At 43.7% G+C, this 57671-nt stretch carries 54 protein-coding genes and 3 pseudogenes; 44 read left to right on the top strand and 13 right to left on the bottom strand.

Going from position 1 to position 57671, the window contains the following annotated elements; translation table 11 throughout:
* Nucleotides 1–141 precede the first annotated feature (141 nt).
* Both dmeF and OCV20_RS08930 read left to right on the top strand, forming a co-directional pair.
* Nucleotides 142–1137, top strand: a complete 996-nt coding sequence (gene dmeF / locus OCV20_RS08935; RefSeq protein WP_086775456.1) for a CDF family Co(II)/Ni(II) efflux transporter DmeF — start codon at nucleotides 142–144, stop codon at nucleotides 1135–1137.
* A complete protein-coding gene (locus tag OCV20_RS08930; protein WP_052878311.1) occupies nucleotides 1115–1531 on the top strand; it encodes a MarR family winged helix-turn-helix transcriptional regulator in 417 nt (138 codons plus the stop codon). Before dmeF ends, OCV20_RS08930 begins: the two co-directional genes overlap by 23 nt.
* On the opposite strand, the gene OCV20_RS08925 is transcribed toward OCV20_RS08930, so the two are convergent.
* Nucleotides 1528–1749 carry a hypothetical protein gene (locus OCV20_RS08925; RefSeq protein ID WP_086775455.1) on the bottom strand — a complete coding sequence of 74 codons (222 nt, stop codon included), beginning with the start codon at nucleotides 1747–1749 and terminating at the stop codon, nucleotides 1528–1530. The genes OCV20_RS08930 and OCV20_RS08925 overlap by 4 nt on opposite strands.
* Before the next feature lie 403 nt (nucleotides 1750–2152).
* On the opposite strand from OCV20_RS08925, the gene OCV20_RS08920 reads away from it, so the two are divergent.
* Nucleotides 2153–3877 carry a methyl-accepting chemotaxis protein gene (locus OCV20_RS08920; RefSeq protein WP_086775467.1) on the top strand — a complete coding sequence of 575 codons (1725 nt, stop codon included), beginning with the start codon at nucleotides 2153–2155 and terminating at the stop codon, nucleotides 3875–3877.
* A 143-nt stretch (nucleotides 3878–4020) separates the two neighbouring features.
* On the opposite strand, the gene OCV20_RS08915 is transcribed toward OCV20_RS08920, so the two are convergent.
* Nucleotides 4021–4260, bottom strand: coding sequence for a PAS factor family protein (locus OCV20_RS08915; RefSeq protein ID WP_004733935.1), 240 nt, complete (start codon nucleotides 4258–4260; stop codon nucleotides 4021–4023).
* A gap of 239 nt (nucleotides 4261–4499) precedes the next feature.
* On the opposite strand from OCV20_RS08915, the gene OCV20_RS08910 reads away from it, so the two are divergent.
* From OCV20_RS08910 to OCV20_RS08885, 6 genes and pseudogenes are all read left to right on the top strand, one after another.
* Nucleotides 4500–5498 (top strand): acetyltransferase, encoded by a 999-nt coding sequence (locus OCV20_RS08910; protein ID WP_086775453.1) that lies wholly within the window; start codon nucleotides 4500–4502, stop codon nucleotides 5496–5498.
* 488 nt (nucleotides 5499–5986) lie between these two features.
* Nucleotides 5987–8175 (top strand): annotated as a pseudogene (locus OCV20_RS08905) (immunoglobulin-like domain-containing protein).
* Nucleotides 8176–8740: 565 nt separating this feature from the next.
* A complete protein-coding gene (locus tag OCV20_RS08900) occupies nucleotides 8741–11791 on the top strand; it encodes a beta-galactosidase (RefSeq protein WP_086775452.1) in 3051 nt (1016 codons plus the stop codon).
* 81 nt (nucleotides 11792–11872) lie between these two features.
* Nucleotides 11873–12331, top strand: a pseudogene (locus OCV20_RS08895) (MFS transporter); the annotation flags it as partial.
* Between the two features lie 72 nt (nucleotides 12332–12403).
* On the top strand, nucleotides 12404–13324 hold the full coding sequence (locus tag OCV20_RS08890; RefSeq protein ID WP_086773621.1) for an IS5 family transposase: 921 nt from the start codon (nucleotides 12404–12406) through the stop codon (nucleotides 13322–13324).
* A 17-nt stretch (nucleotides 13325–13341) separates the two neighbouring features.
* Nucleotides 13342–14892 (top strand): glycoside hydrolase, encoded by a 1551-nt coding sequence (locus tag OCV20_RS08885; protein ID WP_261881399.1) that lies wholly within the window; start codon nucleotides 13342–13344, stop codon nucleotides 14890–14892.
* Between the two features lie 133 nt (nucleotides 14893–15025).
* Here OCV20_RS08885 and OCV20_RS08880 read toward each other — a convergent pair whose 3' ends face one another.
* Nucleotides 15026–16030 carry a substrate-binding domain-containing protein gene (locus OCV20_RS08880; protein ID WP_048611268.1) on the bottom strand — a complete coding sequence of 335 codons (1005 nt, stop codon included), beginning with the start codon at nucleotides 16028–16030 and terminating at the stop codon, nucleotides 15026–15028.
* Nucleotides 16031–16488: 458 nt separating this feature from the next.
* Between OCV20_RS08880 and OCV20_RS08875 the strand changes: the two genes are divergently transcribed.
* The 4 genes and pseudogenes from OCV20_RS08875 (at nucleotide 16489) to OCV20_RS08860 (ending at nucleotide 20684) form a co-directional block, all read left to right on the top strand.
* Nucleotides 16489–17409 (top strand): LysR family transcriptional regulator, encoded by a 921-nt coding sequence (locus OCV20_RS08875; protein ID WP_050621429.1) that lies wholly within the window; start codon nucleotides 16489–16491, stop codon nucleotides 17407–17409.
* A gap of 181 nt (nucleotides 17410–17590) precedes the next feature.
* Nucleotides 17591–19495 (top strand): annotated as a pseudogene (locus OCV20_RS08870) (TonB-dependent receptor domain-containing protein); the annotation flags it as partial.
* Between the two features lie 80 nt (nucleotides 19496–19575).
* Nucleotides 19576–20496 (top strand): IS5 family transposase, encoded by a 921-nt coding sequence (locus OCV20_RS08865; protein WP_086773621.1) that lies wholly within the window; start codon nucleotides 19576–19578, stop codon nucleotides 20494–20496.
* A 17-nt stretch (nucleotides 20497–20513) separates the two neighbouring features.
* Nucleotides 20514–20684, top strand: coding sequence for a TonB-dependent receptor (locus tag OCV20_RS08860; protein ID WP_261881398.1), 171 nt, complete (start codon nucleotides 20514–20516; stop codon nucleotides 20682–20684).
* A 129-nt stretch (nucleotides 20685–20813) separates the two neighbouring features.
* Here OCV20_RS08860 and OCV20_RS08855 read toward each other — a convergent pair whose 3' ends face one another.
* Together OCV20_RS08855 and OCV20_RS08850 are read right to left on the bottom strand one after the other, a co-directional pair.
* On the bottom strand, nucleotides 20814–21557 hold the full coding sequence (locus OCV20_RS08855) for a class I SAM-dependent DNA methyltransferase (RefSeq protein WP_029235856.1): 744 nt from the start codon (nucleotides 21555–21557) through the stop codon (nucleotides 20814–20816).
* Nucleotides 21558–21769: 212 nt separating this feature from the next.
* Nucleotides 21770–23065 carry a sensor domain-containing diguanylate cyclase gene (locus tag OCV20_RS08850; RefSeq protein WP_086775526.1) on the bottom strand — a complete coding sequence of 432 codons (1296 nt, stop codon included), beginning with the start codon at nucleotides 23063–23065 and terminating at the stop codon, nucleotides 21770–21772.
* A gap of 275 nt (nucleotides 23066–23340) precedes the next feature.
* On the opposite strand from OCV20_RS08850, the gene OCV20_RS08845 reads away from it, so the two are divergent.
* From OCV20_RS08845 to OCV20_RS08810, 8 genes are all read left to right on the top strand, one after another.
* Nucleotides 23341–23865: a GNAT family N-acetyltransferase gene (locus tag OCV20_RS08845; RefSeq protein WP_086775525.1), complete on the top strand. Its 525-nt coding sequence runs from the start codon at nucleotides 23341–23343 to the stop codon at nucleotides 23863–23865.
* Nucleotides 23866–23879: 14 nt separating this feature from the next.
* Nucleotides 23880–24476: a LysE/ArgO family amino acid transporter gene (locus OCV20_RS08840; protein WP_050650006.1), complete on the top strand. Its 597-nt coding sequence runs from the start codon at nucleotides 23880–23882 to the stop codon at nucleotides 24474–24476.
* A 187-nt stretch (nucleotides 24477–24663) separates the two neighbouring features.
* Complete coding sequence (locus OCV20_RS08835; RefSeq protein ID WP_086775524.1) at nucleotides 24664–25320, top strand: glutathione S-transferase family protein; 657 nt, start codon at nucleotides 24664–24666, stop codon at nucleotides 25318–25320.
* A 508-nt stretch (nucleotides 25321–25828) separates the two neighbouring features.
* On the top strand, nucleotides 25829–26398 hold the full coding sequence (locus OCV20_RS08830; protein WP_086775523.1) for a porin family protein: 570 nt from the start codon (nucleotides 25829–25831) through the stop codon (nucleotides 26396–26398).
* Nucleotides 26399–26611: 213 nt separating this feature from the next.
* Nucleotides 26612–27865 carry an exonuclease subunit SbcD gene (gene sbcD / locus OCV20_RS08825; RefSeq protein WP_086775522.1) on the top strand — a complete coding sequence of 418 codons (1254 nt, stop codon included), beginning with the start codon at nucleotides 26612–26614 and terminating at the stop codon, nucleotides 27863–27865.
* Nucleotides 27866–27870: 5 nt separating this feature from the next.
* Entirely contained in the window at nucleotides 27871–31587 is a 3717-nt protein-coding gene (locus OCV20_RS08820; protein ID WP_086775521.1) for an AAA family ATPase, read from the top strand.
* Between the two features lie 203 nt (nucleotides 31588–31790).
* Nucleotides 31791–31940 (top strand): DUF2256 domain-containing protein, encoded by a 150-nt coding sequence (locus OCV20_RS08815; RefSeq protein WP_086775520.1) that lies wholly within the window; start codon nucleotides 31791–31793, stop codon nucleotides 31938–31940.
* Nucleotides 31941–32087: 147 nt separating this feature from the next.
* Entirely contained in the window at nucleotides 32088–32972 is an 885-nt protein-coding gene (locus OCV20_RS08810; RefSeq protein ID WP_081231109.1) for a PA4780 family RIO1-like protein kinase, read from the top strand.
* Nucleotides 32973–33118: 146 nt separating this feature from the next.
* On the opposite strand, the gene OCV20_RS08805 is transcribed toward OCV20_RS08810, so the two are convergent.
* From OCV20_RS08805 to OCV20_RS08790, 4 genes are all read right to left on the bottom strand, one after another.
* Complete coding sequence (locus OCV20_RS08805; protein ID WP_086775519.1) at nucleotides 33119–33859, bottom strand: SDR family oxidoreductase; 741 nt, start codon at nucleotides 33857–33859, stop codon at nucleotides 33119–33121.
* On the bottom strand, nucleotides 33859–35430 hold the full coding sequence (locus OCV20_RS08800; RefSeq protein WP_086775518.1) for a cryptochrome/photolyase family protein: 1572 nt from the start codon (nucleotides 35428–35430) through the stop codon (nucleotides 33859–33861). Before OCV20_RS08800 ends, OCV20_RS08805 begins: the two co-directional genes overlap by 1 nt.
* Nucleotides 35427–36803: a DASH family cryptochrome gene (locus OCV20_RS08795; RefSeq protein ID WP_086775517.1), complete on the bottom strand. Its 1377-nt coding sequence runs from the start codon at nucleotides 36801–36803 to the stop codon at nucleotides 35427–35429. The genes OCV20_RS08800 and OCV20_RS08795 overlap by 4 nt, the downstream gene beginning before the upstream one ends.
* 193 nt (nucleotides 36804–36996) lie before the next feature.
* Nucleotides 36997–37419, bottom strand: coding sequence for a universal stress protein (locus OCV20_RS08790; RefSeq protein ID WP_048617171.1), 423 nt, complete (start codon nucleotides 37417–37419; stop codon nucleotides 36997–36999).
* A gap of 235 nt (nucleotides 37420–37654) precedes the next feature.
* On the opposite strand from OCV20_RS08790, the gene OCV20_RS08785 reads away from it, so the two are divergent.
* The 4 genes from OCV20_RS08785 to OCV20_RS08770 all read left to right on the top strand — a co-directional run bounded on the left by OCV20_RS08785 (nucleotide 37655) and on the right by OCV20_RS08770 (nucleotide 39941).
* Nucleotides 37655–38785, top strand: a complete 1131-nt coding sequence (locus OCV20_RS08785) for a PcfJ domain-containing protein (RefSeq protein WP_086775515.1) — start codon at nucleotides 37655–37657, stop codon at nucleotides 38783–38785.
* Between the two features lie 23 nt (nucleotides 38786–38808).
* Nucleotides 38809–38943: a hypothetical protein gene (locus tag OCV20_RS08780; RefSeq protein ID WP_017059202.1), complete on the top strand. Its 135-nt coding sequence runs from the start codon at nucleotides 38809–38811 to the stop codon at nucleotides 38941–38943.
* A 67-nt stretch (nucleotides 38944–39010) separates the two neighbouring features.
* The gene (locus OCV20_RS08775; protein WP_086775514.1) at nucleotides 39011–39445 is read left to right on the top strand and encodes a GNAT family N-acetyltransferase; all 435 of its coding nucleotides are present in this window, start codon (nucleotides 39011–39013) and stop codon (nucleotides 39443–39445) included.
* 241 nt (nucleotides 39446–39686) lie between these two features.
* Complete coding sequence (locus OCV20_RS08770) at nucleotides 39687–39941, top strand: DUF3297 family protein (protein WP_017059204.1); 255 nt, start codon at nucleotides 39687–39689, stop codon at nucleotides 39939–39941.
* 145 nt (nucleotides 39942–40086) lie between these two features.
* Here the strand turns inward: OCV20_RS08770 and OCV20_RS08765 are convergent, their stop codons facing one another.
* The gene (locus tag OCV20_RS08765; RefSeq protein ID WP_048611975.1) at nucleotides 40087–40587 is read right to left on the bottom strand and encodes a hypothetical protein; all 501 of its coding nucleotides are present in this window, start codon (nucleotides 40585–40587) and stop codon (nucleotides 40087–40089) included.
* A 176-nt stretch (nucleotides 40588–40763) separates the two neighbouring features.
* Complete coding sequence (locus OCV20_RS08760; RefSeq protein ID WP_086775513.1) at nucleotides 40764–41474, bottom strand: membrane lipoprotein lipid attachment site-containing protein; 711 nt, start codon at nucleotides 41472–41474, stop codon at nucleotides 40764–40766.
* Nucleotides 41475–42029: 555 nt separating this feature from the next.
* On the opposite strand from OCV20_RS08760, the gene glpT reads away from it, so the two are divergent.
* The 10 genes from glpT to OCV20_RS08710 all read left to right on the top strand — a co-directional run bounded on the left by glpT (nucleotide 42030) and on the right by OCV20_RS08710 (nucleotide 49785).
* Nucleotides 42030–43403 carry a glycerol-3-phosphate transporter gene (glpT, locus tag OCV20_RS08755; RefSeq protein ID WP_086775512.1) on the top strand — a complete coding sequence of 458 codons (1374 nt, stop codon included), beginning with the start codon at nucleotides 42030–42032 and terminating at the stop codon, nucleotides 43401–43403.
* A gap of 78 nt (nucleotides 43404–43481) precedes the next feature.
* On the top strand, nucleotides 43482–44537 hold the full coding sequence (gene glpQ, locus OCV20_RS08750) for a glycerophosphodiester phosphodiesterase (RefSeq protein WP_086775511.1): 1056 nt from the start codon (nucleotides 43482–43484) through the stop codon (nucleotides 44535–44537).
* A 244-nt stretch (nucleotides 44538–44781) separates the two neighbouring features.
* Complete coding sequence (locus tag OCV20_RS08745) at nucleotides 44782–45246, top strand: ASCH domain-containing protein (RefSeq protein ID WP_086775510.1); 465 nt, start codon at nucleotides 44782–44784, stop codon at nucleotides 45244–45246.
* A 96-nt stretch (nucleotides 45247–45342) separates the two neighbouring features.
* The gene (locus OCV20_RS08740; RefSeq protein WP_086775509.1) at nucleotides 45343–46287 is read left to right on the top strand and encodes a D-2-hydroxyacid dehydrogenase family protein; all 945 of its coding nucleotides are present in this window, start codon (nucleotides 45343–45345) and stop codon (nucleotides 46285–46287) included.
* Nucleotides 46288–46326: 39 nt separating this feature from the next.
* The gene (locus OCV20_RS08735; RefSeq protein ID WP_086775508.1) at nucleotides 46327–46827 is read left to right on the top strand and encodes a GNAT family N-acetyltransferase; all 501 of its coding nucleotides are present in this window, start codon (nucleotides 46327–46329) and stop codon (nucleotides 46825–46827) included.
* A 43-nt stretch (nucleotides 46828–46870) separates the two neighbouring features.
* Nucleotides 46871–47377: an HAD family hydrolase gene (locus OCV20_RS08730; RefSeq protein WP_086775507.1), complete on the top strand. Its 507-nt coding sequence runs from the start codon at nucleotides 46871–46873 to the stop codon at nucleotides 47375–47377.
* Nucleotides 47370–47966, top strand: a complete 597-nt coding sequence (locus tag OCV20_RS08725) for a class I SAM-dependent methyltransferase (protein WP_086775506.1) — start codon at nucleotides 47370–47372, stop codon at nucleotides 47964–47966. Before OCV20_RS08730 ends, OCV20_RS08725 begins: the two co-directional genes overlap by 8 nt.
* Nucleotides 47967–48079: 113 nt before the next feature.
* Nucleotides 48080–48460, top strand: a complete 381-nt coding sequence (locus OCV20_RS08720; protein ID WP_086775505.1) for a SpoIIAA family protein — start codon at nucleotides 48080–48082, stop codon at nucleotides 48458–48460.
* 164 nt (nucleotides 48461–48624) lie between these two features.
* Nucleotides 48625–49218, top strand: coding sequence for a DUF1471 domain-containing protein (locus OCV20_RS08715; RefSeq protein ID WP_086775504.1), 594 nt, complete (start codon nucleotides 48625–48627; stop codon nucleotides 49216–49218).
* Nucleotides 49219–49383: 165 nt separating this feature from the next.
* Nucleotides 49384–49785, top strand: a complete 402-nt coding sequence (locus OCV20_RS08710; protein WP_086775503.1) for an NUDIX hydrolase — start codon at nucleotides 49384–49386, stop codon at nucleotides 49783–49785.
* A gap of 53 nt (nucleotides 49786–49838) precedes the next feature.
* On the opposite strand, the gene OCV20_RS08705 is transcribed toward OCV20_RS08710, so the two are convergent.
* Nucleotides 49839–50240 carry a YkgJ family cysteine cluster protein gene (locus OCV20_RS08705; protein WP_086775502.1) on the bottom strand — a complete coding sequence of 134 codons (402 nt, stop codon included), beginning with the start codon at nucleotides 50238–50240 and terminating at the stop codon, nucleotides 49839–49841.
* A 209-nt stretch (nucleotides 50241–50449) separates the two neighbouring features.
* Here OCV20_RS08705 and OCV20_RS08700 point away from each other — a divergent pair, with 209 nt between their 5' ends.
* The 5 genes from OCV20_RS08700 (at nucleotide 50450) to OCV20_RS08680 (ending at nucleotide 53164) form a co-directional block, all read left to right on the top strand.
* Nucleotides 50450–50611: a hypothetical protein gene (locus OCV20_RS08700; RefSeq protein ID WP_017059212.1), complete on the top strand. Its 162-nt coding sequence runs from the start codon at nucleotides 50450–50452 to the stop codon at nucleotides 50609–50611.
* Nucleotides 50611–51309 carry a pseudouridine synthase gene (locus OCV20_RS08695; RefSeq protein WP_086775501.1) on the top strand — a complete coding sequence of 233 codons (699 nt, stop codon included), beginning with the start codon at nucleotides 50611–50613 and terminating at the stop codon, nucleotides 51307–51309. Before OCV20_RS08700 ends, OCV20_RS08695 begins: the two co-directional genes overlap by 1 nt.
* 65 nt (nucleotides 51310–51374) lie before the next feature.
* Nucleotides 51375–51749: a VOC family protein gene (locus OCV20_RS08690; RefSeq protein WP_086775500.1), complete on the top strand. Its 375-nt coding sequence runs from the start codon at nucleotides 51375–51377 to the stop codon at nucleotides 51747–51749.
* Nucleotides 51750–51845: 96 nt separating this feature from the next.
* Entirely contained in the window at nucleotides 51846–52454 is a 609-nt protein-coding gene (locus OCV20_RS08685) for a sugar O-acetyltransferase (RefSeq protein WP_048664954.1), read from the top strand.
* A 137-nt stretch (nucleotides 52455–52591) separates the two neighbouring features.
* Nucleotides 52592–53164 (top strand): hypothetical protein, encoded by a 573-nt coding sequence (locus tag OCV20_RS08680; RefSeq protein WP_086775499.1) that lies wholly within the window; start codon nucleotides 52592–52594, stop codon nucleotides 53162–53164.
* A gap of 22 nt (nucleotides 53165–53186) precedes the next feature.
* On the opposite strand, the gene OCV20_RS08675 is transcribed toward OCV20_RS08680, so the two are convergent.
* Nucleotides 53187–54143, bottom strand: coding sequence for an IS110 family RNA-guided transposase (locus tag OCV20_RS08675; protein WP_086775997.1), 957 nt, complete (start codon nucleotides 54141–54143; stop codon nucleotides 53187–53189).
* A 347-nt stretch (nucleotides 54144–54490) separates the two neighbouring features.
* Between OCV20_RS08675 and OCV20_RS08670 the strand changes: the two genes are divergently transcribed.
* From OCV20_RS08670 to OCV20_RS08650, 4 genes are all read left to right on the top strand, one after another.
* Entirely contained in the window at nucleotides 54491–55099 is a 609-nt protein-coding gene (locus OCV20_RS08670; protein WP_086775998.1) for an MSMEG_1061 family FMN-dependent PPOX-type flavoprotein, read from the top strand.
* 138 nt (nucleotides 55100–55237) lie between these two features.
* Entirely contained in the window at nucleotides 55238–55816 is a 579-nt protein-coding gene (locus OCV20_RS08660; RefSeq protein WP_086775999.1) for an O-methyltransferase, read from the top strand.
* A gap of 71 nt (nucleotides 55817–55887) precedes the next feature.
* Nucleotides 55888–57068, top strand: a protein-coding gene (locus tag OCV20_RS08655; RefSeq protein ID WP_102479999.1) for an IS3-like element ISVisp1 family transposase whose coding sequence is annotated in 2 segments (ribosomal slippage) — nucleotides 55888–56173 and nucleotides 56173–57068 — 1182 coding nt in all. Because the reading frame shifts where the segments join, the coding sequence is not laid out codon by codon here.
* A 138-nt stretch (nucleotides 57069–57206) separates the two neighbouring features.
* Entirely contained in the window at nucleotides 57207–57617 is a 411-nt protein-coding gene (locus tag OCV20_RS08650; protein WP_048611988.1) for a cytidine deaminase, read from the top strand.
* Nucleotides 57618–57671: the final 54 nt, after the last annotated feature.

Genomic DNA, 57671 nt, shown 5'->3' with positions numbered 1-57671 from the left:
AGTTTCAAAATTCATCGTTGACAAAGTTTGGCAATCAAACTAAATTTCAATTAATTACTTTGATTGTCAAATTACTTGTCAATCAAAGGGTTTTTATTAACAACGATAATCTAACCACAAACATCAGCTAAGGACGCCATTTTGAGTTTTCCAACACGTCATCAACACAACTTTTCTTCACATAACAGTCAAGGTGAGAAACGCACGTTCTATGTCCTGTTATTGACCGTCGTTACCATGGTTGTCGAAATCGTTGCGGGCACTATTTACGGATCGATGGCATTGCTTGCCGATGGTTGGCACATGGGGACGCATGCTGCGGCGTTTGGCATCACCTTATTTGCATACCGATATGCGAAGAAACATGCCGAGAACGAACGTTTCTCTTTCGGTACTGGTAAAGTCAGTGTGCTAGGGGGCTACACCAGCGCGATTGCATTGGGGATTGTGGCATTGTTGATGCTGGTGGAATCGGTACATCGCTTGTTTAACCCACAAGCGATTCAGTTCAATGAAGCGATCATCGTTGCTTGTATTGGTTTAACTGTGAACGTGGTGAGTATGTTTTTACTTGGCGACCACCATCATGATCACGGACACGAGCATGGCCACAATCATAGTAAGAATCACGGTCATTCACATAGCCATGATCACGACAGCGACCACAGTCATAAACATGGTGAGCATCACGGACACCATCATGATCACAACCTACGCGCAGCCTACATGCATGTGTTGGCGGATACTCTAACTTCGCTGCTTGCGATTGTTGCCCTGCTATTTGGTAAGTTTTACGGTTGGAACTGGTTAGATGCAGCAATGGGAATGGTTGGCGCATTCGTGATTGCCAAGTGGACGATGAACCTGATGAAACAAACCAGCCCAATCCTACTTGATGAGAATATCGACCAAGATTATCGTGACTCAGTGACCGAAACCTTAACGCCTTATGCGTCGGTCACTGATTTCCATATGTGGAAGGTGAGTGGGCATCACTATTCAGCAGCGATTACTCTTGAATCAAACAGTGATAAAACCATCTCTGAATATAAACAAATGCTCGCCAAGTTTGATAAGATTAATCATCTTACTCTTGAAGTGCATTCAAACGACCATGCGAAATATAGAACAGCTTAACCAAATACTGACTGAGTTCTACGATAAAATGTCTTCGTGGGAGCAGTCTGTTGTCAAAGAGACGGGTTACTCCCTGGCTCAAGTACACACCATTGAAGTACTTGGTATGCATGGCGCGTTAAGAATGAAAGAGCTCGCTGAAAAGTTGGGCATCACCACGGGTACGCTTACTGTTCAAATCGAAAAGCTGGTTAAAGCTGAATTGATTGAACGCCATGAACACCCAACGGATCGTCGTGCAATTGTGGTGGCATTAACTGATGAAGGTCAGAAGATCCACGTTCACCATAACCAGCTTCACTTGAATTTGGTTAATGAGCTGACGCAAGACATCGATGAAGACGAGAAAGTGGTGTTATTGAAGTGCCTAACCAAGATGGTGAAAGCGTTTTAGTCAGCTTTAAGTTCGCACTCTAACTTATTAACTGCAAAGCGATTGATTAAGAAATCCAAAAATGGACCTGACTCTAATTGAGTAGGTCCATTTTTTTTTTCGCCATTTACGATCGACTGTACCAAAAACCAATCGATGGGTTCACCGTTTAAAAACAAGTCAAAATCTCCAATATTGCGCTTCGTTCTTGCTCCTCTGATGAGCCAAAAAAGTGTCATTTCTAACCATCAGGTCAATAATAGTCCAAAGTGTTTTAATTCAAAGCCTTACATAGTAAGGTGTTCAAGCCCTCACACTCCGTCAAATAGCTGTCTCTCACTTTTATCATTCAACTAATGTACATGTAATAAATTTGTGTTATTGATAAAATTAACTTTAGTTGGCTGCTTCATTTGCTGTTTAAATGCAATTGAGAACGTCATAGCTAGTGGACTTAGAAGCCACAGTTTAAGACGCTCATTATCGATAAAAAAACCATAACAATAATCAGGTCGCGCAAGTTGGATATCCATCCTTTAATGCGATTTATTTAGATACTTATAGTTAATTTAGTAAAGACGAGCCACGTATATGAATATAAAGAAAAAGCTCTATTCGCTGGGGATGTTCTCCATCTTCGGCATGATTTCACTGCTGTTTACCACATCACAATTTGCAGACACCACCGCTCAAATGAGCGAAGCCAAACAAATTACCAAAGAACTTGAAGTGCGCTTGCTCAACCTTCGCCGTAACGAGAAAGATTTCTTGCTGCGTAGCGATATGAAATACCTCGACAAGTTCGACGTAAATTACAACAAATTCTTAGCGTCGGAATCTGAGCTAGATACAGTGCTCAGTGATTTAGGTTTAGCCAACAGTACACACCTACGTGAAGACATCGAAACCTACCACACCAGCTTTGTTAACCTAGTAAAAGCGAGCGAAGTCTATGGGCTAGCACGTGACAAAGGTTTGCTAGGCGAGTTTCATGTTTTGCTCGATAACATCAGCGCGACAGCCAGTGCTGAACAAAAAATCGAACTTTACCTGTTCAATGACTTAATTGAGAAGGGGGAGTTTGACCCGAGTGTTCTTTCTATAACTTCGAATATGAGTAGCTCAGCTGCTTTGATTGAGGCTGCTCGCCAAGTGGTTGAGCAGAAGCGCGTGATCGGTTTGAAGCATAACGAAGGCCTGCTAGGCGAAACGCGTTCTGGCTCGCACGTTATCGAGACTCAGTTTAAAGAATTCTCGGCGGTGCTAGACCAACAAACGCAGCAAGAGATGGACAAACTATCGCTGATCAACAACATCCTTTGCGTCACATTGCTTGTGTCGATCATTCTGTTCAGTTGGTTAATTGTCCGTTCCATCATTGGCAAAATTGAGTCACTGCTTTCGGTTATCCGTAATATCGTTAATTCAAACGACGTGTCTATTCGTTCTCACCTAGATGGTAAAGACGAGCTCAGTACGCTAGGCCAGTACTTCAACCAACTGTTGGATCAACTGGAAGGGCTTATCGCTGCCTCTCAATCTAAATCACTGCAACTGACACAAAGCACGTCGAACATGCATGACGAGCTAGAGTCAGTAATCAAACAGTTTGAAGTTCAAGCAAATCACACCTCAACCATGACAACGTCAGTGCAAGAGATGGTACTCACCATTGGCGAGATCTCTGAAAGTACATCGGTTGCGGCTGAAGGTGTACATCAAGCGAAAGTGAATGCGGATAAAGGCCGTGAAGTGGTGGTTGAAACCATCAGCAACATCACCCAGTTGTCTGAACGTCTTTCAAGTAGCCAAGATTCGATCAGCTCACTGAACCATCATGTTGATCAAATCGGCGATGCAGTAAACATCATCCAAGGCATTGCAGAACAAACTAACCTATTGGCATTGAACGCAGCAATTGAAGCAGCACGTGCGGGTGAACAAGGTCGTGGCTTTGCTGTGGTTGCCGATGAAGTACGCGCACTAGCAAGCAGAACGCATCAATCGACCACAGAAATAACCTCAGTGGTGAGTGCGATTCAAAGCCAGATGCAGGCATCGATGACAGAGATTGGCGAGTGTAATCAACAAGGCCAACTAACGCTGAAAGATTCGGAAGAACTGGATGCAAGCTTGCAACTTATCTTGAGCGATATGGAAAGCATCCAAGGTAATTCAGAACGTATTGCCTCAGCGATTGAAGAGCAGGGTGCAGTAATGGCGCAAGTGAGCGACTCAATCACTGAGCTCAACACAATCTCGAATGATAATAACGCTTCGGCGCAGCATTGCTTAGTCGAAGTGGACAAGGTAGCAGAGCAAGCGAACGATATGGACCAAGCGGTCGCGCAGTTCAAGACTTCGTAAACATTCAGAAGAAACTAAACCAAAGGCGCGGATCATCTGCGCCTTTTTTGTGTCAGAAATTCAGTTAGATAAAAGACAAGAATAAAAAAACGGCCCGATCTGGGGGAAGATCTGGGCCGTTATATTACGTATTTAAAGGGGAATTACTTATTTCGGCCTTCCAGCACATCCAGTGCCAGTTCAACCGCTTTATCAATATTGTCGCATCCCGCTAACTTACCTGAGCTGATAGGACCAAGCACATTAGCGTATAACGAGAGCTGCTTGTTAAATGGCAGGCTCAACTGCTCATATAAACGCTGGCGAATCTCGGCATGTTGCTCAGGAGCGTGAGCAGCAAGGCTTTTCAAAGTGTCATAAACAAGAGTGGTGGTAGTGTTCATTCGTCTCTTTATCATTAAGTGGGAGGCGCTTATTTTATAATCTTTTCAGGTTAGTTTACTGTGATATAAGTCATACAATATTATTAATGTGTTTATCTTTTCAATCTAATGAGAATAAGGCATTCCAAAATAGACTTAAGTATCTGTGAAATATAACTAAAATAATGACAGACTATCGAACACACAAACGAATTGGCGCGTTTCTGGCAAACGGTTAAATCTATAGGAAGAGGAACAACATGCACTACGACGTATTCAACGGAGACGCAGATGGCATAATCGCGTTGTTACAGCTGCGATTAAGTGAGCCAAGAGAGAGCGTGCTCATTACAGGTGTAAAGCGTGATATTAAGTTGGTCTCTCAAGTTGTTACTCAAATGATGGAGCCGGGCAAGCAAGGCGATGTGTCTTCCGTGACCGTTTTAGATGTATCGATGGAGAAAAACCTGCCTGCATTGCACTCACTGCTAGACGCCAACATCAATGTATTTTATTGCGATCACCACCGAACAGGGAATGTCCCAACTTCTGAGTATTTAGATACTCTGATTGATACCGCGCCAGAGAGCTGCACGAGCTTGCTGATTAACCAGAAGCTGAATGGTGCGCATGTGGCTTGGGCAGTCGCGGCTGCCTTTGGCGACAATCTAAAAACTGTGGCCGCGCGGCTAGCGGATGAAAATGGATTCGGTGAATCTCAAACCGAGTTTTTAGAAGAGCTAGGTACCTTGGTTAACTACAATGGTTACGGTTCGTCACTCAGTGATTTGCATTTCACGCCAGCTGAGCTCTACAAAACCCTTTATCAATACCCGAATCCGTTTGATCTTTTGGATGATAAAGACTCTGTGTTTTATCGACTACGAGCAGCTTATCAAAATGATCGCCAACAGTTATCAAACCTTGCTCCTGTTTATGAAAGTGAAGCCGCACGTGTGTTTGAACTGCCAGGTGAGGCTTGGGCAAGGCGCATCAGTGGCGTATTTGGTAATGAAATCGTTAATCAAGATCCAAACCGAGCGCAAGCAGTATTAACGAAAAACCAAGATGGCGAGTCTTACACGGTGAGCTTACGGGCACCATTATCAAACAGAACGGGTGCAGACGAAATTTGCTCAAGTTTTGCGACTGGCGGGGGACGAAAAGCAGCGGCTGGAATTAATCAACTTAATGAACTTGATAAAGTGAATTTTATTTCACTATTGGATGCATATTATTCATCTGGTACTGAAGGTTAACTGAAAAACTCCCGAGGTATACATTTAAAATTCCACAAATTCTTACTCCTATATTCCGTTATACGTGTGTATTGCTAGCACATGTATGATGGCTATATCCAGGCTATTTTAGTGATATCACTCGCAATGGTATCTGGTCTGAGGTCAGTAATTACGGCGTGTTTTGGGTGATTTTTGCCGATTTAAAGTTCATTTTTTCCTATCGGTGATTTTTTATATTTTTGGTTAATTATCTTAGTGAATTAAGGTTGATTAAATATTTGTATGGTCAATGCATTCGACCGGAAATAACAGTTTTTTAGCATTTCAATTTGAATGAAAAGTCAAAATCATATTGATTCTGATATTCAATCTGTTACTTAAAATCACAAGTTAAATCAAAGGTCATCTTTTCCTATAAATTCCATTACTTCTCTATAAATATTCATGATTACAATGAATTGGTTCGGTTGTGATTGGCACAGCTGTTAAGTAAGGAAGTGGGACTAATGTTGAAACGTAAAGCTCTACAATTAGCAGTATCGGTCGGCATGGCGGCTATGTCTGGCGCTGTTTATGCGAATGGTTCAGATATGACGAATCCAGACTCTGGCGTCGTGGTTGGCTATTGGCATAACTGGTGTGACGGTGGCGGCTACCAAGGTGGTAATGCGCCATGTGTGACGCTGGATGAAGTGAACCCAATGTACAACATCGTGAATGTGTCATTCATGAAGGTTTACGATGTGGCTGATGGTCGAATCCCAACTTTTAAACTGGACCCAACCATTGGGCTTTCAGAAGAACAATTTATTGACCAAATCTCTGAACTCAACAAGCAAGGTCGCTCTGTACTGTTGGCTTTGGGTGGTGCTGATGCACACGTAGAGCTAGAAACCGGTGATGAAAGAGCCTTTGCTGATGAGATTATCCGTCTTACCGAGCGTTACGGTTTCGATGGTCTAGATATCGACCTTGAACAAGCAGCCGTAACCGCAGCAAACAACCAAACCGTGATTCCTGATGCACTTAAGTTGGTAAAAGATCACTACCGCGCAGAAGGTAAAAACTTCCTTATTACTATGGCGCCTGAGTTTCCGTATCTAACGACAGGTGGTAAGTACGTTCCTTATATCGACAATCTAGAAGGCTACTACGACTGGATTAACCCACAGTTCTACAACCAAGGTGGCGATGGTATCTGGGTGGAAGGTGTGGGTTGGATTGCTCAAAATAACGATGCGTTAAAAGAAGAGTTTATCTACTACATTTCTGATTCTCTTATCAACGGAACGCGTGGCTTCCACAAGATCCCACATGACAAGCTCGTGTTTGGTATTCCTTCAAGCATAGATGCTGCAGCAACCGGTTTTGTACAAGAGCCACAAGATTTATACGACGCATTTGATAGCCTAACGGCGCAAGGTCAACCGCTACGTGGTGTGATGACTTGGTCTATCAACTGGGACATGGGCACTAACAAAAATGGTCAACAATACAACGAGCAGTTTATTAAAGACTACGGCCCGTTTGTACACGGTCAAGTAACGCCACCACCAGTCGAGGGTGAGCCAGTTCTAAAAGGTGTCGAAAATACGCGTGTTCTCCACGGAACAACGTTTGATCCTATGGATGGCGTAACGGCAACAGACAAAGAAGACGGCGATCTAACGTCATCAATCGATGTTGAAGGTTACGTTGAAACCAGTGTTATTGGTACTTACGTTCTAATTTACCGAGTGAAAGACAGCGATAACAACGAAACTACTAAAGCGAGAACGGTAGAGGTTTACAGCCAGAAGCCGGTATTTAATGGTGTATCTGACACAACCGTTGTGTTGGGAACTGCGTTTGATGCTATGGCTGGCGTGACGGCGAATGATGCTGAAGATGGCGACCTAACAAGCACTATCACACACACTGGCAGTGTCGATGTAAATGAAATCGGCAACTACACACTTGTGTATAGCGTAACAGACAGCGCAAATCAGACTGTAACCGCTGACCGTAAAGTGTCTGTGACTGATGGTTCTAACTGCGCTGCTACATGGGATGCCGACACCGTTTATGTGGAAGGTGATCAAGTATCTCATGACGGTTCAACGTGGGGAGCAGGTTGGTACACTCGCGGCGAAGAACCAGGAACAACTGGTGAGTGGGGTGTTTGGAGAAAAGTTTCAGATTCTTCTTGTGGTGGTAACCCAGATCGGGCGGTGACTTAGAGCTTGCTGTTTCAGGCCTTCAATCAGAATATGCGCCAGATAACGGTAATGTTCGTTTAGATCTAACACTGACATCAAATGAAGCCTTAGATGTTACCGCTATGGTGATCAACAGTGCAGGTACTGTGGTTGAGCAAACTAAGGTCAACGTTACGGACAGCCGCGCTATTACCATCGACTTGTACGATGTAGCGGAAGGGCAATATGCACTTGAAATAGTCGGTAAAGCGTCTGACGGTGAAATGGTGATGGTAAACTATTCGTTCGCTGTTAAAGACGGTGGTGGTACAACACCTCCTCCAGGTGATTACCCTCCATATGAAGCGGGCAAAAACTACGCAGCGGGTGACATTGTGGTCGGCAGCGATAATGGCTTGTACGAATGTAAACCTTGGCCATACACAGCATGGTGTGCAAGTGCGTCTTACGCTCCAGCAGATAGCCAATACTGGCAAGATGCTTGGACTAAGTTGTAGTCTGATAGCTCAACGCTAGTTATATAAATTAGACGATCAAGGAGAGGCCATTGTGCCTCTCTTTTTTATTTGGGGAATTTGAAATCTATAAAGCAACCTAAAAAGGTGTGAGCTTCGCTATAAATTTAACCAACTTTACCGAAGTTGAACGTGACTCTCACGGTAAATGACCTTTGAACGATTAAAGTTACGTGCGGTGCAAATACTATAAATAGTTACTGTAACAATTTATGTAACACTATGTATGGTAATGGGGTTTGTATATGCAATGACAAATACCTCTTAATTTACCCGTATGATTTTTAGTTGGTTTATAGTTTTGGTGAATGAGATTATTTCGATGTTAACTCTCATTTATGGATTGCGGTGGTGTTATATCCTTTGTGTGTGTATTTTTTTGTTAATGTTTGGAGTTTAATTCTGTTTGGTGTGTGGGGTTTAGATTAGATGGGTCTTTTGGGTTTTTGTTTGTAACCGGTTACAATTACTGTGGCTTTAATCACGGTGTGGTTTAAATGTCTTCGTTAACATGATTCCAAGATCATTTAAAACGTTAGGTCCTGAAATGTACGCTACGAATACACGTATCTGGGAAAGTCCAGAAATTACTTCTTTCAACCGACTACGAGCACACACGCCACTATCTAGTTGGCGTAGTGAATCTTGTGCTCACGCTGGAGTTATAAGCTCATCGGTTATGAGCCTAGATGGGGAATGGGATTTTGCACTATTTCCGTCTCCTGATTCTGTTCCTGAAAACTGGATGGCTGATGAACAACTTCCGAGTCAGAAAATTACAGTTCCAGGTAATTGGCAGTTACAGGGGCATGATTTCCCAATTTATACCAATGTGAAATACCCATTTCCGTGCAACCCTCCATTTGTTCCAAAAGAGAACCCAACAGGTTGTTACCAGACGACTTTTGAATTGCCTGAAAGTTGGGAGCAAGAGTCACAAACGCGAGTCGTTTTTGATGGTGTAAATAGTGCATTTTACGTTTGGTGTAATGGTGAGTTTGTTGGTTACTCTCAAGATAGTCGTCTTGCTGCAGAGTTTGACCTTAGTCCATATCTAGCCGAAGGCAATAACACATTATCCGTCAAAGTCCTTCGGTGGTGTGATGGTAGTTACATGGAAGGTCAGGACATGTGGTGGATGAGTGGTATTTTCCGCTCAGTTCGTCTACTTAATAAACCAGTTCGCCACATTAAAGATGTAAAAGTGACGCCAGACCTTGATGCTGCTTATCGAGATGGTGAGCTGACAATCAATGTCGACACCATGAATGGTGAGGGCTTGTCGGTGAAAACCGCATTGTTTGATGGTGAGAAAGAAATTGCGTCAAATGTTACGGAAGTCGGTACAGCGCCTGTCGATGAAAAAGGCGGATACAGTGAACGTTGTTTCGCAACGTTAAAGGCAAACAACCCAAAGAAGTGGAGTGCTGAGGCGCCAAACCTTTACCGTCTGGTTGTTAGCTTAGTCACAAACGAAGGTGATGTGATTGAGTGTGAAGCCTACGATGTCGGTTTTCGAAAGATCGAAGTCATAGGCGGTCAGTTGTGCATCAACGGTCAAGCACTGATGATTCGTGGTGTAAACAAGCACGAGCACGATCCTACAACAGGTCATGCAGAAAGCCTTGAACGCGTAGAGCAAGATTTAAAGCTGATGAAACAGCATAATTTTAATGCTGTCCGCTGCTCTCATTACCCTAACCAACCTGGTTTTTACAGCCTGTGTGACCGCTTAGGATTATATGTTGTCGATGAAGCCAACATTGAAACTCACGGAATGACACCAATGGGACGAATCGCAGATGATCCTCAATGGGCGAGCGCTTTCTTAGAGCGAATGACCCGCATGGTGGAGCGAGACTTTAATCACTCAAGCATCATTATTTGGTCGCTTGGTAATGAGTCCGGCTATGGTTCAAACCATAACGCAATGTATGAGTGGACCAAACGAGTCGATCCTTCTCGTGTTATTCAGTATGAGGGAGGCGGTTCGGACACAAGCGCAACCGATATTATCTGCCCTATGTATGCAAGAACCGACGCTGACCAAGAGCAAGGGCATACCGACGAACCTAAACTTTCATTAAAGAAATGGGTTGGTATTGGTGATGAAAACCGTCCAATCATTTTGTGTGAATACGCACATGCGATGGGCAATAGCCTTGGTGGATTTGCAGAGTATTGGGATGCATTTAGATCTCATCCTCGCCTGCAAGGTGGTTTTATTTGGGATTGGGTTGACCAAGGGCTTGATAAAACGAGCGAGGATGGCGTTCATTACTGGGCATATGGCGGTGATTTCGGTGACGAAATTAACGACCGTCAGTTCTGTATAAATGGCTTAGTTTTTCCTGACCGAACGCCGCACCCTACATTATTCGAAGCAAAACGGGCTCAGCAACCATTTAGTTTTGAACTTGTATCTTCAAAACCGCTTGCAATTAAAGTGACCAGTGAACATTTGTTTGTTGATACTGCTCACCACAGCTTAGATTGGACAGTTATTGATGATGAAGGATCTGTCATTAGAAGTGGTGAATTGAGTCTGAATCTACCAGCTCAACAGACGCACCTGATTGAATTAGATTCTGAGTTTGGACTACTTAACACAGAGGCTTATCTTAATGTTGCGATTCGACAGCAGCAAGATACTAACTGGGCTAATGCTGGGCATATTGTTGCAGAACATCAGGCAACATTAGGTAAGAAACTTCAGCTTGAAGATGTCGAAAGCCAAACATTTGTACCAGCTAAATTTGAACAGGTTGATGGCGGGCTGCGTGTCACGGCAGCGCATAATCAATGGTATATCAATGCGACCACTGGTGAAGTGGAAAGTTGGAAAAAAGCGGACCGTGAACAACTGCTTTCTCCAATTCGCGATAATTTTTTCCGCGCACCACTTGATAACGATATTGGTGTGAGTGAAGTCGACCGCCAAGACCCAAATGCTTGGATGGTTCGTTGGCAGAATGCTGGATTGTTTGACTTAGAACATCGCTGTAAAGGTGTTGAGGTTAATGTCGCGATTGGAGAAGTACGCGTGCGACATACGTATTTTGCAAACGATAAGTTGGTTTTAACGTCCGTTTGGGATTACCGCTTTACGCAGCAGGGTGAGGCGCAAGTATCGGTATCTGTCGATGTTGATGATTCAATGCCACCGATGCCAAGAATCGGTGCTGAAATGCATTTGATTGAGTGTCCACAAAGTGTGGCCTGGCTAGGGCGAGGTCCGCATGAAAACTATCCAGATCGTAAGTTAAGTGCTGACCTTGGTCGTTGGACGCAACCTATTTCGAATATGCATACACCATACATATTCCCGTCTGATAACGGATTACGTAGCGATACCCAACAACTTGAAATTGGTGATATTCAGCTATTAGGTCACTTCTATTTCAGCGTTAGTCAGTATGGTCAGCAACAACTCGCTAAAGCTAAACATACTTACGAGCTGCAAAAGCAACCTGGATTATTTGTTTACTTTGACGGCTTCCATATGGGGGTAGGAGGAGATGATTCTTGGACACCAAGTGTTCGACCTGAATACCGTTTGCTACGCAACAATTACCGATGGAAATTCGTTTTAAAATAACAAATTGAGCTCACCTCCAATGAGGGGTGAGCCACTCTCTGAACCCTGAATCATTTAACTACAAAGGCTAAGGAGCCTTATATGTCTGAAGGTAGTATATCGATAAAAACAAAATTTTCTTATGGTCTAGGTGCTCTAGGAAAAGATTTCGCCTGTTCCATTATTTATATCTTTTTAATGTTCTACTACACCGATGTCGTTGGAATATCTGCTGCATTTGTTGGTACGTTATTTCTCGTCGCTCGTTTTGTTGATGCGGTTACTGACCCTGTAATGGGTATGATTGTTGATAACACTCGAACTCGTTTTGGGAAATTTCGCCCTTGGATTGTGATTGGTACGCTAGTTAACTCTGTTTTCCTATTGTTGGTGTTCAATACCCATAATATCGAAGGAAATATGGTGTATGTATACGCAACGGTCACTTATATCTTATGGGGTGTCACTTACACGATCATGGATATTCCTTACTGGTCGATGATTCCTTCTATGTCTTCAAAGCGTGTTGAACGTGAAAAATTAGTGGTATGGCCGGCTTTGTTGCGTAATTCAATGGAACTAAATCAAGAACCTACGATCTGATCAGCTACCTCCACTCTATCTCGTAGTCCTATGCCTAAGCCTCGTTATAAAACAACCAACTGGAAGCAATACAACCGATCACTCATTAACCGTGGTTCTCTGACTTTTTGGATTGATGAAGAAGCAATAAGCGGATGGGCGCAAAGCAAACAGAATAAGCGCGGTAGGCCGCGTCGGTTCAGTGATTTAGCTATCACGACAGCACTCATGGTCAAACGAGTTTTTTCTATGCCATTGAGAGCGCTGCAAGGATTTATCGACTCGATATTTAGGTTAGCCCATGTACCGTTAAGTTGTCCGCATTACACCTGCATCAGTCGTAGAGCCAAGCAAGTTGAGGTTTCATTTAAGACTAAAACGAGAGGAGCGATACAGCACCTAGCCATTGATGCTACTGGCCTTAAGGTTTATGGCGAAGGTGAATGGAAAGTCAAAAAACATGGGACGGATGGCAAGCGTAGAGTCTGGCGAAAGCTGCATATTGCAGTCGATACCAACACTCATGAGATCATTGCCGCCGAGCTAAGTTTATCGACGGTTACAGATGGAGAAGTACTCCCGAACTTACTGAAACAAACACGCCGAAGTATCCTTGAGGTGTCTGGTGATGGCGCTTACGACACGAGAGCGTGTCACGCTGCTATTAAGATTAAGGGAGCTATTGCGCTTATTCCCCCAAGAGAAGGGGCTGCCTTCTGGGAGCGTGGTCACCCTCGAAATTTCGCCGTGGGTTGCCAGAAATTATACGACTCAAATAAGTATTGGAAAGAGCGGTATGGATACCACAAACGTTCACTCTCAGAAACAGCGATGTATCGAGTTAAACAGTTGCTAGGAGGGAAACTGAGCTTAAGAAATTACAATGCCCAGGTGGGTGAAACTTACGCGATGATAAAAGCGTTGAACAAGCTTACTGGGTTAGGTATGCCTGAAACTTGTCGTATTGACTAAGAAACAAGCGAAACGGGTTGGCTCTATCTCTAAATTTAATTACGCAACAAAGCCCACTAGATGTGGAAATTGAAAATACCAAACAAACAATACACAGCTTTGGTGCTTCGGATGCTTGGTCTATTAACCCAACAATTAATAAGTGGCAGAAAAAAGGGGACGATGCAGCTATCGACCACCTCGCTGACTTATTATTTTCTACTGACAAAGGCATTGGTTTAACAGCGTGGCGATTTAATATAGGTGCAGGCAGTGCAGAGCAAGGTGATGGCAGCTTTATCCGAGACACACTACGTCGTGCTGAATTATTGGTGCCAGAGCAAGGTGGTGAGATAGACAAAACCAAGCAAAAAGGACAAATCCGCTTCATGCAAGAGGCGCATCAACGAGGCGTGGACAATTTTATAGCATTTTCTAATAGCCCACCGCATTATCTAACTAAAAATGGATTAACACACCCAACGGCTGCGGATGATCTTGGTTCGACTAACCTTAAGCCAGAAAATGTAGATGCATTTTCCGACTTTTTGGTTGAAGTGTTGACCTACTTACGTAGTGAAGAAGTAGGGATCCCGGTTAATTACATCAGCCCAATTAACGAGCCAACGTGGGAATGGGAAGGACAGACTCAAGAAGGCAATCGCTACAATATGCAAGAAGTCAAAGCGGTATACCGTAGTTTAGATAAAAAGCTGAACGAAGCGGGTATTCGTAGCGACATTCATATTGATGGCGGTGAAGTGGTCGAATTCACAGCAGCACTTCGTGATGCTTATAAGCGTAACTTTGACGGTTCATCTCAAACTAATGGCATGAATTCTCGTGGTGTTGGCCTGTACCGAAACTACATTGATGAACTGTTAGGGGATCCTGAAATTAGAGACATTATTGGTAACCAAATCTCAGTACATGGCTACTTTTCTGACGCTTGGCCAGACCGTTTAGGCAAGCTGCGTGATATGACATATGGAAACCTACAGGATGTGTCTCCGGGTGCAGAAATTTGGATGAGTGAAATGAGCGTCTTGGGCGGCGGCGGTTATTCTCGTGACTTTGATGGTCATGGCTTTGAGGCTGATGATATGGATTATGCGTTACATGTGGGACGCATCATGCATCGAGACCTGACTCGTTTGAACGCTTCAGCATGGCATTGGTGGTTAGGTTTGACGCCATATGATTACAAAGATGGTATGGTGAAAATTGACCCATCTTTAGAAGCCAATACGGTAGAAGATTCGAAAATGATGTGGACTGTCGGTAACTTCAGTCGCTTTGTGCGCCCGGGTTATCAGCGTGTAGAACTGAGTGGGGTAGACAACCTTGATGGCTTGATGGCATCGGCTTATGTCAGTCCAACACAAGATAAAGTGGTGATTGTTGCCGTTAATACGAGTGACAAGGTAGAGAATGTTTCTATTAACTTAGAAGGCGTTGTTAATTCTGCCACTTATACAACACACATTACCAATGCGCAGCATGATTTGGCGTTGGTCGAATTAGAAAAAGAACAAGACGATTACCTTGTACCTCCGCGCTCAACGGTGACATTTGTTGGCTCACTATAACGTAAAATTTAGCTAGTAATAATAAAGAAACCCCAGTCTGAATAAGGCTGGGGTTTCTTTTATAAACAGAATGCGAGAATAAGAACCTAAAGCCAAGCTTGTATTCAGTGTTGATTCTCTAACAAATCATAGGTTAATTGTTAGGTGAAGCAATGGAATTGCGACTCACCAGTGTAGGAAGGTAAAGGTTTCCTTTATGCTCGTGAGGAGACTTTTCTACCAACTGGATAGACAGCTTTGCCGCTTGGCTCGCCATGATTTGTACTGGGTAACGAACGGTGGTCAGAGTTGGCTGTAAATAGCTGGCTATCATGGCATCATCAAACCCGATGACAGAGACATCTTCTGGTACACGTAGGTTGTTTTCTTTAAGCACTGAAATGGCACCTGCAGCCATTAAATCGTTGTATGTCGCGATAGCGGTAAACGGCTCATTCTTCGCTAATAAATTTCGCATCGCATCTGCGCCTCCAATCTCATTCGGTTCACCGGACACAACCAAAGCTTCCGAGTAGGGCAGTTGGTTCTTCTCCAGTTCAGAACGATAGCCCAGTTTCCTATCTATTGAGTCATCGATATTATGAGAGGAAGCTAAGTAACCAATTCTCTTATGGCCAAAGCGAATTAGGTGGCTTAATGCTAGGCTGCTGCCTCGAATGTTATCTAAAGCGATACAGCGTTCCGCTATCTCTGGAATATAACGGTTAATAATGATAAGCCCAGGGATCTGCTTCGAAAAATCAATTAGTTCTTGGTCCGATAGGCCTTTGCTATGAATAACGAGATGTTCGCACTGATTATTTATCAACAGTTCGATGGCTTCTCTTTCATAGGTTTCATTGTGGTAACCGTGCGTAATCAAGATATGCTTTTTGTGTTCACGTGCGATTTCGTCAATGGCTTGAACCATAGCACCATAAAATGGATTTGATACGTCTGCCACTAACACACCAATGGAAGACGAAGTTTTATTCGCAAGAGCTCTTGCATTCGCATTTGGGCGATAATTCAATCTTTCCATCGCTTCGTGCACAGCTTTCGTTGCTGTTTCGCTCGTATGTGGGAGTTTATTTATTACTCTCGATACGGTAGCAACGGATACTTTAGCTTCTTTCGCGACGTCTCTTATGTTGGCCATAATGTTCTTTATGTTGAGTGTGTTGTAACAGTTTTCATCGTAGTGCTTCGGGTCCTTTAGAGGGGAACGCCATGTACGGTTTAAACTTTTCCGATGGTACGTATAGTAGCAATATTCGAGGCTGAGTCCATATGTTTACTTTGCTGATTGATGTTTAGCTTTTGTGTTTCAAACCTTGCATTTATTTTGCTTTTTCTACCACCTTTCTTCTGACCTCTAGGGTATTTTCGTTCCATTATTACGACCGTTTGAGAATACTATTGTTATAGAATCAGAGCTCAATATTAGTCAAAACTGTTTTGCGTTAGTTCATTTTACTAATGGATAAAAGGACTATTTATCTTGTGTCTTAGGTTGTATTGCTCTAGATCAAAATAAGAGTAATTATCAATTGTATTACTTGTTAAGAAATAGCACTATGCGCACATTGAATTTTCTATATTGTTAATATTTGCATAATGAATCTTGCTCAAGTCGACCTCAATCTACTCGTTATTCTTAAACACCTTCTTGAAGAGAAGCACGTTTCCAACACGGCATTGGCACTGGATATGAGCCAACCTACGGTGAGCCGATCTCTGCAAAAACTACGTACCGTTTTCAATGATGACCTATTGGTGCGAGCGGCTTATGGCTATGAGTTAACGCCAAAAGCAGAAGCCATTAAGCAAGATCTCAATTCGGTACTGACACGTTTAGAAAAGCTGGTACATGGCGATGTATTCGAACCACAAAGCAGTGACAGTACGGTTCGTTTCTTTGGTTTAGTGCCTAATGTCGCGCACTTGTTGCCGAAGGTAGTTGCGGAGATACGCCAACAAGCGCCGAACATGATTGTTGATATCGACTCGATTCCTAAACGACACTTTGAGCCTCTGTTATCCGGTGATGCGCACTTTGTGTTGTCGACCCATGAGCCGTTAAGTTCAGAGCAAAATTTGTATCGAATGTTCGTGATTAGCCGCGATTACCGCTTGTTGATGAGTAAAAACCATCCTCTGGCGGACAAAGAGATCACCGTCGATGACTTGTTGAATAGCCAACTTGGTCAAATCTCACTGCAAGGGGATAAGAAGCTCTCGATCGAAAGTCGATTTAAAGATCTTGGCTTGATTGATAAGCAGCGCCAGCTGTCTATTCCAATTCAGCTTTCCAATTTTAACGTCGCGCCGGATATGGCAGAAGCAACCGACATCATCTTTCATTTACCGACGCCTTTTGCTCAACAAGCTGCTAAGCAAAGAGATCTGGTTTGTAAACGTGTGCCTAAAGCGTTGCGCCACCCATCAGAAGACGTCTACTTATACTGGCATAAGCGCTTTCATAACGACCCGATGTGTCGCTGGGTTCGCAATATATTCAAAGAGCTTTATACATAATTCATCTGCAAGGTGAATGAAAATTATGAATACCTATCGAGTTGAATATAGAACTCTTTCGTTATTTGAATGGTGAATAACGAGAATCGATTTTTGGTATGAAACTTTCGTTGATAAGAATGGTAGTCGGTTGTTTAATGCAAACCATTATCATTACTAATCACATATAAGAATAAATATCATGTCTGAGAGATCTCTTTTGATTCGCAAACCGCTTTCGATCGCAGTCGCTGTTATTTGTACCTCACTTTCAGCTAACGTGTTAGCGCAAGAAGAAGCGCAACCAACAGATGAACAAATGGTTGTTACGGCAACTCGTACCGAGATGGCACTAAAACAAGCGCCAGCTTCTATGTCGGTTATCACCGCGCAAGACATTGAAGACAGCCCTGGTATTACCTTGGCTGACATCGTTGCTGAATCAACGAGTGTTGAGTCTGATTTTGATAGCACACGTGCTGGCCGTCAGATGATCTCTATTCGTGGTATGGATTCAGACTACACACTTATCATGGTGAATGGCCGTCGTTTAAGCTCGGCGAGTGCCATCATCCGTGGTAACGACTTCGACCTATCAACTATTCCTGCTGATTCAATTGAACGTGTTGAAATCATCCGTGGCCCAATGTCTGCACTTTACGGTTCAGATGGTATGGGCGGCACAATCAACATCATCACTAAGGCTCCAGAAAACGATTGGAGCTCTACTCTAAGCATGGACTCGTCATCTCCAATGGATGGCAACGGTGGCCAAGAGCAGTCTGTTGGTTTTACTACTTCTGGTGCGTTGATTGAAGATGAGCTGCTCGCGCGAGTTTCTGTTAACCAAACAAGCCGTAACGCTTGGCAACCATATTCTGGTACACACAGCTCTGGTTACGATCGTTCAGATGTAACAGCTCTAGAAGAACGCGACACGCTAAGCATGCTTGCAAGCCTGACATGGCATGCGACTGATAACCAAACCATTGATTTTGACTTTGGTTACAGCGACGACGAGCGTAATTCTGCGGCTGAAAGCTCAAGCTCTGTTATTGAGTCTGATACGCGTGTTGTGCGTAATAGCCAAGCGATTACACACAGCGGTTTTTGGATCTGGGGTGACACGCAAGTACGTTACTCACGCGAAAATGTGACTGACAATGATGCGGCTGATCTGGGTAATAACTTCAGCAGCGACATCGAAGAGTTAACTCAGATTGTTGAAGCGTCTGCGACTACTTATCTTGGTGAAAGCCATACGCTAACGTTTGGTATGGATTACCAACTGAGCGAGCTGACCAACAAAGAGAACCTAGTGAGTGGTTCGTCTGAAGCTTACCAAGGTGCACTGTTTGTACAAGACCAATGGTTAATGACGGATCAACTAACGGCAACCATTGGTGGTCGTTTAGATAAACATGAACTGTACGGTGAAGAGTTCAGCCCACGTGTGTACTTGGTTCATCAAACAACGAATGACCTGATCATCAAGGGTGGTGTGGGTAAAGCATTTAAAGCACCAACATTGACTCAAAACCAATCTGACTATCAGGTACCAAGCTGTAAAGGTGGCTGTGCGTTAGTCGGTAATGAAGATCTAAGCCCAGAAACTAGCTTAAACTACGAGTTGGCGGCAGTTTACACTCAACCTCGTTGGAACATCGAAGCGGCATTGTTCCGAAATGAGATCAATGACCTGATTGAAAGAACGGAAGGTTACTGTCCAGAAGGCGGTGATTGGAACGAAAGTGCTCGTCAATGTGAAAACCCTGACGGCACACCAACGGGTAATTTAGGCGCGAAAACTTACCAAAACGTCTCTGAAGCAATCATTCAAGGTGTTGAGCTAGGTGGTATGTATCAAATCTCTGATAAGTGGGCGTTTTCTGGTAACTACACTTACCTAGATACTGAAGACAAGTCGACAGGCGAACAACTACTTGAGCGTTACAAGCACTCGGGTTTAGTTAAACTGAACTGGAGCCCGACTTTCGACCTGAACACCTTTATCAGTGCTCGTTACCGTGGTGAGCGTCAGATCGAAAGCGACCTAACTCAAGACGCATACACAACATTGAACATCGGCACAGTGTACAACGTGAATGGGCTTTGTTGCGTAATTCAATGGAACTAAATCAAGAACCTACGATCTGATCAGCTACCTCCACTCTATCTCGTAGTCCTATGCCTAAGCCTCGTTATAAAACAACCAACTGGAAGCAATACAACCGATCACTCATTAACCGTGGTTCTCTGACTTTTTGGATTGATGAAGAAGCAATAAGCGGATGGGCGCAAAGCAAACAGAATAAGCGCGGTAGGCCGCGTCGGTTCAGTGATTTAGCTATCACGACAGCACTCATGGTCAAACGAGTTTTTTCTATGCCATTGAGAGCGCTGCAAGGATTTATCGACTCGATATTTAGGTTAGCCCATGTACCGTTAAGTTGTCCGCATTACACCTGCATCAGTCGTAGAGCCAAGCAAGTTGAGGTTTCATTTAAGACTAAAACGAGAGGAGCGATACAGCACCTAGCCATTGATGCTACTGGCCTTAAGGTTTATGGCGAAGGTGAATGGAAAGTCAAAAAACATGGGACGGATGGCAAGCGTAGAGTCTGGCGAAAGCTGCATATTGCAGTCGATACCAACACTCATGAGATCATTGCCGCCGAGCTAAGTTTATCGACGGTTACAGATGGAGAAGTACTCCCGAACTTACTGAAACAAACACGCCGAAGTATCCTTGAGGTGTCTGGTGATGGCGCTTACGACACGAGAGCGTGTCACGCTGCTATTAAGATTAAGGGAGCTATTGCGCTTATTCCCCCAAGAGAAGGGGCTGCCTTCTGGGAGCGTGGTCACCCTCGAAATTTCGCCGTGGGTTGCCAGAAATTATACGACTCAAATAAGTATTGGAAAGAGCGGTATGGATACCACAAACGTTCACTCTCAGAAACAGCGATGTATCGAGTTAAACAGTTGCTAGGAGGGAAACTGAGCTTAAGAAATTACAATGCCCAGGTGGGTGAAACTTACGCGATGATAAAAGCGTTGAACAAGCTTACTGGGTTAGGTATGCCTGAAACTTGTCGTATTGACTAAGAAACAAGCGAAACGGGTTGGCTCTATCTCTAAATTTAATTACGCAACAAAGCCACGTGAATGATTCAGTACGACTGCGTGCAGGTATTTCGAACCTAACGGACGAGTCAGTATCTGAAGAACTAGAATATCTAGGTTATGTTGAAGAGCCACGTACTTACTACGTAGGTATGACAGCTGACTTCTAATCTAGAGTTCAGTAACTGATAGCTTGATACAAAAGAACCCACACTGGCTGATGCTCTATAAGGAGAACGGCGAGTGTGGGTTCTTTTTTGATCTATAGATTTGGTTTAATTTGCCGTTTATCTATTAATCTAGATTTTGACACATGTGATCAGTGCATTACCGGACTGAGTATCCCAAGGAATCAGCTTGTCGTAATCGTGCTCGAAGATATTAACCTCGAAGTAGGGCTTCAATATCTCGATTAACTCTTTAAACGAGAATGCCACCATTGGGTGTTCATCATTCCACACTTGAGTTTCACCAGCAGTCGTCTTTTCGATACTAAGCTTTAGCGCTTGCTTATCACCCTGACCAGAGTAATACCAACCAGAACGGAACGTGAAATCGTCTTTGTCTTGGTTTGTTGTGTGTCTAACAAACAGGTCGTTACTGATCTTGTCTTTATCAACCACGTTAAAACAGAAAATACCTTCTGGCTTCAACGCGCGATGCACACTTTCAATACACTCTTTAAGCTTCTCAAGGCCATCGTTGTAATGGATGGAATACAGGAAGCAAGTGATAAGATCGAGTGGTTCCGTGACCTCAAAGTTACTCATGTTTTGTACTGAGAACTTGGCTTCCGGGCAGCGAACTTCAGCGATGTCTAACATCGGCTTGTTAAGATCTAGGCCACCGCTTTGGTAACCAAAATCAATAAAATGACGAACGTGTGGGCCAGTGCCACAAGCTAAATCGAGGTGTGTTTTTCCTTCATTTCCAAAGATTTGATGGAGTCTACGTACGCAGTTACTTTGCGCTTGGTAGTCAATATCTACACACATTAAATCATAGTAACCGGATAGGTCGGTATAGAGTGCGTTGGCGGACATATTTGCCTGCAGCATAAGCTGAAAAATTAGGGTGGCGCATCATATACCGAAATTGGAAAATCGCAATCAAATATCGTTCAATATAGGCGCTTTAATTCTTGGTCGCTGTACTTTCATTATCTGTTGGCTGGCTTCAATTCGTCAGGTTAACCGGCTTATTTGACGCATGTTTGAAATACCTCTGGATCACGAAAGAGAGTAAAGATCTGGGATTAAGAAAGAGCTTCCTGGCAAACCACATCATCATTGATAGAGACCTGGTTTTTCCCACTTGTCTTTGAACGATAAAGTGCATCATCAGTCACCCGAATTAGCGTGTTAATGTTGTTGGGTGAGTGACATATACATCGGTTGGTGATGCCAATACTGACGCTCGATGTAAATTGACGGCGATTGAATCCAACAAAAGTATGCCTATTAAAAGCACGGCAGATACGTTCGCCTATGACTTGGGTATGCTCAGGTTTCGCGTTGGGAATGAACACAATAAACTCTTCTCCGCCCCAACGTCCAACTACGCCATTGAGTAATTCAACGTGAGTTTTAATGGAGTCGGCTAGGTGTTTAATGACAGCATCACCAACACTGTGACCAAACTGATCGTTTATTAATTTAAAGTCATCAATATCAATCAGCATACAAGACATTTCTATTTGCTGATTCACTGGCTTCTTTATCCAATCATAAATGGCGCGACGATTGAGTACCTGCGTTAAGTCATCATGCATAGCGCGGTGCAGCAACTCTTTTTCTAACAAGACCTTGTCTGTGACTTCTTCGAGAATCACTTGAATGGCGTCTTCACCTTCCCAGTTAATCACGTTGTCATAAATATTGAAGTATTTATAGCTGCCATCAAAGCAATGGTTGGATACTACAGAGCTGAAGTTGGGTGTATTGCCATTGAGAATGCTCTCGCACCGCCGGATGGCATTTGAATGCTGTTCTTCAGGAATGATTGAAATGATTGAGTCCATCGCAAGTACTTGCTCGATAGATTCGGCACCTTGTTGCTCAACCCAAGCTTGATTAACCATCAAAGATTTGAAGTTTCGGTGGATCAAAATACCTTGTTTCGATGTACTGAGTAATTTTCGATACATGAGATCTGTTTCGTGGCGTTTACGCTGCGCCTCTAACATTGATGTGATGTCAATGACGTGTACTTCAAGTGCAGGTTTGTTATTCAGTTCAATGACATGTGATAAACAAAATATGGAGATATTGCGACCATTAGCTGGAATGTCCGTGTACAATTTTCCTTTGTTAAACTTGCCTTTTATTGCCTCTAGGTAGCGTTTTTTGGCTAGATTTTGGTAATTGTCAGGAACTAAGGCATACACAAATTCAACATTGTGTAATAACTCCTCGCGGTTTCGATAACCAAAGATTTGAGCGATTTCGTTGTCGACATCAATAATTCGATGGTTTTGAAGTGTCATTCGCCCTTGTGCCGAGTCGAAGTTTTGGCAGGGCATAGTGGTGGTTAGATCTAGTTGAATACTCATATCGGCCTGACTACTTATTCGTTAACTGAAACAGGTGTTGCTCCCTCGCTGCTGCGACCTACGGGCTTTGTGGCACGCTTTTATGACGAGACTAGATAGGAAAAATATGGTATCTAGGTAAACCCAGTGTGACATTTATAATTTTATGATTAATCGGTAATTTTACTGATTCAAACCGAGTTCTTGAAAAGGAAACAATTCACGAAAGTAGGGCTGTTGATTAAAGCCAAATCATTCAAGCTAAATAAGCGAACTAAACAAGGAGAGTTGAGACAATGACATCAGCAATAAATGCACAGGATCCAATGGAAAATGGAACAGCGTTGGAAAGCAGTACTTCAATAGAAATTAAGCTGGATGACTTATCGGGTGGGGAAGTCATTGAATTGCTCGAAGAGCATCTTGCCGATATGTACGCAACTTCGCCAGCTGAAAGCGTCCATGCACTGGATCTAGATGGGCTCAAGTCACCAGAAATTACCTTTTTCAGTGCTTGGAAAGACAGCCAACTGCTTGGGTGTGTCGCCATTAAAGAGCTGAATACCCAACACGCTGAACTCAAATCAATGAGAACCTCGCAGTTTGCTCGAAAGTCAGGTGTTGCGAGCCAGCTTTTACAACACGTATTGGATACCGCAGCCATTCGCCAGTATCAAACAATCAGCTTAGAGACAGGTTCAGAAGACTACTTTAAGGCCGCACGTAACCTGTATGAAAAGTTTGGCTTCGGATACTGTGAACCCTTTGCTGATTATGTGTTGGACCCGCACAGCCAGTTTATGAGTATTGAGTTGCGTTAAGAGGCTAGCTTTAGATGTCGACTTACTTCGCAGGTTTCTCCCTTGGCCTTTCGTTGATTCTTGCGATTGGTTCTCAAAATGCGTTTGTTTTAAAGCAAGGGCTTAAGAACCAACACGTATTGGCAGTTTGCGCTGTATGTGCCATTTCTGATGCCTTACTGATTAGCTTTGGCGTGACGGGCTTTGGCGCAATTGTTAAGCAGTTCCCACAAATTGAACAGTTCGCCCGTTATGGCGGTGCTATCTTTTTGGGTGTCTATTCATTCTTAAGCTTCCGTTCAGCATTTACTGAAAACCACGCCTTAGAAGCCACTGCAGAAACCAAAGACTCGCTAACTAAAGCGATTGCGATGTGTTTGGCGTTTACTTGGCTTAATCCGCATGTGTATTTGGATACTGTGGTATTGCTGGGTTCTATCTCAACTCAATATCAACCTAACCAAATGTTGTTTGGCGCTGGTGCCGTATCGGCGTCGTTTGTGTTCTTCTTCTCACTTGGATATGGCGCTCGCTTCTTGGCTCCAATGTTTAAGAACCCGAGATCGTGGAAGGTGTTGGAATTTGTCGTTGGCGTGATCATGGCATCTATTGCAATATCTTTGATCGTCTAGCTGCGCGTAATTAGGCATTCAAGCGCACTGTCGAAAGTGACTGCTTAAAGTTCCTATCTAAAGTGATTGCCTTTAATTATCTCCGCATTTAATTATTTCCAAAAAAGCAGAATTATTTTTCGTCTTTCGGTTTTGGCGTTCGTCTTAGGGGTACAAATATAAATCAATGACCTAATTCGGAGTCACCATGATTAAACTTGTTAGCTTTAAAAACTGCCCATTCGTTCAACGTGTAATGGGTGCTTTGGTAATGAAAAATGTCCCATTTGAAATTGAATACATTGAACTAAATAATAAACCTCAATGGTTCCTAGATATTTCGCCAAACGGACAAGTGCCAGTCTTGATTACAGAAAATGAAACGGTTCTTTTTGAGTCAGATGCAATTGTTGAATACCTAGATGATAAATATGCGCCGATAGAAGAGGTGTCTGCCGAGCAAAAAGCACTAGATCGCGCTTGGTCTTATCAGGCAAGCAAACATTACATGCCGCAATGTGGAACGATGGGCAGTCAAGATAAAGAAACCTTTGAGGCGCGTTTAGCGAACCTTAAAAAATCCTTCCAAAAGGCCGAAAATAAATTGGGTGACAGCGACTTCTTTAAAGGCGATTACATATCTAACGTCGACATCGCTTGGCTACCACTGTTGCACCGAGCGTCAGTAATCAAAGAGGGCTCAGGCTTTGATATGCTTGAAGGCTTCCCGAAAGTACAGAAGTGGCAAGCGGCGCTGATTGAATCTGGCTTGACCGATAAAACCGTCCCTGCGGACTTTATTGAGAAGTTCAGCGGTTTCTATTTAACGAATAACTACTTGGCTAGTCTTGCTGACGCTCGTTAATAACATGAATTAAATTGAAATATATTTTAATGGCAGACCGTTCTAAATAAGCACTCTCCAAAAATAAAACTCATTCTTCTCTTTATATCTGTTATTGGATAAAGAGAGAAACCGGGTGAGTTTTTATATTTAGGCATGAAGATTCAGGTTGTTTTTGAGATCGGATGAAAATTCAATTGGCTCGATAACAATCTGATTATAATAAGTTTAATGTTGATGATGCTCCTGTTTACTATCAGGTTTATTAGTATTTTAGTATTCGTTACGCCTCAGGAAATACAACCGTCTCATAAATAAGACTTGACTAAATATCTATGATTGTTCGTTTGATGACCTAAAAATCTTGTGATACTTTCTCATTCACTCCACAAATGAACAGTGTTTTATTATTCATTTGGAGTTGCTTATTTAATTTATTTTAAACAGTAACGCAACAGGTGAAATAGTGTCGGATACTATTGGCTGTTGGTCAACGTTGCTGTAGGACAGACAAAAAAAGGGTATTTTCATGCTTAAATCATCATTTCTATTGGGCCTAGTTGGCTTAGTTTCACTTCCTACATTTGCTGCTGGTATTGAGGGTGGTCCATACATTGGCGCAGGCCTTGGTGTTTATCAAGACTCAGACACTGACGGCGCAGGTAGTCTAGATGCTGAAAGCATGGGGTACAGCCTTTATGGTGGCTATCAGTTTAACCGCATTGTAGGTATCGAACTTGGTTATACGGATTATGCTGACTATGAATCATTTGGTACTAAGGTGTTTTCACCAACATCGCTTTCTGTTGCAGCAAACCTCGGCTACACCTTCGATAACTCGATTCGTCCCTTTGTAACCGCAGGCCTTAGCTACGTTGATCTAAACTCTAAGGGCTCTAGTTACATTGATGATGATTCTGGTGCAGGCTTCCATTTTGGTATCGGTGTTGAATACACGCCAGTAGAAAACCTAACCTTACGTTTGATCTCACAAGCAGATGCAGTAAATATCGAATTCTTCGGCCCGAATGGTAATAGATTGGCAAGCCGTGATGTAGCGTTTAGCACAGTAACTCTGGGCGCTTCGTACAATTTTTAATGACCTCTGTGAAATAGCTTAAAGCTAAAGTTATGGACACCTAAAACCGCTCTAACGTTGAGCGGTTTTTTTATGTCAAAAATAACGATTGCTCACGCTATGGGCGGAGTTGGTCCAAAGCCTGAAATTAGTTGGTTTTCACAAGCTTATAAAAGGGAATTATCTCGACTATTTTGGTAGATTAAAGGTATTACAGACTTCCAGTGAGCAGCAATGAAGATTCTTCACACGTCCGATTGGCACCTTGGCCAAAACTTCTACAATAAAAGCCGTAAGAATGAACATGAACGGTTTTTACAATGGTTACTTGAGCAAGTTACAGAGCACGACATCGACGCGATCATTGTTGCTGGCGACATTTTCGATACCAGTACACCGCCGAGTTACGCTCGTGAGATGTATAACAAGTTTGTGGTCGATTCGAATAAGATCGGCTGTCAATTGGTGTTATTAGGTGGAAATCACGATTCAGTCTCTGTGCTTAAAGAGACACAACAGTTGCTCAAATACATGGGTGCAGACGTGATTCCGAACACCAATGAAGATCATGCGACTCAGGTTGTTGAACTAAAAGGCAAGAGCGGCGATGTAGAAGCGCTGGTTTGTGCCATTCCTTTTATTCGTCCTCGCGATGTGTTGACCAGTCAGGCGGGTGTCACCGGCGTTGAGCGCCAAAAACAACTCGGCGATGCAATCAAACAGCATTATCAAAGTGTTTATGATGCGGCGGTTGCTAAGCGCGCGACGTTTGCAAACAGCGAGCACATGCCGATCATTGCCACTGGTCACTTAACGGCGATGGGTGTTCAACAATCCGATTCGGTACGCGACATTTATGTCGGCAACCTTGATGGTTTTGCCGCTGATGGCTTCCCAGACGCAGATTATATTGCACTTGGTCATATCCACCGCCCACAAGTGGTGGCAAAGCGTGAATACATTCGTTATTCAGGCTCTCCAATCCCACTAAGCTTTGATGAACTTAAGTCTCAGAAACAAGTGTGTGTTGTTGAGTTTGTTGAAGGTGAGCGCACCATTTCTCAATTGCCTGTTCCTACATTCCAACCTCTAGCTGAAATCAAAGGCGACTTGAGCGAGATCGAATCTCAGCTGAACCAATACATAGGTTTAGATAGCGACCAAAGCGTGTGGTTATCGATAGAAGTGCAAGCGCAAGATTACTTATCGGATCTTCAAGAACGCATGCGCGCACTGACCGAAGGTTTGAATGTGGAAGTACTTCAACTGCGCCGTGCAAGAGAGCGTCGCAATCAAGCATTAGAGCAAGAGTCGGCAGAAACCTTATCTGAACTGAGCCCGATGGACGTGTTTAGCAAGCGTATTGCCTTAGAAGAGTTTGAAACCGATTCTGAAAAAGCGCGTTTAGAGCGAATGACGGTGAAGTTTAAACAAGTGATGGTTGAAGTGTCCGAGAGCGCTCAAACACCAAACAAAGTAGAAGAGTAACCAGTATGAAGATTTTAAGCCTAGAATTTGAAAACCTGAACTCTTTGAAAGGACGTTGGAAGCTCGATTTTACCCAATCACCGTTTGCGGAAAATGGTCTGTTCGCGATTACTGGCCCAACAGGGGCGGGTAAAACCACCATTCTTGATGCGATTTGTTTGGCATTGTTCCACCGCACGCCGCGCTTAAAGAGCATTGCTAAAGGCAACAACGAATTAATGACGCGTGGCACGGGTGAGTGTTTTGCTGAACTGGAATTTGAAGTGCAGGGCAAAACGTACCGTTCTAACTTCCATCAAAAGCGAGCGCGTGGAAAACACGATGGCGCATTACAAACACCAACGTGCGAATTTTCGGATGCGGACACCGACAAAGTCTTAGAGACCATGCTGACCAAGAAAACCAAGTTGGTGGAGCAGGTAACAGGTCTCGATTTTTCACGCTTCACTAAATCCATCATGTTGTCTCAGGGTGAGTTTGCGGCGTTCTTAAATGCCAATGCTAACGATCGAGCAGAGCTACTTGAAGAGCTGACGGGAACCGAAGTTTATAGCCTGATTTCAGAGCGCATCTACGATCATTTTAAGTCGAGTGAAGAGTCGCTTAATCACCTTAAAGCGAAAGCTGAAGGGGTGAGCTTACTGTCTGAAGAGCAAATCCAAGACCTGACCGCAGAGCGTGAAACGCTAGAAGCCGAGCAGAAGCGTTTAGCCGAGCAATTAAAAGAGTGGCAAGCGCATCTAAGCTGGTGGAAAGACGTGACCAAAGCTGAGCAAACTATAGCGAGCAGTGAGCTCGATCTTAAAACAGCTCAAGATGAACTAGACCGTAATCAACCTTCATTAGAGCGCTTGGCAAACAGTGAGCCGGCTGAAAAGCTGCGCCCAATGCACAAAGATTTAAAGCGTTGCGAACAAGAGGTGAACACTACTCAAGCTCACCTAGATAACAGCACCAAGTTACTTGCCGTTCGTGATGCAGAGAAGCAAGACGCGCAAACTAAACTGACTCAAAGCAGTGCGATTGTCGAACAGGTAAAAAGTGAGCAACAAGATCAAGAGAAGATCATCGATCTTGTCCGTCCGCTCGATAACCAAATTGCCGTACTCAAAGATAAGCAAACTGCGGCCGTTAATGCAGCGAATACGCTAAACGAGCAACATACGCAGCAGCGCAATCAACAGATTGTTTTAGTCCAAAAAACAGATGCACTGAAGCAACAAGATCAACTCAGCACTGAGTACCTAAATACGCATCAAACTGACCAACATCTGGAAAAATACCTAGGTCAATGGCAAGCAAAGGTCGAGCAAGTTCGTACTCTAGAGCGTCAGCATTCAGAACAGTTGAACTCAGCGAAGCAAGCTTTGTCTGCGGTTGATGCTCAGCAAACGATCATCAAATCTGCGCAAGAAGCTAAAGCAACGCAAGATAAAACTTTAGCTGAGTTGGTTTTGGTAGAGAGTAGTGCAAAGCAACAGTGGGAAGCATTGCAAGGCAACACCAGCGAGCAAGTATTGAATGCGCAAAAAGATCTGTTGGAGTTTTGGAATCGCAATACGCACTCATTACTCGAGATCAATCGTGGTTTCCTAAATGCCCAGCAACAGCTGCACGCAAAAACTCAAACGCATCAAACCAACACTCAGTTGGTCGAGAAGCTTTCGAAAGAGCGTGAAGTGCTGGTTGAGAGATATAAAGAGAAAGAGACTTCACTTGAGCGATTAACGCGTTTGATTGATCAAGAAGGCGAATTGGCGAAATACCGTGTAGCTATAGAATCTGGATCTGAATGCCCACTGTGTGGTTCAACAGACCATGCGATTGAACAGTCGCAAGATATTGCAAATTTGGTTGCTCAAAAAGATAGGGAAAACCTAGAGCTAACGGCTATCAAAAAAGAAGGCCAAGAGCATCGTCAGCAATTAGATTCTCTTGCCCCTATGATTGCAGCGCTTAACGATGACATTCAACGTGCGCAAGCGGATATTCAACAAGCTCAACTGAATTGGCAAGGTGTTGTCGGCAAGCTTCAACAGAACTTATCCGATTTCGTTGGCACTGCTCCTGAATTGGCGCTGCTAACGATTAACGATTTAGGCAATGAAGCCACAGTCGCGACCTTTGCTCAGCAGTGTGAACTTCAACTAAGTCAGAGCGCGCAGCAACTCAAAGCGTTGGCTGATGCTAAAGCGCATTACGCTGAAGCTGAGAAACAACGCCTGTCTATAAGTGTTATGGCTGACAAGGCGCAATCTAATCTCGAGTTGGCCGAGCAACGTTTAGCGGATCTTAATAAGCAAAACCAAGTCGCAAACGAACAAGTGGCTCAGATAGCCCAATCGAAAGAGCAGCAATGGACCTCTTTGAAAGAGAGCATTGTTCAAACTTCTATCGAAGCGCCTGAACTTGAACATATCGATGATTGGTTTACGGCGAAATCGCAAGCATCAAGCACATGGCAGCAAACCAAACAGCAACAGGCCGATATTGAGAAGCAACTGATTACTCAAAATGCCGAATTGAAAACCTTAGACGACAAGCTAAGCAGCGTTGAGAAAGAGATCGCGACACTGACGCAACAGAGTGAGTCTTTAGTGTCAGAACTCACTCGTGTAACGGCTGAAAGAACAGAGTTGTTTGGTGACAAAGATATTCAAGCCACCAGCAATGCGATGAAGCAAAAGGTCACTGACGCGGTAAATGCATTTGATGCCGCGCAGTTGGTGCTTAACCGTTGTGAACTTGAACATCGAACTGAGCAAACCAAACACACTGGTTTCTCGGACGAGTTAGTCAGTAAGCAATCCAGCTACACACAAGCGTCGAATGCTTGGTTAGAAGCACTGAAAGCTAGCCCATTCGAAGATGAGGCTAATTTTGAAGCGGCGTTGTTGGATGAAGAGGTTAGAACTCAACTTCAAAGCCTGAAGAAGTCTTTAGACGAAGCGATTGTCAGTGCGAAAGCAAGGTTGAACACCGCCAAAACGACACAGGTGGAGCTACAAAACCACGAAAATGCGAAAGCATGGCAAGAGCAAAACCAGCAGCAAGTTGAAGAAGCGACGACTGAGTGTCAAAACGCACAACAAAGCCATGCAACCAAGATCGGCGCGATTTCTGCCAATCTTGAAACGGATAGCCAGAACCGCAGTAATCAGCAAGATCTGTTCAAACAGATCGACGAGCAACAAGTCGAGTTTGATGATATCTCACGTCTGAACTCACTTATCGGTTCTAAGAACGGCGATAAATTCCGTAAGTTTGCCCAAGGTTTAACGTTGGAAAACTTGGTGTACCTTGCGAACAAGCAGCTACAGCGTTTGCATGGTCGTTACGAGCTAAAACGTAAAGCCGATGATGGTTTAGAACTGCAAGTGCTCGACACATGGCAGGGCGATGTGATGCGTGATACTAAGACTTTGTCCGGCGGCGAAAGCTTCTTAGTGAGCTTGGCGTTGGCATTAGCGCTTTCTGATCTTGTGAGCTACAAAACCAGTATTGATTCTCTGTTCTTAGATGAAGGTTTCGGTACGCTGGATAGTGACAGATTGGACATTGCTCTAAACGCGCTGGATAACTTGAATGCATCAGGCAAGATGATTGGTGTGATTAGCCACGTTGAAGCACTGAAAGAGCGAGTACCCGTTCAGCTTAAAGTGACAAAACACTCTGGTTTAGGTGTGAGTGAGATGGAGAAGCAGTACAAGGTTGTCGCTTAGGTTCTAGCTATATTCCACCAGTGCAGAAATAGAAACAGAGCTAGATGAAGCAGATCCCCGACTCAGTCGTTCCTCCTTCTCGAGGATGACGGGGTCGGGAGTTGTCATCAGTCACTACGCCGTCACTCCTTAAAGTCAGGAACGAGCGTAATAGGGAATCTCTAGTAAACGAACGAAGTGGACTCATCAAGAAGGAAACGGCCATGCACAAAAAGATTCATTTACCGACCAAGACATGTCCTGTTTGCCAAAAGCCTTTCGCATGGCGTAAAAAGTGGCAGCGCTGTTGGGCTGACGTGATCTACTGTTCTGAACGTTGTCGTCGTAATAAATCTGAGTCTTCATACTCTTGAACAGATCAGCACATTCCTCATGATCTAAAGCCCTTAACTCCAATATTTCCTTCCTTTGCCATCATTTTGATGATCCTTTAATCGTTTCGTCATTCATTTCTCAAGTTAATATTTCTATCTGTAAGATAAGTGATGTATAAAGGCGGCATGAAGATACCTAAAAGAATACAGCCTTTAGTTGACGATGGTTTAGTCGACGAGGTGACAAGCCAACTCATGAGTGGCAAAGAAGCATCGGTGTACATTGTGCGCTGCGGCGATACCATCCGTTGTGCCAAGGTATATAAGGAAATAAGCCAACGCAGCTTCAAGAAAGCGACCGCGTATCGTGAAGGCCGAAAAGTCCGAAATAGCCGCCGTGCTCGAGCGATGGAAAAAGGCTCTGGCTTTGGTCGAGAGCAACAAGAAAAGGTTTGGCAGAGTGCTGAAGTGGATGCCTTATATAAACTGGCAGAAGCGGGTGTTCGTGTGCCTGTCCCTTACGGTTGCTTTGATGGCGTGCTGCTTATGGAATTGGTCACTGACGATGATGGTTACGTTGCACCACGTTTGAACGATGTGGTGATGTCAGCAGAGCAAGCGATCGAAGACCACGCTGTGATGATGACCTACGTAGTTAAAATGCTGTGTGTTGGTTTGATCCATGGTGACTTGTCTGAGTTCAATGTATTGGTGGATGAGTACGGCCCAGTAATTATCGATCTACCTCAAGCGGTTGATGCTTCGGCGAACAACAACGCTGAGTGGATGCTGGCTCGTGATATCAATAACATCCGTGATTATTACGCTCAGTTTGCTCCTGAATTGGCAAAAACCGAGTATGCCAAGGAAATGTGGGCGCTGTACGAGAAAGGCGACTTGAAGCCAGACAGCAAGCTAACGGGTGAGTTTACGGAAACGGACGACTTGGCTGATATCGAAGCCATCATGCAAGAGATAGACGCTGCGCGAATTGAAGAACAACACCGACGCGAGCGAGCTAAAGAAGAGAAAGAAGGTGTCGACGATAGTAAGTTCAATTGGGCTGAGTAATCGTGATGATCAGTTTTGATCTTTAGCTAGATATCAACCAAACGCCTTATAAAACAGAGGCGCTCTTTCAAAAAATAACCCAATAGAGCCTTAACTCTGTTGGGTTTTCTTTTTTAGCACTAATGAAAGATGGCCACTGGTATTAACTACCAATTTAACTGCTCGCCATCGTAAGCGTAGAAGTGCCCACTTTTGTCTGGTGTCGCAGTCCGAATGATATCGACTAATTGATGGGCGACATAGCTAGATTCGAACAACTTGCCTTGAGGGACATTGGTCTGAAAAGGTTTCGATAGAGCCGTGTCTGTTGTGCCCGGATGCAGTGCTAACACAGTGCCTTTCTTAATGGTGCGTTGCCATTCGATCGACATGGTTTTGATGAACATGTTGAGGGCTGCTTTCGATGAGCGATAGCTATACCAACCGCCTAATCTGTTGTCTGAAATGCTACCTACCTTTGCGGATACCACAGCAAATTTTGGATTGTCACTCGTTCTAAGAATCGGCGTGAAGTGCTTTGCCAATAACAAGCTGGGTAGGGTATTCACAGAGATGTTTTTCAGAAAAAACTCAGGGTCGATAGACGACAAGTTCTTTTCCGGCCCAAGGTCTGGAGTGTGGAGCATACCCACGCAGTTGATCAACCAATCAAGTTGGTCAAACTCAGAGCTCAAACGTTTGATATCAGCTTCGTTGGTCGCGTCGACTTTGTGCCAAGTCAAGCGATTGTTTTCTAGTTCCGGCTGTTGAGAGTGGTAAGTCGCGTCTACATGCACATCAAGAAAATCAAACCGAGAGAGCTCAGATAATAGGTGTTTAACCACAGCGAAACCAATACCGCCGCTCCCACCGACCACCAATATGTGTAATCTGAGTTGCTCCACCATTATAAGTTCTCCAAGTTTGTGATTCGTTGTTCAGCGGTATCGAGAATCGCTTGTTGTGATTGCTCGTCCATATTGTCCCAAGAGCGATATAACATGCCCATGCGTGGGTTACGGTTTAATGCATCGCGGTGCAGGTTCATAAAGCGCCAATACAAGCTATTGAAAGGGCAAGATTGCTCGCCGCTGCGTTCTTTTATCTTGTAGTGACAGCCTTTGCAGTAGTCACTCATGCGGTTGATATAAGAACCGCTGGCAGAGTATGGTTTGGTTCCGACGATCCCGCCATCCGCAAACAGTGCCATACCTCGCGTATTTGGCATTTCAACCCACTCAATCGCGTCGACGTAAATACCGAGGTACCAACTGTCGACTTGGTCAGGGTCTATGCCTGTGATTAAACAGAAGTTGCCAGTGATCATTAACCTTTGGATATGGTGCGCGTAAGCAAACTCAAGAGACTGGTCAATCGCATGCTTCATGCAGTTCATCTTGGTCTGTCCGTCCCAAAAGTAATGGGGCAGGTTGTTGTTTGCTGAGTAATGATTTTTGTTGGCGTAAGCAGGCATATTCGCCCAATAGACAGCGCGTATGTACTCACGCCACCCCAGTATTTGGCGTACAAACCCTTCGACCTGTGCAATGTCGATGCTTGGTTTATTTGAAGAACTGTCTCGATGACTGGATGCTTGGTAGGCCGACAGTGCTGCATCAATCACTTCTTTAGGACTCAGCAGTTTACTGTTCAAAGAAAACGAAATACGGCTATGATACAAGCTCCATTTAGAGTCGTGCTCTGTAGTCATCGCATCTTGAAACTGTCCAAATAACGGTAAGCAGACTTGGCAGAAATGAGCGAGCAGAGACAAGCTTTGTGCGCGGTTTACAGGCCATAATAATTGGCTACCTACTTGACCAATGGTTTGGACTTGGTGGCGCTCGATACGCTGTAAAATGCCTGTTATGTCATTGGTAAACATCAGCGGCTGAGGCAGGTTTTCGATGTCTTGTTTCTTGAGTTTCTTTCGATTGTTCGCGTCGTAATTCCATTTTCCGCCAACGGGCTTTCCGTCTTCTAGCAAAATGTCGAAACGCTTTCTCATTCGGCGATAGAAGTGTTCCATCATGATGTGTTTGTCTTTCGGAAACTGTTGTTCGATCTCTTTGAATGGAAAGAGGAAGTGTTCCGTATCACAACAACCTTTGGTCGCATTGGTCAGCTTGAGCTTGTTCATCTGCTCTAAAAGGCGATATTCATCTGGCCTTTGATATTCGAATTTCACTGCGCCGAATTCATGTACATAGTGCTTTAGAAGTGTATCTAGGTTTTCAAATTGCGTTGTGTCGTCAAGAGTTAGGTGGAGTACTTGATGGCCTTGTTCTTTGAGTTCGTCAGCGAAGTAACCCATCGCACAGAAAAACGCGGCCACTTTTTGAACGTGAGAGGCAACATAATCCGTTTCTTGTTTGAGCTCAGCAATGATGTAAATAACGTCATCGTTAACTTGTTGAAACCATGAATGCTCAATGTTTAATTGGTCTCCTAATACAAGTCGTACCGTTTGAAAATTCATAATGCGTCCTGGTTGATGAGGTTTGTTGAGACTGCGTTACCGCCAGCCCATTGATTGATGAAGGCATGGTCTGGGTCGTACATTTCAGTCTGCTTGGCCAAATCAAAATGGCGTGATTTAGGTTGTGATTGGTTTTTAGTTTGCTCGTTGTGGGCGGGTTTATTGAGAGCCCCAGCGATATACGCCCAATTTCCCCAGTTAGATGCCACGTCATAGTCGACAAGCTGGCTTTCAAAATAGGCTGCGCCGTGTCGCCAGTCGACGCCCAACTCGTAAATCAAACAGCTTGCGGCTAACTGCCTTCCGCGATTGGACATGTAGCCAGTCGCATTAAGTTGGCGCATGCATGCATCGACAATCTGGTAGTTGGTGTTACCGCTCTTCCATTTGGCAAAATTAAGGCTTGCCGATTGTTTGCTATTTTCTGCTGTAACGGGATTTGTAGATGAGCCCGTAAATAGAAATGCCTTCAACGACATGCTCTTCCAATAAAAATACTCTCGCCACAACAGCTCGAAATAAATCCAGTAAGTTGAATCATTGGAACCATGATGCGACTCAAATCGCGTGAGGTGTCTGCAGATTGTTTTTGGTGAGACACAACCTAATGCGAGCCACGGTGAAAATTTGGTCGAGTTCTCGATGCCATCCAAAGCATTTCTTGTCTGTTTATAGCGGCTCGCGTAATCGTGTAAGAAGTAGTGGTCAAGATGTACTAATCCCGATGTTTCACCGCCTTTGAAGCTTTGCTCGCTCGCCAAATCACTCGTCCCAAAAAGGGATGCTTTTGAGTGACAGTGTGACGTTTCTGTTAGGTCTGGTGCTGGTGGTAACGTCGTTATGTTCAAACTTTGTGTATCGACAGACAAGTGTTCGATGAGTTTTCTGAACTTGGTAAACGAGCGGGGTAACTTGTCTAACGTAAAAGGGAAGTCATTGAGCTCAAACAGAGTCGAGTTATGAGTTTGAATCGCAGTTAAGTTTGCGCAGTCAGTCAACGTTGATTGCACTAGCTGTTGCTCGTCATAGCCACAATGAGCATTTGCAAACAAGTGAGTGACGTTTAGAGCAGAGATAATCTCGTTGAGCGAGTCTTTAACGTTATCTCTTTTGTCTTGGTCTTGTGTAAGGACGATGAGTGATTGTTTTAGGTTGCTCAGGTTAGCCTTAAGATCGCTAATCGACTGTGAAATGAAAGCTATGCGGTGAGCGCCATATTGTTGTTCTTGGGCGAACAGTGCTGAGTAGTGAGACAGAATCGGTTCAACGACGACACAAACGAGCTCATCGACGATTTGGCTTGCTTGGTAAAGTAGCGCATTGTCGTTGATTCTTAAGTCGTTTGTAAAAAGATACAGGCCAATCTTTTTCATTACTTCCACTCGGCGATTTGTTAATTATTAGACGCTTACGAGTTGATAAGCTGACAAGATCACAAATGACTACTCTAAGTGGGTAATAGCAGATTTCGGTCAGGATGAGGGTGTTGAAGAGGGTATCAAGCCAACCAATAATACCGGTAGAGGTTGGCAATGCAGGCTAGTTTTGAGTGTCGAACTGCAGCTTCTATTCCATAGGAACAACGAGAATATCGATAGGGGAAGTATCGATGATCTGTTTAGAATGGGAGATGAGCTTATGCCAAAAATCATGGTGATGGCCACACAGCAATAGGTCAACGCCATTTGCTTCGATGGCATTTTTGAGCTTGTCGTTCAAGTCACCGGTTCCCACGAAAATGTGCTTGATTGGGTGCTTGGCGTACGCCTCAAACTCTCTTAAATGCTTAACGGCATCTTCATTGATGGGTAAATCACCGTCATTTCCTTGAATATCAACGAGTTCTGGGTAAATTTCTCCATGCGTACCATCGATATAAACAAATGAAATGTCAGCCTCCAGTTTATCAGCGAAGAAGGTCGCTCTATCAATGAGAATCTTGGTGTCGTCAGACAGTTCAAGTGCGACCAGAATATGTCGGTAGTCCATAATTAAAGCCTCTTGTTGTGAGTTATGTAACAAGCATAGTTTCTGTTTGCGCAAATGATATCGAAGAGGTCTCATATTGCGTAAAATCATCATTCAATGTTCTTCTAAGCACTATCGTATTTATATCGCTTTGATTGATAAGAAATTTACAAAAGGTTGATATAGTGGTTGAAGCGCTAGCTTATGCTGTTAGATAGGCTTGATAGATCAATGCGCCAATAACGAAGAGGCATCAATGACAGCACTACTAACCATTCCCACTCGAACATTAGGTTTCGACTACGATATTGAGATCCGAGACTGGTCTCAAAAGCTTGTCGGCTTTCATGTGTTTGAAGATGGTAGACGACCGCTTGATGGGGGCATTGGGCTGAGCCTCAACCTTGTTGAACAGTTTGACGTGAATGGTCGTTGGTTAGACTCATTGCCTGCGCGTTATCGGGAAATCACCGACGACTTTCCAGAGTACCAATACCAGATGCTGTGGCTTGCTGCGAATACCTATGAAGCCGCACAATTGCTTGAATTAAGGCCTGTTATTTTGGCTCTCATCTGCATGAAATACAGTGTCGATAATCAGAAAGCATTGGCACTGAGTCGCTTAGGGCAGAAGAAGATCCTTGCTAAGTTGGGTTTAGACAGCAGCAAGGCGACACTCAAATTCATCGACAAGCTAGAGCTTCATTACAATGTTGGTGATGAACTCGACCACATTGTTCGTATTCTCGAACCGCTGCAAAGACGAGTTCTTAAATTCAAGCATTACTCAAAAGTTGGATACACAGCCCTGCGTTTGGACCAAGTTCATCCATTTCTAACTGGTAGCCGATTAGGGATTGCAATGGTGGAAGAGGGCAGACTTAATGCACCGTCGAAAATGGCGATGTTCCAAGATACGATATTGCTAGGCCAAGATTTGGAGATGGATGATCCACTGCGCGCGATTACCAGTCAGAACTCTTTTGCGATGTTTGAACAACTTCATGACCGCTGGACGGAGCAACGCCAATTACGACGCTTGGAGGGTAATCGCCCAATGGATAAAGACATCCCTTATCCCGTTCCTTTGCTCGGCAATGACAACATTCATCCGCTCACTGATTATTACGATCTTGAACACGAAGGCATAGAGCAGAAGCACTGTATTGGTGTGTATCACAACCGAATCATGAGCGATCGTTATGTGGTGTTCCGCATGCACAAACCTCAGCGTTTAACCATAGGTTTACGTCGCGTTCCGAGCAAAGCCTTTCCGTTTGAAATCGACCAAATCTGCGGAAAACGAAATGCACCGCCGTCGGAATCCGCTCGCCAAGTGATTCACGACTGGTTAGAAGCGAGTAAGCAAAAGTATCCTAAGCAATAGCCATGAAGTAGAAGGAATACAGGATGTTTCAACAAGGCGATCTATGCCCGCATTGTGGTTTGATTATTGTTATGCCTACAGATCTACAAGGTGAATGTCTAGGATGCGGCGAAGAAATTAATCAAGACCCAGCAGACGATTACGACGAAGAAGAGTAGCTTTACCTACACTTAGATTAAACAAGGCTAGGATAGCCGAATTACACCCTTTCAAAGGACGGAAAAAATGCAGAAAGTAATCTTTAGAAATTGCGATGAAAGCTCGCCTTATTGGCATGAGTTAGAGGGCTTATTTCAAAGCGAATGGTCTGATTTCAAGTTTAAAGATACCTATAAAGAATACGTACAACTCCCTCCAGTAATAACCGTACTTCGCGATAATGTGGTCATTGGTGGCTTGGCGTATTCCTATTTTCAAGAACCTCACCAAGTGCGTGATGTGGTGTGGATCAACGCCGTGTTTGTCGCCCCTCAATGGCGCGGTCAAGGCATTGCCAGTGAATTGATTAATCGTGGTGTCAGACAGGTTTCTTCTGCAGTGCAAACTCAACTCTACGCATACACCAATATCATGGGACTCTACCAAGGTCTAGGTTGGTCAGTTGTCGATATCGAATCAGAACCGAACCATAAAGTGATGAGTATTGAGCTTAATCGATAAGCTCGGAATAAAAGCCTGATATTAGGTTATCTGCCGTTCGAGTAATGAAGCTCTCCCTTTATCTACAACGCATAACTCTGTTAAATTATCGTTGGAACTCATGTCGATATCGCCTTTAAATCAAACAACTAGCTGTTGATTAAAACGATCAAGACGATTTATTGCAGCAGTTGTTGAGCACAAAGCCTATATTGTCTAGAATGACGCACTTTTTTTATTTACGTACATACAGGTAATGAACATGAGCGATACTAATTCAAGACCAGCTTTACCAGATCATCTTGCAGGTAACCCACGCAGCCCACACCACGTTGCTGAGTGTTTCGAATACCCAATCGGCATTCGTCTAAATGGTAAAGAGCGTACTGATGTTGAAGAATACTGCATCAGCGAAGGTTGGGTTAAGATCCCTTCTCCAAAAGCGCTAGATCGTTTTGGTCAGCCAATGCTTATTACTCTAAAAGGCACTGTAGAAGCTTTTTACATCGACGCATAATCACGTTGTGTGGCTAGCTAATACTTCGAGTAATTAGCTAAGGTTTGCCTAATTAGCCAACATAAAGCCACCAAGCGTTATTACCTAAAAGGGTCTAGAGAAATCTAGACCCTTTTTGTTTTTCAAATCTACTGGGCTATTACCTTTACCAAGCGATACCTGCTCCAATTGAGAACTCCAAGTCTTCACCTTCTGCTTTATCGAAACCTGCGGTCACAACAAAGCCACTGTCCATGATGTAGGTTGCATCTAAGCCACCAACTTGTTTGGTTGAGCTGTCAGAGAACTCACGGCTATCTAAAGTGACGTCCGTGTGGGTACGCTTAATCCCGTAACCTGGGGTGATGTACAAGTTTTCGGTGATACCAATAGGGGCGTGAAACTGATATTCGTTGTCGCGTTGTTTGTATTCGTACGAGTCTTCATCTTCGTTATAAGCTGACCGGGTAAACTCAATACCATAACCTATGCTTCCCGGGCCGCGATATTTGATGTAAGAAGCAGACCAATCTCTCCACCCACGTTCAGCCGATAGACCAAATGTAATCGCAGTTTCTTCTTGGTTTTGTTCATAGGCTTGTGCGTTAGACATAGTGAACAGCAAGACAGCGGCTAATGTCAGAAGGGGAAGCTTTTTGATGGTCATTGGATCTCTCGCTTATGTATACAAAATATCGGCCAATTAAAAGTATTGAATGCCAGTAAATTAGTAACCTAGTCCGGATCTTCCTTGAGCTTTTTAGTTATGTATTCTTGGTGGTGCTTGAGCGGCATCCTCTTGGATTTGAGGATGCCTTTTTGATATGGGATTGGTGATAAGTATTACTTCAACGTACGTAGCTTATTAACCTGCATTTTTGCTCGCACTTTGGTGGCTTGTGCTTGCGACGGCAAATTGTCTTTAACTTTGTTTTTAATGTCAGCGACAGGGATGAAGTTCCACTGACCGTCGTGATACTTAACAACGAATGTTTGACGCTCAATCTCTTCACGGAACACCCAAACACCATCGTCGAGGCGCTTAAAGTCACCAACTACATTGTCGTTAGTGTCTCTAACTGTCCAAAAGGTATGTTCAGTATCAAGATAAGACTTCTGCTCACCTGAGATCATCTTGTCACCAGAGCTAATCTCCACATAGTCTTCACGAACAATAATTTCACCGACAGTCTTGTCATCTACGTAGATGCTGTATAGCGTTTCGTGATCATCAGAACGTTGTTTTACGGCGCTTATATGAGCTTCACCTGTGTCTTTATTAAAAAATGGTACATCACCGAGATCTGGAATATAAACAAAGCCTAAATCTGCTTGAGCGACTTTGTCTTTAAGAGTCGGAGCATCATTGCCATAGTTCGGATCTGGATTCTCATAACCGCCATCGTTATCTGAATCGTCTAGTCCAAAACCTGGGTCAATATTTTCGAAACCGTAATCACCATCAAATTGAGGTTGTGCCGGTTCAGAACCACCGCCAGATGAACAACCTGCTAAAACAGCAGTAAGAACGAGTGCGATAAGTGATTTGTTCATGATATTTCCTAACGTTTGTTGAATTCGTAAGATGCTCACTGACTAACCTCACTACTAGGTGACGGGTATACGCCTCGTGTATAGACATTGCTGCATCGCTTGAGATGTACAATAAACAACCTTGGTAATTCGATAAATAAACGGAAAGAAATACAAAACATCACCATTGGCTATGTATTGCTAGTTATACGCATTGCTTGTGGCGATGTGCGACTTATCTATTCACATTAATTGGGCGCAAAGAGGTTGGTTCTGTTTACAATTGTTTAACTTAATTGCATATCCTTGTTTTAAAAGTTCGATATTTGCTCACTCGAAAGGTGGTTTTCTATACAAGCGCACTCTGCATTGAAGAAAAACACAAACAAAAACATGAAGCGTAGTCTAATTAAATGAAACTAATATGCTGTATTTAAAGTTATTTTTTGTTAATGACTACCTCTATCACAGAAATTAATCCTGAAGCACATACAATTCCCTTAATTTCGAATGAGCGCTAAATTTTTTCGTTCGAGCATTTTAATTCTTCCTTCGCCCAATAATTATGAGGTTCCTATGTTTGGAATATTCAAACCTATGGCGCATATCGATCGCTTGTCATCAGATAAGATCGATAGCACCTACACACGACTACGATGGCAGCTGTTTCTCGGCATCTTCGTTGGCTATGCGGGTTACTACCTAGTCCGTAAAAACTTTAGTTTGGCGATGCCTTATCTCATTGAACAAGGTTTTAGCCGCGGAGAACTGGGGGTTGCATTAGCGGCGGTATCTATCGCTTACGGCTTATCTAAGTTCTTAATGGGCAGTGTTTCTGACCGTTCTAATCCTCGATACTTCCTCAGCGGTGGCTTGTTAATGTCGTCACTGGTGATGTTCTGCTTTGGCTTTATGCCTTGGGCAACTGGCAGCATTACTGCGATGTTTATTCTGCTGTTCTTGAATGGTTGGTTCCAAGGTATGGGTTGGCCAGCTTGTGGACGAACCATGGTTCACTGGTGGTCACGCAAAGAACGCGGCGAGATCGTATCGGTATGGAACGTTGCTCACAACGTGGGTGGCGGTTTGATTGGCCCAATGTTCTTGTTGGGGCTGTGGGCTTTTAACGACGATTGGCGAACCGCTTTTTATGTTCCTGCATTTTTTGCCACTCTCGTTGCTGTCTTTGTTTGGTTTACTGTAAGAGATACACCTCAATCTTGCGGCTTACCACCGATTGAAGAACACAAAGATGATTACCCAGACGACTACGATACGTCTCATGAGAAAGAAATGACGGCGAAAGAGATCTTCTTTAAGTACGTTTTCTCTAACAAGCTGTTGTGGTCAATCGCGATTGCCAATGCGTTTGTTTACCTTATCCGTTATGGCGTACTCGATTGGGCTCCGGTTTACTTAAAAGAAGCAAAAGACTTCTCTGTAGATAAATCATCATGGGCTTACTTCCTGTATGAGTGGGCTGGTATTCCTGGCACCTTATTGTGTGGTTGGATTTCAGATAAGTTATTCAAAGGCCGACGCGCACCTGCAGGTATCTTGTTCATGGTTCTAGTGACAGTCGCTGTGTTGGTATATTGGCTGAACCCAGCAGGTAACCCAACGGTTGATATGTTGGCACTGGTTGCGATTGGTTTCCTTATCTATGGCCCTGTAATGCTGATCGGTTTGTATGCTCTGGAACTTGCACCTAAGAAAGCAGCGGGTACAGCTGCCGGTCTAACGGGTTTGTTTGGTTACTTAGGTGGCGCGGTTGCTGCGAACGCAATTCTCGGCTTTATGGTTGACCATTACGGTTGGGATGGCGGCTTCATTATTTTGGTCGGCGCTTGTGTAGCTTCAATCATCTGTCTGCTTTACGCCTTCTTAGGTGAACGTGCGCACCACAAACAAAAAGATCTCGAACGAGAGAGAGAAGCGCTAGCTCAGTAGTGTATTTACTGAATCACATCTATAAATAACAACAGAGGCAGGTATATCCTGCTTCTGTTTTATCAAGGGGAAACAATAATGAAAACAACGTCACTGTCTCTGACCTTATTAGCACTAAGTTTATCTGCAAATGCGTTCGCCGATCCTTTGGTGATTGCGCATCGCGGCGCTTCTGGTTATTTACCTGAACACACATTACCCGCTAAAGCGCTCGCTTATGCGATGAAACCCGACTACATCGAACAAGATGTCGTGATGACCAAAGACGACCAATTGGTGGTTTTGCATGATCATTATCTAGACCGAGTCACCGATGTCGCGGATCGCTTTCCAACACGCGCTCGCGCAGATGGCCGCTACTTCGCGATTGATTTTACGCTCGCTGAGATCAAATCATTAAAGGTGACCGAAGGCTTTAGGTTTGATGAACAAGGCAACAGAGTGGCAGGGTATCCAACGCGCTTCCCAATGTGGCAGTCTGATTTCCGTGTCGCTACCTTTGCAGAAGAGATCGAGCTGATCCAAGGCCTAAATAAGACCTTAGGTTATGACGTGGGCATCTATCCTGAAATTAAAGCGCCTTGGTTCCATCGTCACGAAGGCAAAGATATCTCAAAAGCTGTGCTTGCGACCTTGCATCAATATGGTTACCTATCGAAAGACGACAAAGTGTATTTGCAGTGTTTTGACGCCAATGAACTTCAACGCATTAACGATGAGCTCATGCCAGCGATGGAAATGGATCTTAAGCTCGTTCAGTTGATGGCCTATACAGATTGGAATGAAACCATGACTTACAAGGGCGACAAAGCAACGCCGTACAGTTACGACTGGATGTTTGAAGCTGGTGGCATGGAAAAAGTCGCGACTTACGCGGAAGGAATAGGCCCTTGGAAGCCAATGTTGGTGGACGATGCATCGACCAAAGAAAACATCATTATTAAGCCGTTAATGAAATCAGCAAAAGACGCAGGCTTAGATGTTCACCCGTACACGTTCCGTGCTGACCCGGGAAGAATCCCAGCTTATGCTGATAACTTTGATGGCATGTTGGATGTCTTCTACAACCAAGTCAAAGTCGATGGTGTGTTTACTGACTTCCCAGACAAAGCGGTCGACTTCTTAAACCGTTAATATCCTGTTGGTTACGAGCTATATAGTAACGAGATACTAAGAGCCAAAAGCACACACTAAAGGTGCTTTTGGCTCTCCTTGTACTGGCCTCGAAATCTTACCTATATTCTTCTTTCTCAGCCCACATTTTGATATTCACTCGGTTTACAGCAATAACCTGACTTGATAGGTTACTCCCAATGCAGCCAGATGCTTAATCTATAAGTATTTATCGGCTCAATCTAATATTGAATTTGGAAAGATCATGGAAGAAAGAAGCAAAGCTTATCTTGATAGCTACCTCAACACATTGCCAGCAGACGCTGCCTCGCAATACACCTCCTTTAGTGCTGATTATTACTGCGCCGACGAGTACAACGCCAACCTCTGCGCTCAGTTAATTATCAAGGGTGAAAAACAAGCATCTTGCGGCCTTGAACATTGGTATACCCATGAAGGAGAGACGAGACCAGTAGTTGGTCACTTGCAAGTCGTTACCGACTGGGATGGCAAGCCAGTTTGCATTGTAGAGATTACCTCGGTGTCGTCGTGCAAATACAACGAAGTGACGGCGGAGTTTGCTGCTGCAGAAGGCGAGGGTGACAAAACACTAGAATGGTGGCGAGAAGCTCATTGGAACTTCTTCTCTCGTGAATGTGAAGAGCTCAAGATCTCGCCAAGTGAAGACATGTTACTTATGTTGGAGCGTTTCAAAGTGGTTTATCAATAGTCAAGTCCCTGCGAGTGCAATGTTGATTCTCGAGGTATGGCACTTTAGTCTTCATTTGAACAATACAAGATAACTAACAATCACAAGGAGAGTGATGTGAAAATAGCGATATTGGATGACTACCAGAACGTCGTTAAAGACCTCGATTGCTTCAACAAACTCGAACAACACGATGTCACGGTATTTACCGAGACTTACTCAGAGCAAGAGCTCGTCGCTAAGTTGGTCTCGTTTGAAGCCATTGTGCTCATTCGTGAAAGAACCGAGATCACCGAATCTTTGTTATCACAGCTCCCAAACCTCAAGCTTATTAGCCAGACGGGCAAAGTGAGTAACCATATCGACCCGCAAATGTGCGAACGATTTGGTGTTACTGTGTTAGAAGGCCGAGGCTCGCCAGTTGCACCTTCTGAATTATGCTGGGCGTTGATTATGGCTGCATCGCGCCACATTCCGACTTACGCTTCAAACCTTAAACAAAACCAATGGCAAGATTCTGGCTCGCTAGGGTTAGGTCGAACTTTGAAGGGCTTGAAGCTTGGTATTTGGGGCTACGGCAAAATCGGCAAATGCATTGCACAATATGCGCAAGTATTTGGGATGTCTGTCGTAGTGTGGGGTAGTCAAGCTTCACGCGATCAAGCGCAAGCAGATGGATTTGAAGCAGCAACAACCAAACAAGATTTCTTTCGAGAAGTAGATGTGCTTTCTTTGCATTTGCGTTTGAATGATGTGACCAGAGGATGTGTTACGGCACACGACCTCAGCTTGATGAAGCCGGACTCACTGTTTGTCAACATCAGCCGCGCGGAGTTAGTCGAACCGATGGCTCTGTATCATGAACTACGCGAGGTACCGACCAAAACTGCCGCTATTGATGTGTTCGATTGTGAGCCAGTAACAACAGACACCGAACCGCTATTGTCCTTACAAAACGTCACTGCGACTCCACATTTGGGCTATGTTGAACAAAATAGCTACGAACTCTACTTCGATATCGCCTTCGACAACATTCTGTCCTATCAAAGGGATGGCATATAGCGATAGAATCTGCCCAAAGCAATAAAAAGGCAGAGAAGTATGAGCTTAACAATCAGAGAAGTCGCGGAAGAAGATGCACAAGGCATTATTGATGTATTAAATCCAATCATTATCGAAGCGCGTTATACGATCTTGGATCAGACTTTTACTGTTGATGAAGAAAAGGGATTCATTGAGTCGTTCCCAGAACGTGGTGTATTTAGCGTTGCAGTCAACGAAACGACCAACCAGTTACTTGGCTTTCAGAATGTAGAACCATTCGCGACTTACACCAAGGCCTTTGACCACGTTGGTATTATTGGCACTTATGTTGATGCAAATAGCCGTGGGCAAGGCGTTGCAAAACAGTTGTTCGATTACACATTTAAGGCAGCCAAAGCTAAAGGTTATGAAAAGCTTTTTGCCTATGTAAGAGCAGACAACGAGCGTGCGTTAGCGGTATACCTTAAGCAAGGTTTTGAAATCGTCGGAACAGCTAAGAAACACGGTAAGATTGGCGACCAGTACTTTGACGAGATCCTGATCGAGAAGTTTTTATAGGTTCGCTTAAACATTAGATAATTCATCGTATGCAGGAGGCAAGATGACAAAGCTAATCGAATTAACAGAAATAGTCTTATTCGACTGGGGCAATACGCTGATGGTCGATTTCCCAGACGCACAAGGGAAGATGTGTGACTGGGAAACCGTACAAGAAGTGAGTGGTGCTCGTGCATTATTGGCAGAGTTGTCGAAAACTCATCAAGTTTATGTTGCCACCAATGCTGGTGATTCCAGTAAAGACGACATCATTCGAGCCTTTGAGCGTGTTGGCCTTTCTCAATATATATTGGGTTACTTTTGTAAGGCGAGCATTGGCTTTTCTAAGTTCGATTCGGGCTTTTATCCTGCCATCATTTCCAAACTCGGTGTTGCACCACAAGATATCACCATGGTTGGCGACACCTTAGAGAAAGACATTTACCCAGCACTTGAGGCGGGTTTGAATACGGTGTGGTTGAACACGGAAGGAGTTGAGGTTAAGTCAGAGCATCCGCGTATCGTGCAAGTTAAAAGCCTAAGCGAAATGTTGGAGAAACGCCATGGGTGACCATTCAGAGATCTGGCGTCAGTATTACCAAAAAGCACTAAGCAAACCTCATTTAAAGAGAACTGAATTCGCAATCAAACTGAATGAGTCAGGCTTAAATGTTGCGATTGATTGTGGTTGTGGAACAGGTAGTGACATCGCCTTTTTAGAACAACAAGCGTATCAAGTGTATGGCTTCGACGTTAATCTTGATTCGATTGCTATATGTCGGGATCGTTTTGGTCGCAAATCTTTGGTCGAAATATCTGAAAGTGGATTTGAACACTATGATTACCCGAAATCTGGCGTAGTGATTGCCAATTCGAGTCTGTTTTTTGCTGACCCAACGTGTTTTGACGAAGTTTGGCACAATATTGAAAACTGCCTTGAAGTGGGGGGCGTATTTGCGGGTGACTTCATGGGCGTCGATGACAGTTGGGCACATGGCTATCGAACCCCAACAACGCCGTTAACGAAAGCCAAAGTACTCAGCTTATTCAACGACTTTGAGGTAGTACGATTCCATGAGCGAGACGAACAAGCACTCACGTCACTGGGTAGGGTGAAGCACTGGCACACATACTCGGTCGTTGCGATTAAACGCCGTTAAAATGTCAGTAACTAAAAGTCGTTCGGATGCTTGTCTGTTTTGACGCCAACCTCTCATCTCTTTGCTGTGTAATCCTCTAAGCTAACTCTAGTTTCCACTATGAGGGCTAGGTTATGAGTATCGAACGTCACGGAATATCGGTTGGAATTGAACGTGTTAGCGGTGAAACCATCGTTGTGTTTAAAGCGAAAGGCAAACTAACACACGATGACTATCAAGCAATGATGCCAATTCTAAATACCACGCTAGAAGAACTCGATTCATCTGAACTCAAGATGCTGGTCGACATCTCCACCTTAACGGGTTGGGAGTTACGTGCTGCTTGGGACGATTTTAAACTGGGATTAGAGCTCAATTCGAAGATAGACAAAATCGCGATTTATGGTGATAAAAGCTGGCAAGAATTCGCTTCAAAAGTAGGGAGCTGGTTTGTGTCCGGTGAGATAAAGTCATTCGAAGACCACGACTCTGCGCTTGAGTGGCTAGTTGATTAGCGGTTTGATTATTACGAGTGATTAACGTGATGGTTGAGATGTTGTGGTTAACCGTCACGGCTCTATAGGTTTTGATTGGCTATTTTAGTCGTAACGATACAAATATATTGTTTCAAAGCAACAGTTTACGTTTGTACTATGCGTTCTTTTTTGAATAAATTAATATGAAAAAAGTTGTTGTAGCTCTTATTGCTTTAGTTGCGTTGAATGCTTGTGTAACGCGAAAAATTCCTGTTATGAAAGAAGCCATGTCTGTCGGTCAGATATCTGAAATTGCTGTACATAACTTAAATTGTACAATGATCGATACTTATACACTTGAAGATTCCCATCCAAATAACGTGATTCCGGCTCTCAAAAACCAAGCATATATGTCCGGCGGAAATCGTTATCGAATAGCGGATGTGCTTGATACTCGCCGTGGACGACCAAGCAGTGTAGTTGCAGAATTTTATATTTGTCCGACGACTTCATATCAAGTGAAGCCATCGGGAGTAGTTCAATTATTGCCAGGCGCTCATGAAGTTAAGCCTATTGCTTTTGCAGAGATTGAAAACACAGCTTGTAACGTTATTGGCAGCCACGTAGTGCAAGAAACTAATCCTAAGTCAGTGTACACAGAGCTAGCCAATGAAGTATTTATGCGAGGTGGAAATCGCTACCATATTACGAATATTATAGCGACAGATGGGTCAAATCCGACTTCAATTTCCGCTGATGTTTACCGATGTAAGCATCGTTCGGTTGCATTTAACTAAGTTAGCGTTAAGCGACTAGTTGTGCCGTTTGGAATTCCACTTATAGCGACTTCAATCGGCATTTTTGTTTTCTTTGCTACTTGTTCACATTCGTTATTGTTTAACGGTTTAAAGTTCGTTAGTGTTCGGAAATAACAAATTGCTTAAATAACAAGGACTAAGAACATGCATAAGATAATTGATAAGCTGGCTTGGATATTCATCAAAGACGGCAAGCTGTTGATGGTGAGATCAAAAGGCAAAGAACTGTTCTATCTACCGGGTGGTAAGCGTGAAGCGGGCGAAAGTGATGAACAAGCACTGCTTCGCGAAATCAAAGAAGAGATCTCAGTCGATTTAGTGCCTGATTCCATCAAATACGTTGAGACGTTTACAGGCCAAGCTGATGGCAAAGCGGAAGGCGTATCAGTGCAATTAACTTGTTATCTTGCTGATTATACAGGCGAACTGTCTCCAGATGCCGAAATCGAAGAGCTTAAGTTTGTTGATGGCAATGACAGAGCAGTATGTTCATTGGCAGCACTGGTTGCGCTTGATTGGTTAGAAGCGAACCAGTATTTGGCTTAAGGTTTTAACGGCTATTAGCTAATGCTGAAAATTGATCTTCAAAAGATCATCGCTTACGAATAGCTTGAAGGGCGGCTGTCTTTCATCAACAGGTCGAGTTTCCTTTGAGCTTTCTTCGTGTCTTGTAAATCCACCACCTCAATCATTTCACAATCATCTCGTACCATCTCATTAATCAGGCTTGGGTAGTGTCGGCAATCTTCTGGTCGGTCTAAGTAAATGCTACATGTGTACTTGGCTTGAGCCTTGGTGTCTTTCGTCGGAACCAGCTCCAGAAAAGGGCAGCGAGTTAAACGTTCGCCAGATTCAGGGTCAAACCAAATCTCGCTTCCTCGAACATATTCAAAGATGTCTGGGTTGAACAGCTCCCACAAATCGCTCTCTTCTTGAGTCGCGGCAAGGTCGCCATCTCCGTATTTGATACAGCATTTTCCGCATTGATTACAATCTTTCATTATCGACTTCATTGGTTGGTGAGCTTTTATCATTTTACCACTGATAGGTGTGGCACGTTGACTTTGTTGTTCATGGTTAAGCCGTTACGGGGAGGGAACATGGAATAGCGGCACTTAAAATCAACTTATCTATGCACCACCACTCCAATCAAAGCTGTAAACAGTGATACAATTTGCGCCTCTCACGTTATTCAAACAAAGGCATCAAAATGAGAACCGTATACACCACCGAAGGCAACATCAACGCAAAGAAACAAAAAGAGGCTTACCCAAAGCTCGCTTTATGTGACAAGTGCGTTGGTGACTATGTGGTTATCGAGCAAGGTGAACGAACTTACAAGCCCTGTGCTAAATGTGGTGCCGACGATTAATGCGCCTTGATAAATACCTATGTAAAAGCACTGACCTAACCAAGCCTGAAGCGATTGAACGCATCCATAATGGCGAGGTGAACGTAAACAGTGAGGCTGTGACCGATGAATCGACTCAGGTTCATGAAAGCAACACCATCTTGTTTAATGGCACGCCGCTTAAGTTGCGTGAATTTCGATACCTTTTAATGCACAAGCCTGCGGGTACTATTTGCTCCAATATCGACGAAGTTTATCCTTCATTGTTCAACTACATCGAGATAGACAAAGCATCAGAACTGCACATCGCAGGGCGCTTAGATGCCGACACCACGGGTTTAGTCTTAATTACCGATGATGGGCGCTGGTCATTCAACATCACGTTGCCAACCAAGTCATGTAAGAAAGTCTATCGCGTGACATTGTCACGGAATATCAAAGACGATGTCGCTGATAAGTTCAAAGCCGGCATTCAATTACAGGGCGAACAAAAACCGACGCGTCCGGCAGAGCTAGAAGTGATTACCAGTAAAGAAGTGCTGTTGACCATTACAGAAGGTAAGTTTCATCAAGTGAAACGAATGTTTGCTGCAGTAGGGAATCGAGTTGTTGGCCTACACCGTGAACAGATTGGTGATGTTCGTTTAGATGTTGAAGCAGGTCAGTGGCGTTATCTAACTAAAGCCGAAGTCGACTCATTTCAGCAGGGCTCTGAATAGGCGCTGTAACCACTTAAAGCGTTAAGCGTGTCAGCACAAGAATATCAACACTATAAGGATGTAGGATGGAAAACCTCAAAGTCTCAGAAATTAAGTCTTTCGTACCCGCGAAAGACTTCGATTTATCCAAGCGTTTTTACCAGTCAATCGGCTTCGAAGTGATGTCTGAATTTCACGATATCACCTATCTACGACACGGCGGTTGTGCCTTCCTTCTGCAAAACTTTTATGAACCTGCGCACTGTCACAATTACATGATGCACTTGCTGGTTGAAGACGTAAAAAGTTGGTATCAACACATCCAAAACTCTAATGTAGTGTCGGAATTTGAAGTTACCGTTTCCGAGGTTGTTGAGCAGCCTTGGGGAATGCTTGAGTTTTGTATCACTGACCCAAGTGGTGTGCTGTGGCGTGTGGCTGAAAACATCAGGCCGCGTTAATTCATCCAACTTGCATTAAGGCCAGTGAAAACTTCAAATTATCCATCTGTTTCTTTATTTATGCCGATATAAGGCAATGATCAAATAGGTTCAAACATGGATATAAAGGCTAAAATGCACAGCCAAGACGTTTACTACTGTGATGACGTTGATTTGGTTGCTGAGCAAACTCAATGCTTAGAAGTGCTATACGATTTCAACCACACCCGCCCGAGCGAAGGTGATAAACGACAGCAGATCATGAAGCAGTTGTTCGCCGAAGTCGGTGAGGGCTGCTACATTGAACCACCATTACATGCGAACTGGGGGCGTCACACGCACCTAGGCAACAACGTATACGTGAACTTCAATTTAACTCTGGTCGACGACACAGACGTATTCATCGGCGACAACGTGATGATTGCGCCTAACGTGACCATTGCCACTGGCACACATCCCATCAGCCCAGAACTCAGGCTAAAAGCAGCGCAGTTCAATGTTCCCGTTCGTATTGGTAACAACGTATGGCTTGGCGCGCACACAGTCGTACTTCCTGGTGTCACCATTGGTGAAAACTCAGTAATAGGGGCAGGCAGCATCGTCACCAAAGACATCCCAGCTAACGTCGTCGCAGTCGGCAACCCATGCCGTGTGGTACGCGAAATCAACGAACGCGACCGAGAGTATTACCACAAAGATCGCCGAATTCCCGATGAATTGAAATAATCGATTTTTCACATGCCTAAAAATAGCTGTGACATAAGCCATTGTTATGCAATGGCTTAGTTGCATATTGGCTTGTGCATCTTAGAAACTAGACAGAATTTTTCTGTCTAATAGGTGTTAGGTGCTCTGGAGGAGCAATGAATAGAGTCGAACAAATAATCCGTTCAACTGACGTGAAAGTTCGTAGAGATATAGCTCTAGAGTCGACTTTGTTATATGGCGATTATGCGGATATGGTTGAGGAGGCACTGTCTTTTTATTGCCCTACATGTAACGTTAGTGACCTTTTAAAACTACAAATATCGCAGTTGTATCACCAAGGGTATGTTGTTATTGAAAACATTGCAGTCGCAGTTTCCGTCACTTCGGTGTTGTCGGTTTTAGAGCGTATCAGTGATATCGGTAACGGTCGGGGTAAATTGAGAAACATATCAGACCAAGTGGGCTTTGAAATCCTGCATACTCATTTTGGACAATCTTCATTTATTGTTGAAAACTGGGCTAATCACGCGAAGCGCACCAAGTTACAAGATCACGAATTGGATATCGAAACAATGTATCAGTCGCTAATTGAGTCAGTCTCGAACGACTACAAAACTGGTGAGTGGGTTGTATACAGCAAGCATAACGGTTCGATTACAGTTTGGTGTTTGTGGCTACATGAAGCTGGTGATGAGGCTTTGGTTCGTAAACTTAAAGCGCGCACATAACAAACGACTATGGCGTCAATGATTAATTTTTGGCAGTGTTTTCATCCCACATGGCGCCATCTCTCAGCATAGAGTTAAGAGCTACAACCATCTTTCGAACACACGCGATTATTGCGACTTTCTTAGGCTTTCCGGCAGCTAAAAGTCGAGCATAAGTCGCTTTGAATACGGGGTTACATTGCATGGCCGACATCATTGCCATATATAACACTGTGCGTACTTGCGCTCGACCGCCTTGGATCACGCGCTTGCCTTTGTAGCGCCCACTTTCGCGTGTTATTGGAGCGACACCAATCAGTGATGCTGCTTGTTTATTCGTGATGTAACCAAGTTCAGGTACGTTGCTAATTATTGATGCAGCGGCAATGTTTCCTATTCCTGGGACGCTTTGCAATATTGTGTTTTTAGCTTGGTATTCAGGGCTATCTTCAATGAGTTTAACGAGCTTTTCTTCTAACTTGGTGATTTGATTTTTTATCGTGGTTAGCATTGGTTTGATAGTCGGATGGAGAGAGGCGGGAAGTATCTGGATTCGGTTCTTTTCCATGGTTTGCATGGATAACAACTGGTTTCGGCGAATGACTAAGTCACTCATTAAGCGTATGTTTTTTGGCTTTATGACAGTAAGAGCTGGTTTGATTGCTTCTCCATAGTGAGCGATCAATTCTGCATCTAAACGATCATTTTTGGCTCTGCGGCCAATAGCACCAGCGAATCGTTTTATGTGGACAGGGTTTGCTCTGACAATAGGTAATTGAGCCTCTGCACATGCAAGAACAAAAGGCATTTCTAATCGGCCTGTAGCTTCAATAACGATTCGTTCAGGACTGTGACTCTTAATCGTTTTGAGTGCTTTTTTGATGCCTTTATCATTGTTCTCTACTGAGAAAAATAGGTCTAGTGGCCTGATGTGGATGTCTAATTGTGTTTTGCCGGTATCAACTCCAACGTTGATGCTTTGATTGATTTTGGTATTCATAATAAGCTAACTCATGCTTGCGTAATGCGGGTTCGAGACCCAGTCGACTATTCGAGGTTTATGCTTGAAGTCCTATGTAGCGTTCATGTTTGTTATCGGTCTCTCGATAGAGGAGCCAGCGTTTAAACGAACTGCTACATAGAAAGCTTTAGTTGCAGCTAAAGCCTGGGTCTCACATTACCCGATTGGAGCGCTTATTATCCATACAAGCATTTAAGAGTGATTTTCAACGCTTGGCATTTTTCATTCCATCGTTGAGTTCAGTGTTTACGGTGTTAAGGTTGAGTTTCGTGGTAGCGTTGCTCACACCTTAGCAGGGCGTTATACACTTATAAGGAAGTAATAGAATGAGTCAGATTTCATCAATAGAACAGCTACTAAGCATATACCCTAAGCCGAATGACAAAGCTGAAAATAAGGTATTAAGTAAGTTAGATCGTCATTCGATAACTATGATCGAAAATTGCCATTTTTGTATCCTTTCAAGTACAGACGTTTATGGCTTTACAGATATATCACCAAAAGGTGGTGTTCCTGGATTTGTTAAAGTTTTGGATCAGTCAACAATCTTGATACCAGATAGTAGTGGTAACAACCGAATTGATAGCCTTAAGAATATTGTGACTAACCCTAAAGTGGGGATGATGTTCTTGGTTAACGGGATCGATGAAGTCGTGCGTTTAAAGGGTCATGCAACTATCCATACTGAACCTAACTTATTTGCTCTTTGTCCCGACGGTAACAAAGAACCTAAGGTCGTTGTGAAAGTTGTAGTTGAAAGCGCATACTTCCATTGCGCTAAAGCTATTATGCGTGGGAAGTTGTGGTCTAGTGATTTTCAAGTTGATCGTTCAATATTGCCATCATTAGCAGAAATCCTAAAAGAACAGCAGAAGTTAGATGGAGACTACGTCAGCCAAGAACAAATGCTGACTTACTACGAATCTAGCCTTTAGCACGTGTATAACAAACTGTGTAAGATTGATTCGCAACGCGTGGCATTTTTACTAATCGTTGGTTTTGGTGTTTAAGATGGTACGAGGCGGCATCGGTATTGCGTTGCTCACAGATTAATGCGCTACAAGGAAAAGTATATGAACGAAACAGTGGAAGTTTACCCCAAACAATATGAAGCAATATTGAAAGCAACACATGTAATTGGTTTTCCTCAATTATCAGAACTTCCGATAGGTTCATTTTTTGCTGCTTTAGCTGCAAGTAAGCAATCGGGGAACTTGTTAGAATTAGGGACTGGTACTGGTCTTTGCACGTCATGGATATTGTATGGAATGTCGGAGGGTTCGAAGTTAACAACGGTAGATAATTCGGTAGAAAATATTGATGTAGCTCGCCGTTATCTGGGAGAAGACCCACGAATTGATATTGTTTTATCTAATGCTGAGGATGTTATCGATCGAACCCTTCCATTGTCGGTTGACTTGATATTTGCTGATACTTGGCCAGGTAAATACCACTATCTAGATGAAGCTTTAGCTTGTCTAAAAATTGGTGGTTTTTACATCATAGATGATATGCAAATTCGTGAGGATTGGTCAGAAGAGCATAATGAAAAGGTACGTGAGTTGATTGAGCAATTAACACAGCGGGATGATCTTGTTGTTGCAAAGCTTTGTTGGTCAACAGGCATAGTTATGTGCGTAAAAGTAGCCTAACAAAGCCTTGAAATCTGATTCTGTAGTTGACCCGATCTAGTGGACACCTTCAATAGTAATTGGAGGTGTTTATGCCAGCTTATAAATCAGGTAAAAAAACTCAACAATATCTTACGGAATTTAAGGTAACTGCTGTCCGACTTTCGCTTCGAGAAGGAGCTACAGTTAAAAGCGTGGCGCTATCATTAGATATCCACCCTTATATGCTTTCTAAATGGCGAAAGGACTATAGAGAAGGGGTTATTATGGAAGATAAACGTAAGAAAAGGACTCAGATCCCGAGCCAGAAAACTGAGTCTAGTCGGATTGCAGAGCTCGAACGTCAGAATGAACAACTTAAGCTCGAGAATGACTTGCTAAAAAAGTGGCAACGATTCGTTGCCCAAGAAAATCGACAAAATTCCGATTCATAGCCCATTACAAAACGCGTTATTCCATTGTATTGATGTGCCGTTTTCTATCTGTTTCTAAGTCGGGTTACTACGCATGGCTTGATAGAGAACCAAGCCGCTACGATCAAGAAGAGCAGGCTTTGAAGAAGCGTATAATTAAAGTGTTTACCCAGAGTCGAGAGACTTACGGCAGCCCACGAGTTCATGCAGAACTGAGGCGCCAAGGCGTTTTGGTTAGCCGCAAGCGTGTGGCTCGGATCATGAGAGAGCAAGGGCTAAGAGCACGAAGTTATCGCATTTACATGAAAATGGCCAAGCTACATCGGTTCTATCAATCGATTAAGAATATTAAAAAAGACACACCAAAACCAACGGCAGTTAATCAACAATGGTCTGGAGATCTAACGTATATAAAGCAAGGTAAACGTTGGATGTATCTAGCCGTCGTTATCGACCTTTACTCACGTAAAATCGTCGGTTGGTCGCTTGGTAGTAAGAAGAGTACACAGCTAACGATGAGTTCGTTGAGAATGGCCATTAGAAATCGAAAGCCACAAGAGCGCTTATTGTTTCATACCGACAGAGGCTCTGAATATCGAGCCCATGAAGTTCAAGCTTTATTATCAAAAAATGGAATTGTCCCAAGTATGAATCGTCCAGGTCATTGCACCGATAATGCGGAGGTGGAGTCATTCTTCCATACGCTCAAAGGCGACATAATTAGGAAAAATAGTTTTAAAAGTGAGAAGCAGCTTAGAGATAAACTTGCCGGTTATATCCAGCATTTTTATAACCGTTATAGACTGCACTCAAGTCTCGGATATCGAACCCCACATGAGTATGAAGTCGTGACGGGTTAAAGAGAATAGGGTGTCCATTTTATCGGGTGAAGATCATTCGTAAACGCGTGCCGAACTCGCTCCGATCAAACATGGCACACGTTCACTCAAAGCTTAAGGCGACGTTATAGCACTCGATAAAATTGAATATGGATGGTCATGGATAATATCGAAAGAGAGCTTTATCAAGCAGCAGTAGAACTAGTAAAGGTTCGGTATCCATCTGGTTGGGGTGGCGCAGCGGCTGTTCGAACAGATTCAGGAAAAATATTAACAAGCATTGCTCCTGATACAAAAAATGATGCTCTTTCACTATGTATGGAAGTGGGGGCGTATTTAGAGGCTCACAAACTCAATGAGCGAGTGACCCACTCGTTATGCCTGTGTCGTGAAAGCGAGAACGATGAGTTTTTAATCTTGTCACCATGCGGAGTTTGCCAAGAGCGCCTTGTTCACTGGGGTGGGGATGTAAAAGCAGCAATTACGACTCCAGATAATTCATTGGTTTTTAAAGCTATACGTGAACTAATGCCTCACCATTGGTCACTGGTAAACGGTAAAGCACTATAACAATCTGTTTAAGATTGATTCGCAACACGTGGCATTTTTACTACGCGTTGATCT

Source organism: Vibrio coralliirubri (assembly GCF_024347375.1).
GTDB lineage: Bacteria > Pseudomonadota > Gammaproteobacteria > Enterobacterales > Vibrionaceae > Vibrio > Vibrio coralliirubri.
Note: the sequence above shows the minus strand (reverse complement) of the source record. Positions and strands in the feature narration are given on the sequence as shown.

Coding starts and splice junctions, on each gene's coding strand:
- OCV20_RS08930 (WP_052878311.1), top strand. CDS start 1,115: ATGCGAAATATAGAACAGCTTAACCAAATACTGACTGAGTTCTACGAT.
- OCV20_RS08925 (WP_086775455.1), bottom strand. CDS start 1,749: ATGACACTTTTTTGGCTCATCAGAGGAGCAAGAACGAAGCGCAATATT.
- OCV20_RS08920 (WP_086775467.1), top strand. CDS start 2,153: ATGATTTCACTGCTGTTTACCACATCACAATTTGCAGACACCACCGCT.
- OCV20_RS08915 (WP_004733935.1), bottom strand. CDS start 4,260: ATGAACACTACCACCACTCTTGTTTATGACACTTTGAAAAGCCTTGCT.
- OCV20_RS08910 (WP_086775453.1), top strand. CDS start 4,500: ATGCACTACGACGTATTCAACGGAGACGCAGATGGCATAATCGCGTTG.
- OCV20_RS08900 (WP_086775452.1), top strand. CDS start 8,741: ATGTACGCTACGAATACACGTATCTGGGAAAGTCCAGAAATTACTTCT.
- OCV20_RS08890 (WP_086773621.1), top strand. CDS start 12,404: ATGCCTAAGCCTCGTTATAAAACAACCAACTGGAAGCAATACAACCGA.
- OCV20_RS08880 (WP_048611268.1), bottom strand. CDS start 16,030: ATGGCCAACATAAGAGACGTCGCGAAAGAAGCTAAAGTATCCGTTGCT.
- OCV20_RS08875 (WP_050621429.1), top strand. CDS start 16,489: ATGAATCTTGCTCAAGTCGACCTCAATCTACTCGTTATTCTTAAACAC.
- OCV20_RS08865 (WP_086773621.1), top strand. CDS start 19,576: ATGCCTAAGCCTCGTTATAAAACAACCAACTGGAAGCAATACAACCGA.
- OCV20_RS08855 (WP_029235856.1), bottom strand. CDS start 21,557: ATGTCCGCCAACGCACTCTATACCGACCTATCCGGTTACTATGATTTA.
- OCV20_RS08850 (WP_086775526.1), bottom strand. CDS start 23,065: ATGAGTATTCAACTAGATCTAACCACCACTATGCCCTGCCAAAACTTC.
- OCV20_RS08845 (WP_086775525.1), top strand. CDS start 23,341: ATGACATCAGCAATAAATGCACAGGATCCAATGGAAAATGGAACAGCG.
- OCV20_RS08840 (WP_050650006.1), top strand. CDS start 23,880: ATGTCGACTTACTTCGCAGGTTTCTCCCTTGGCCTTTCGTTGATTCTT.
- OCV20_RS08835 (WP_086775524.1), top strand. CDS start 24,664: ATGATTAAACTTGTTAGCTTTAAAAACTGCCCATTCGTTCAACGTGTA.
- OCV20_RS08830 (WP_086775523.1), top strand. CDS start 25,829: ATGCTTAAATCATCATTTCTATTGGGCCTAGTTGGCTTAGTTTCACTT.
- sbcD (WP_086775522.1), top strand. CDS start 26,612: ATGAAGATTCTTCACACGTCCGATTGGCACCTTGGCCAAAACTTCTAC.
- OCV20_RS08820 (WP_086775521.1), top strand. CDS start 27,871: ATGAAGATTTTAAGCCTAGAATTTGAAAACCTGAACTCTTTGAAAGGA.
- OCV20_RS08815 (WP_086775520.1), top strand. CDS start 31,791: ATGCACAAAAAGATTCATTTACCGACCAAGACATGTCCTGTTTGCCAA.
- OCV20_RS08810 (WP_081231109.1), top strand. CDS start 32,088: ATGAAGATACCTAAAAGAATACAGCCTTTAGTTGACGATGGTTTAGTC.
- OCV20_RS08805 (WP_086775519.1), bottom strand. CDS start 33,859: ATGGTGGAGCAACTCAGATTACACATATTGGTGGTCGGTGGGAGCGGC.
- OCV20_RS08800 (WP_086775518.1), bottom strand. CDS start 35,430: ATGAATTTTCAAACGGTACGACTTGTATTAGGAGACCAATTAAACATT.
- OCV20_RS08795 (WP_086775517.1), bottom strand. CDS start 36,803: ATGAAAAAGATTGGCCTGTATCTTTTTACAAACGACTTAAGAATCAAC.
- OCV20_RS08790 (WP_048617171.1), bottom strand. CDS start 37,419: ATGGACTACCGACATATTCTGGTCGCACTTGAACTGTCTGACGACACC.
- OCV20_RS08785 (WP_086775515.1), top strand. CDS start 37,655: ATGACAGCACTACTAACCATTCCCACTCGAACATTAGGTTTCGACTAC.
- OCV20_RS08780 (WP_017059202.1), top strand. CDS start 38,809: ATGTTTCAACAAGGCGATCTATGCCCGCATTGTGGTTTGATTATTGTT.
- OCV20_RS08775 (WP_086775514.1), top strand. CDS start 39,011: ATGCAGAAAGTAATCTTTAGAAATTGCGATGAAAGCTCGCCTTATTGG.
- OCV20_RS08770 (WP_017059204.1), top strand. CDS start 39,687: ATGAGCGATACTAATTCAAGACCAGCTTTACCAGATCATCTTGCAGGT.
- OCV20_RS08765 (WP_048611975.1), bottom strand. CDS start 40,587: ATGACCATCAAAAAGCTTCCCCTTCTGACATTAGCCGCTGTCTTGCTG.
- OCV20_RS08760 (WP_086775513.1), bottom strand. CDS start 41,474: ATGAACAAATCACTTATCGCACTCGTTCTTACTGCTGTTTTAGCAGGT.
- glpT (WP_086775512.1), top strand. CDS start 42,030: ATGTTTGGAATATTCAAACCTATGGCGCATATCGATCGCTTGTCATCA.
- glpQ (WP_086775511.1), top strand. CDS start 43,482: ATGAAAACAACGTCACTGTCTCTGACCTTATTAGCACTAAGTTTATCT.
- OCV20_RS08745 (WP_086775510.1), top strand. CDS start 44,782: ATGGAAGAAAGAAGCAAAGCTTATCTTGATAGCTACCTCAACACATTG.
- OCV20_RS08735 (WP_086775508.1), top strand. CDS start 46,327: ATGAGCTTAACAATCAGAGAAGTCGCGGAAGAAGATGCACAAGGCATT.
- OCV20_RS08730 (WP_086775507.1), top strand. CDS start 46,871: ATGACAAAGCTAATCGAATTAACAGAAATAGTCTTATTCGACTGGGGC.
- OCV20_RS08725 (WP_086775506.1), top strand. CDS start 47,370: ATGGGTGACCATTCAGAGATCTGGCGTCAGTATTACCAAAAAGCACTA.
- OCV20_RS08720 (WP_086775505.1), top strand. CDS start 48,080: ATGAGTATCGAACGTCACGGAATATCGGTTGGAATTGAACGTGTTAGC.
- OCV20_RS08715 (WP_086775504.1), top strand. CDS start 48,625: ATGAAAAAAGTTGTTGTAGCTCTTATTGCTTTAGTTGCGTTGAATGCT.
- OCV20_RS08710 (WP_086775503.1), top strand. CDS start 49,384: ATGCATAAGATAATTGATAAGCTGGCTTGGATATTCATCAAAGACGGC.
- OCV20_RS08705 (WP_086775502.1), bottom strand. CDS start 50,240: ATGAAAGATTGTAATCAATGCGGAAAATGCTGTATCAAATACGGAGAT.
- OCV20_RS08700 (WP_017059212.1), top strand. CDS start 50,450: ATGAGAACCGTATACACCACCGAAGGCAACATCAACGCAAAGAAACAA.
- OCV20_RS08695 (WP_086775501.1), top strand. CDS start 50,611: ATGCGCCTTGATAAATACCTATGTAAAAGCACTGACCTAACCAAGCCT.
- OCV20_RS08690 (WP_086775500.1), top strand. CDS start 51,375: ATGGAAAACCTCAAAGTCTCAGAAATTAAGTCTTTCGTACCCGCGAAA.
- OCV20_RS08685 (WP_048664954.1), top strand. CDS start 51,846: ATGGATATAAAGGCTAAAATGCACAGCCAAGACGTTTACTACTGTGAT.
- OCV20_RS08680 (WP_086775499.1), top strand. CDS start 52,592: ATGAATAGAGTCGAACAAATAATCCGTTCAACTGACGTGAAAGTTCGT.
- OCV20_RS08675 (WP_086775997.1), bottom strand. CDS start 54,143: ATGAATACCAAAATCAATCAAAGCATCAACGTTGGAGTTGATACCGGC.
- OCV20_RS08670 (WP_086775998.1), top strand. CDS start 54,491: ATGAGTCAGATTTCATCAATAGAACAGCTACTAAGCATATACCCTAAG.
- OCV20_RS08660 (WP_086775999.1), top strand. CDS start 55,238: ATGAACGAAACAGTGGAAGTTTACCCCAAACAATATGAAGCAATATTG.
- OCV20_RS08650 (WP_048611988.1), top strand. CDS start 57,207: ATGGATAATATCGAAAGAGAGCTTTATCAAGCAGCAGTAGAACTAGTA.